We start from the raw sequence: 57,671 nt of genomic DNA on the forward strand, positions 1-57,671 counted from the left end.
ATTGCTGGGATTTAATCATTTAATTGCTGCAATGAATCAATTTAAACCCGGTTTGGCTTCTGGATAATTTAACTGATTTACTACTTGCTTCTCCGGAAAGTGACAGAAGAGGGATATCTTCAATTAAACACTATCCAACTTCCACTTTTTCAACGCTAAACCGTAATATTACTGAGATTTAATAAAAGATGGATTGGCGTACATACTGCTAAATCCCTTACCTGCCTGTAGCTTAGACAACACTTCACTAAGTCTTTGTTATTTGCTAGGAAAAGATGAATTTTCTGTAAAGACTCTCCGGAGAGTCAGTATTTCCCCTAGGGATTGCTTAGGATATAGCGGAAGCACTCCTAAGAAGCTGGGTATTTTTACTTAATTTTTGGCTTATATCTACAAAACGAGCAAGAAACTGATTTCCACAAGTTACGTGTTTTTACGAGAACCTTAAATTTTCATCTACAAAATTAGATGGCTTGTGATTCTGAAAAGCGTGCAGAGGCTAATCAAAAGAACATAGAGCCTTTTGAAACTGGGTTTAAGTACTTGATATTTGTGGATTGGAAGAGGATATAGGAAAATCTATATGCCAAAAACTGGGACTCAGGCTAAAACTAATACTAAACTAAATAGCCGAGGTTCCCACTCCTGGGAACTTCCTCCAACTTGGCTACAATTTTTAGTCATTAGCGTACTGGTTTTAGGCATATTTTTTCGATTTGCAAATTTGGATCGAAAAGTTTACCAACACGACGAAGCTTTTACCTCAATGCGGATTTCTGGCTATTCCAAACCAGAAGTGCAACAGCAACTTTTTGATGGTCGTGTCATCAGTGTTGAAGACTTACAAAGGTATCAGCGTCCCAATTCAGAAAAAGACTTAATCGATACCATGCAGGTGCTAGCGCAATACCCAGAACATCCGCCGCTATATTACGTGATGGCACGATTTTGGGTGCAGTGTTTTGGCAGCTCGGTGGCAGTGACAAGAAGTTTGGGTGCCCTAATTAGTTTACTAGCGTTTCCTGGCATTTATTGGCTGTGCAGAGAATTATTTGAGTCATCGTTGACGGGATGGATAGCGAGCGCTATCATCGCTATTTCACCTTTACACGTACTGTACGCGCAGGAAGCGCGGCAGTATAGCTTGTGGATGGCTATCGTCTTGCTATCGAGTGCAGCACTACTACGAGCTATCCAGGTTAAAACTAAGCTAAGTTGGGCGATCTATGCAGTTACTGCGGCATTGGGACTCTATTCAAACTTATTTTTTGGGCTGACTTTAATCGGTCATGGGATTTATGTCATCTTAACTAAAGCCCATCGAGAAAATAAAACAGTTATTGCTTATTTAGTGGCATCGATAGCAGCGTTTCTAACTTTCGTACCCTGGGTTTGGGTGGTTTTAAGTAGCGATCGCATCATTGACAGAGTGGCATCAGCTCCAAAACCACCCAATTTATTTACTTTAGTTAAATGGTGGACTCGGAATCTCAGCAACATTTTCTTAGATGTAGATCCTAGCGGTTACTGGTTCGATCCGATTGGTTATGACGATCCTTTTTCCATTCCGCTTGCTTTAATCTTGGTTGGTTATTCGATTTATTTTCTCTATCGCCATACCCCAGCGAAAGTTTGGCTATTTATTTTTACTTTTACTGGGATTGCGGTTATCCCCCTCATGCTACGAGACTTAATGACTGGGGGATTTTTATCTACAGCACCGCGATATTTGATCCCATCTTATTTAGGAATCCAGATAGCTGTTGCTTACCTCCTGGCTAGTAAAATTACTTGGAGTTTTAATTCCATCCGGCAACAAAAACTGTGGCAGTTTGTGATAGTTGTTCTACTTTCGTGCGGAGTTTTGTCCTGTGCAATCAGCTTTCCAGCAGACGTATGGTGGAACAAGTTTATGGACACTTATAATCCTCAAGTGGCTCGCATCGTTAACCAAGCTTCTCATCCACTTGTGATTAGCGATACTAAGATTCCGGGAAGTGTATTATCTCTCAGCCGCCTACTCAGTCCGAAAGTACAGCTACAGTTGGTGAGCCAACCAAAAACATTTCTAGCTGCTGATGGTTTCAGCGAGATATTTTTATTCGATTCCTCAGATACTTTACGAAACCAACTTGAGAAAACACAGGGTTACAACTTAAAAATAGCTTTCAAAGGCTACAAGTTTGAACTTTGGGAAGCAAAAAAATAGCGGAGGCAATCCTATTTTATGCCTAAACAAGAATTTGTGAATAATTGGTAATTGGGGATTAGGATAAAACTCAATAATCTATATCCTTATTCAGTAAACGGACGAACTAAATTATTTATAGCCTGAAGAAAGTGTTTGTCGTTCTACCTCAAACCCTTGTCAATGTTGCATTTTTTACCTCAAGAGCGCCGACAAGATAACTAGCGATCGCAATCTCCAACGCCGCTATCCTCATGCTCAAACTTTAAGCGATCGCTCTGATCCTAGATACTGTGAATCAGTCGCAAAATCAGTCGCATACCTGCTACCGGAATCTGGCAGCAACTGGGTTGGGCGTTCGCGCTTAAAGGCTGATACCTCTAAGGTTGTCCACCCATCTCCCATTTTTGCCGATTGCCGCTTCTTAACCTCTACTTAGTCCAAAAGGGAGATTAAGTCAAAAAGGAAGATTAGTAAATATTGAAGCAAAGGATTCAATACGCTAGTTTTTAGCGCGTCTTATGCAAACTATTTACGGAAATCTTCAAGGATTACAATCGAGCCATATCAAGCAACTACAGCGGCTTTACGAACAGCGCCAACCAAGCGATCGCCTGACGACTCCGGAATTCGCTCAAGCGCTAGCCGAAATTAGTACGTCCATTCATCACCCTGTATGCTGTTACATCAATCGACGTGGACACCCAATCCGAATCGCCGTCGGTACTCCCAGCCAAACGCAGATTCCGCCCCAAGAGTTGCCCCGGCATAAGGGCGAACACTTGAGTGGAATTCGCTGTCTTGCCACTCAACTCAAATCCGATCCACCGGATACAGCGGCACTCAGGGCAATGGCACAGCAGCGCCTAGACGCCTTAGCAGTGTTAGTTCCAAAGGGCGATGGAGCGCGACGAAATGGTGAAGCCGCAGGCGATGTCAAAGAAGCTTATCTTGCTCACCTGGTTCCCGAAGCAGAAAAGCCCTGGGTTATTTCTCGTCCCCTTAGCTTAGATGATCTGACAGAGCAAGGCTTTGACGACTTAGTAGATGAATGGGAGAGTGAGTTCTCCGAGTCAGGCTTTGAAACATCGCAATTCCACGAGAATAACTCAAAAGGCGATTGCGCTACCGCGCAGCCTTCGGATCGCGTTCTGCTGGTTGGGTTGATGACAGAAGACGTCTCTCCCCAGCGGTTTCAAGATGGTCTGGAGGAACTCGTTCGCTTGGTTGAAAGTGCCGGAGGACAGGTATTAGAGACAATGCAACAAAAGCGATCGCGTCCTCATCCTCAAACGGTCGTCGGTCATGGAAAAGTTGAAGAAATTGCCCAACGCGCTCATCAACTGGGAGCCAATATCATTGTCTTTGACCGAGATATCTCTCCCTCTCAAGCTCGTAACCTAGAAACCGAGATCGGTATCCCTGTCGTAGACCGGACTGAAGTAATTCTCGATATCTTCGCTCAACGCGCTCAATCCCAAGCGGGTAAATTGCAAGTGGAATTGGCACAACTGGAATATATGCTGCCTCGACTGAGGGGTCGGGGTCGGGAAATGTCCAGACTAGGAGCCGGGATTGGTACGAGAGGACCGGGTGAAACCAAGCTAGAAACAGAGCGGCGAACCATTCAGCGCCGAATTGCCCAACTCCAGCAGGAAGTCAACCAATTACAAGCGCATCGCTCCCGGATTAGACAACAACGGCAAGAGCAAGAAATTCCCTCGATTGCTGTGGTTGGTTATACCAACGCGGGGAAGTCCACCCTGCTGAACGTGTTAACCCACGCCGAAGTTTATACGGCAGATCAACTATTTGCCACCCTCGACCCCACAACTCGAAAGCTAGTCATTACAAATCCCGAAACCCAAGAGCGGCGGACGATTCTTCTGACAGACACGGTCGGGTTTATTCACGAACTCCCGCCACCGCTCATGGATGCCTTCCGAGCCACCCTGGAGGAAGTAACGGAGGCGAATGCCATGCTTCATGTCGTCGATCTATCCCATCCCGCTTGGGAAAGCCACATCCAGTCGGTCATGGAAGTGCTTGAAGAAATGCCTGCCCTTCCAGGTAAAGCTTTGATTGCCTTTAACAAGGTCGATCAAGTAGATAGCGAAACGCTAGCCTTCGCTCAACAACAGTATCCCGAAGCTGTGTTTATTTCAGCTACTCAACGCTTAGGTTTAGAGACCCTACGCCAGCGGATGGTGCAACTGGTTGATGAAGCAGTTTCACAACCGCACTAATAAAAATGTGACAAGAAGCCAGTAATTACGGTGTCTATTTTTGGCAATGTCCCCCGCTTAAAAAGGGGTTATAAGCATTTTCCCCCTTTTTAAGGGGGATTCGGGGTTCCCTCTGGGGAGAGGGGGGATCGAGTGTATAGGACACCCAGTTAAGTCAAGAACCAGCAAGCTAAGCAAACAAGAATTCACACACTATTTGCAATGATGAACAATCCAATAACGTGGAAGTACGTATTTCAAACCAAAGCTATCATTAACTGGGTCGAATCTGTAGCTTTGTTGTTATCTGACCAATGGATTCGCCAAATACTGGGTCAAGAACCGCTCACCAATCCTGAATATTTACATCTGTTTGGCGCATTGGTATTTACGATCGGGATTGGTTATTGGTGGGTTGGTAAGGATATCTCTCGAAATCACGATCTTATAAGATTTGGAATTTGCGCCCAAGTTTCTGTCTTTATCGTTTTGGCTTATCACACCTTAATCGGTGGTCTTCACCCATTTTATTTAGTTCCGGGTGTCATTGACCTTACCTTTGCGATTCTCTTTAGTTTATTTCTCTCCTCTTATGAGCGGATTAAACCAGCTTTAGAGTAATTAGAGTCGAGTATATGCAACTTAGAACCCCACCCCTACCCGTGAACGGGGAGGGAGAAATCTTACCTTCCTATGTCAACGGGAAATTATACCAGTCATAAATAATTCCTGAACGCAAGATACCCGACTTCTCCAAGAAGTCGGGTATCTGAATCTCGCATCTGACAACTCAAATAGGAGAGAACGCAACATGACACAAAAACATGGCCCTTGGACAATCCAAGAAACAAATCGAAAGTACCAAAATTCATTTATAAATGTTCGTGAAGACCAAGTTCTCCAACCTGATGGACAACCGGGTACGTATGCTACCGTCACGATGAAATCTGGCGTTGCTATTTTGCCAATCGATAGCGATCGCGTAGTCTATCTTACCCGGCAATTTCGTTATGCGCTTGGCAAAGAAAGCATTGAAGTTGTCGCTGGTGCTATTGAGGAGGATGAACCGCACCTGGAATCTGCACAACGAGAAATTGAAGAGGAACTGGGAATTAAAGCTTCAGAATGGCTCGATCTCGGAGTTTTTGACTTAGATACATCAATTGTCTGCTGTCCGGTGCGTCTATTTCTAGCAAAGCAATTAACATTCACCCAATCCCATCAAGAAGGAACGGAAACGATAGAAACAGTTCGGATTCCCTTAAGTGAAGCGGTGCAGATGGTCATGGATAGCGTAATCACACACGCGCCAAGCTGTGTGCTGATTCTGAAAGCGAATAAGGTACTTGGCGAATAATAGGCGATCGCGCTGACACTGGCTAAACATATCACCACAAACTTTGGAACTTATGAATAAGTCTCACGGTTGGGACGTACTCAAACTAAGCTAATGGCAAATGTGGCTGGCAAATGTGGCTGGCAAATGTGACTCGCAATAGTAGCTATGACTTTGGTTGCGGCTTCCTTTTCAAGCACTTTTAGTCACTTGGGCTTGGTGATTTGTAAGGGATAATGATTCAGTTCAAATGGAACAACTGAATGAGTGAAGAACAAGAGCAGGAATCTCAACCTTTTACGGCAGCTCCGCTGCTGCAAATCGGTACTAGCGGTTGGGTTTATAAGTACTGGATGGAAATCTTCTATCCAGCGCAGATGCCTGGAAACCAACAACTCCCATTTTATGCACAGCACTTTCCGACTGTAGAAGTTAACTTTTCTTTTTATCGTCTGCCAGAGCGGTCTGTATTTGAAACGTGGCGAGAGCAAACACCTGAAGGGTTTATTTTTGCTGTGAAAGGTAGCCGCTACCTTACCCACATGAAAAAGTTAAAAGCTCCGGCTGAGCCGCTATCTCGCTTGATGGAACGAGCGGGTGGGTTGCAAGAAAAATTAGGCCCAATTCTGTTCCAATTCCCTCACACATGGCCCTTAAATATCGAGCGCCTTCAGCCGTTCTTAGAATTACTTTCTTCTTATCCAGAAAAACGTTATACATTTGAATTTCGGCACCAAAGTTGGCTAATTCCACAGGTATACGAACAATTAGAACGTGCGGGTGCAGCCCTTTGTTTGCCCGTTAGTCCCACAGTTCCGCTAGATATTCGTTTGACTGCGCCCTGGACTTATATTCGCATGCACAGCGGACAATGGGGTGTTGGTTACAGCGAGGAAGAATTGTCTACTTGGGCTTCTCATATCCGCTCATTTCTTCAAAAAAAGATTGACGTGTACGTATATTTCAACAACGATCCAGATGGTCATGCTATCCGCGATGCTGAACGCCTGAAAGCATTACTGTCCATGAATTGTTCAACGTTTTAGTGATGAGGAAAAGCAAATAATACCTGGCGATTGGAAATCGCGGCTACACAAACAAAGTCCGCCTGCGCGGACTATTGAACTCTGCTTCTGTCAGGTTTAGCGTGTAAGGACGCGATCGCTCGTTTTCTGTGATGCAGGGAAATTGTTAGCGTTGGCTGTGTCGTGGGAATACTGAGAAAGAATGCGATCGCTCGTTTCCTCTGATGCAGCTAAATTGTTAGCGCTGGCTGTGTCGTGGGAATACTGAGAAAGAATGCGATCGCGCTGCTTAAGTTTTAGCAACCAGGAGACAATGATGAATTTAACGGTTACAGCAACGTTTATGCTGACTGATTGGATCGCCAAAAGCTTAGCAGATGGAAGCGCTGTGCGTATGGGGGGTGTAATTCGGGATGTAGCGACAGGACAAATACTTGCTTTCTTGAAGGAGTCTGGCTCAAATCCTTCCCAAGCGCTAACGCCAACAGGTTCTTCTCCCAATTTACTCAACCTTATTTTTTCAGGGGGAAATCTAGCTGGTTCAGTTGCTAATGCAGCAGTGACAGGGAAAGGATTAGGTGTTGTTAACCAGTGTCTGGGTGGACTTGTACAAGCCAGTTTCGGTAATCTCGCTGTTTCAGGGGCAACTTTGATTGCTTCAGTAGCTAACGCCGCTGTTACAGGGAAAGGATTAGCTGATGTGAACCAGCGGCTAGGTGGAATTGAGCAGCAAGTAGGAAATATTCAGCAGGGTTTACAACAAGCTCAAGGAATTTTGCAAGTGGCTTCTGCTGCTAGCGTACTGAATCTAGGTATTGCGGTGATGGGATTTGCTGTATTAAACCAGCGTCTCAACGAACTGGAACAACGCCTAAAACAGAGTGAGAAACTGTTAAACAAAATTAACCGCAAAATTGACATTGGATATTATGCTAACTTCAAAGCTGCTATTGGTCTGGCAATGAATGCCTTTACGATGACCAAAGCGGAAAATAGAGAACGGATGGCGATTGAAGCTATAAATCGCTTTCTAGAAGCTGAACATATTTACACTGACTACACAGACAAAGAACTGGAACTAGGTAGCCAAATCGCTGATGAATATCTTTTGACATTATCTCTAGCTTATATTGCTGAAGCGCGTTGCCATCTTGAGTTAGGAGAACCCGAAACAGCACTAAGTCGCTTCCAAGAAGGTGCGAAAGTTGTCCGTTCTCGTATTCATAAATATGTTGAACTTCTACTTACTTCTAACCCAGCCGCCTATTTACAGCCTCAGTTTAAAGGTCAGATAGATTTGCGGCGGCTAACCCGAATTTACCAGTGGATAGATCCCGCTTTGGATGAAAATGCTGTTTTTGAGCTTCAACGTGAGAATTTGCTCAAGATGGCGCAAGACCCTAATAAATGGGCTGAATCTTTACCAGCGGCAATTCTAAGTCGCGTTGAGGTTGCAGGAGGTTGGTTTGGGCCAAATGCAGGAGATTTAAAGCGGGAGGCTGATAAACGGCTCCTCGAAGTGCTGGAAGTCATGGAATCTATGGTGGAAACCAATCGCCGTTTTGAAGCGTATCAGACAGAAATACAAGCGATCGCACAATTGGGAATTACCTTCCATGACTGGCTGAAATTAACTCCCTCCATAGACTCTAAACCCGACGGTGCAGAATTAATGTACATCATTCCATCCCAGCCGTTAGAGTTGCAATTCTCTGTTTAAAGTGGTTTCTCTTCCAGAAAAGAATAGCCAGCAAATATCGCCTGACAATCTCTTCCCAAGCACAGGCGATATGCTGATCATTAAAATTTAAAAGTAAAAAAAGCTAATCCGTGATTATTGCGCGTAACCAATAAGAAGATAAATGTCAAGATAGCACCAGAAAAAATAGCCCATAAAACATATCGATTTTTTCGATTCAACCAACTAAAGAAGAATACTAAAAGGAGAAAAAGAATAGTAGTAGCAATTCTTTGTAAGTTTCTTAAATCCCAAGCTATCAAGGGGTCTTCCAAATCTCCAAGCATCATATAAAATAGCTCCTTGTAATTTAGGCTTATTCTAAGCAATATCAATAGACAGCTCAACAGCTAAACACATAGTTTTGTGTAGACGATACCAAGTGATCGCTACTGTTAGGAAAGCGAATATAGACAATGGTGTTGAAATACTACTAATGATAGTTGACAAATATCAAAAGATTGCCTTTTGAATATCACCACTGAAAGTTAGAAAGCAAGTCAGAAAGCCGCCTTAGCCGCCATCTCCAAAGCGATAGCCTTTGCCATAGACAGTGTGAATCAAAGTTGTCTCTCCAGATGCCTCAATTTTGCGCCGCAAAAGGCGAATCAAAGCGGCTAAAACGTTACTGCTGGGTTGTTCATCTGGGTTCCACAAATGTTGATGAATTTGGGCGTGAGTGAGCAACTGCCCCGCGTGACGCATAAAATATTCCAGCAGATGAGTTTCTTTCTCCGATAACTCAATGGTGCGTCCGTGACGATAGGCTAGCTGGTTTTCACAATCTAGTTCTAAATCCCCAACCTGAAGGAGGGGAGGACGGTTATGCGCCTCTAAACTTACGCTGGTAGGCGCATCAGTCGCGGAACGACGCAGCAAGGCGCGGACTCGTGCGAGTAACTCTCGCAATTCAAACGGCTTCACTAGGTAGTCATCCGCACCGGCGTCCAAACCCAGCACGCGGTCGTCTAGGGTATCTTTGGCAGTGAGAAAGAGGACGGGTGTAGCATCTTTGCGCGATCGCATCTGCTGACAAATTTCCAACCCGGTGATCTGCGGCAGCATCCAGTCCAGAATCAGCAAGTCATAGCCTCCTTGCAGCGCCATCTGGCTGCCAGACGCCCCATCGTAAGCCAAATCAACGCTGTAGCCTTCACGACTTAGCACGCGACTCAACGGTTCAGTCAGCTCAACTTCATCATCCACCAAGAGAATTCGCATCACAAAAGTTATGAATTATGAGGTATGAGTTATGAGTTACCTTGTGACATCCAGAACTCAATACTTAACACTCAGAACTCTATTCTATGCTTACCGTTGCATTGCCCAAAGGCGCACTCTTATCTGATAGCATTCGTCTACTGCAAAGTGTCGGACTCGACTTTAGCGCCTTCAAAGATTCTGGCAACCGCCAACTGCAAATACAAGACCCCACCGGCACCGCCCAAGCCCTACTGGTAAGGGCGCAAGATGTCCCAGTTTATGTGGAATATGGGCAAGCACATTTAGGGATAGTCGGTTACGATGTTCTGCGGGAGAAAAACCCCCAGGTTGCTCATCTAGCTGACCTCCGATTTGGTTCTTGTCGGCTGTCAGTGGCGGTAAAGTCTTCTAGCCTTTATCGGTCAGTCTTACAACTGCCGCCCCACGGTCGAGTCGCGTCTAAGTTTGTTCACTGTGCCTACGAATACTTTGAAAGCTTAGATTTACCCGTAGAAATTGTGCCTTTGTCTGGTTCCGTAGAACTAGGGCCGATTACCGGGATGTCCGAGGCGATTGTGGATTTAGTTTCCACAGGTCGCACCCTGAGCGAAAATGGCTTGATCGAGATTGATACACTATTTGAAAGTACAGCGCGGTTAATTGCCCACCCTCGGAGTTATCGCCTGAATATGGGCGATATCCATCAATGGGTCGAAGATATCAGAAGCGCTGTTCTAATTAATTGCTAGCGCAAGGCGATCAAATGGACGAAACAATTAGGATTTGCTCGGTTGATAAAAATGCTTGGAGTTCAGTTGTGCAAGGTTTTGACCCGAATATTCTCCAAGACGTGCTAGAAGTCTATGGCGCTGATGGCGAGAAAGTCGGAACTCTGTGCGAATCGGTAGATGGCAAATCCTACATCAACGGGCAACCTGAAACGGCTTACCTATCTCTACAGGCAGCTGCTACAGCACTGGTAAAAGGGGAACAATAAAAAAAGTAGAAAGAAGATAGTGGCAGCATGACTCAATCCCCGCCTCTGACGGAAACTAGAGAGCGATCGCGCGTTCGTGAAAGCGACTGGCGACTCTTCCTGCGCTTAGTCCCCTACGCGCGGAAAAGCAGTCGTCTGCTGATAATTTCCATCCTGTTGTTGGTGCCGCTGTCAGTCGCCGGGGCAATTCAACCGATCATCGTGGGGCAAGCAATTTCGCTGATTCGCGGGGAAGAAGTCTGGTCTTTTCTTCAAGGTAAAGGCTTGTTGGAAGGAATCAATCTTCTCGCCGTTTTACTGCTGCTAACGATGATCGTTCGCATGGTGTTCACCGCCGCCCAAGGTTACACCGTGCAGAAGGTGGGGCAGCAAATTACCGCCGAGATTCGCACTGACTTATTTCATCACGTCACGTCCTTAGCGGTGCGATTTTTTGACCGCACCCCTGTAGGACGATTGATTACCCGCCTCACCAGCGATGTCGAAGCACTAGGGGATGTCTTTTCCACAGGTGCCATTGGCATTGTCAGCGATCTGGTATCGATTTTAGCGATCGCTGTCACCATGTTTTTGCTGCAATGGCAGCTGGCATTGATGCTGACACTGATGTTGGTGCCAGTCACGGCTTTGATTATTTACTTCCAACAGCAGTATCGCAAAGCCAATTACAAAGCCAGAGAAGAACTGTCTGCACTCAACTCAACGCTGCAAGAAAACATCGTAGGGGTGAACGTCGTGCAGCTATTCCGGCGAGAGAAATTCAACTCAGAACTGTTTCGGGTGACGAATCAGCGGTACATCGAGGAAGTGGATAAAACCATTTTTCACGACTCAGCCGTATCAGCCACCTTGGAGTGGATTGCACTGGTAGCGATCGCGGGCGTACTCTGGTTAGGCGGACAAATGATTATGGGCAAAGCCCTCAGTTTTGGCACCCTCTCTGCCTTTATCCTGTATGCCCAGCGTCTCTTCGATCCCTTACGACAATTTGCTGAAAAATTCACCTCCCTGCAATCTGGTTTCACCGCCGTCGAACGCATCACCGATATTCTCAACGAACCAATTGAAATCCGCGATCCTGAAGGGACACAAAAACAGCTTATAGACAGGGGAATTATCCCGTCTGTAGCAGAGGAACCCAGGAGAATTTCCCATTCCCCATCCCCAACCGCCAAAGGTGAAATTCGCTTTGAAAATGTCTCCTTTGCCTACAAAAATGATGAATACGTCCTCAAAGACCTAAACTTCACCATCCATCCCGGCGAAAAAGTCGCTCTCGTTGGCCCCACAGGTGCCGGTAAAAGTTCGATTATTCGCCTGCTGTGTCGCCTTTACGAAACCACCGAAGGTCGCATTTTCCTCGATGGTGTCAATGTCCGGGACTTACCCCAAAGAGAACTGCGGGAACACCTAGGCGTCATCCTTCAAGATGGCTTTCTGTTTGCCGGTGACGTGAAGAGCAACATTACTCTAGGAGATACTTACTCCTTTGAAGAAATTCGACAAGCCGCCGAAAAAACCAATGTTGCCAGTTTTATCGAACAACTGCCTCAAGGCTACGATACCCAACTTAGAGAACGAGGCACTAATATCTCCAGCGGACAAAAGCAACTCTTAGCATTTGCCCGTGCCGCTATCCGCAATCCCCGTATTTTAGTGCTAGATGAAGCAACAGCCAGTCTAGACGTAGGTACAGAAGCCTTAATTCAAGATGCCCTCGACAAATTGCTGGAGGGACGCACCGCCATTATCATCGCGCACCGTCTCTCAACCATCCGCAATGTAGACCGGATTTTGGTGCTGAAGCGAGGGCAACTGGTAGAGTCGGGCAGCCACGATCAATTGTTGCGCCAAGGCGGATTGTACGCCAGTTTGTATCAGTTGCAAATGTTAGGCGCGTGAACTACCCACGCTGACTTGGAACTCCAAGTCAGCGTGGGCTTCTGTAATCACAGGGGAGTGCCGCAGCTTGGACTTTCGCCCTAACCTTGGTCTTATCTCCCCTCCTACAGCAGAAACGGCTGAACCTTCCGCCTTTAGCATTCTGATCCCCTCTGCTCTAATATTTATCGCTGCGTTTCCATCACGGTCATGATGAGTATTGCAGTGAGGACAAGTCCATTCCCTCACCTCCAACGACATCTCACCTATTTGATTGAAACAATTAGAACAAAGTTTGGAACTAGGGAACCATCTATCAATCTCAATCAACTTTCCGCCTTTGCGTTCTAGCTTGTAGGCTAAAAAGTTGGTGAATGTTCCCCACCCAACATCAGAGATTGCTTTCGCCAATTTATGATTGCGTACCATGCCTTTAACATGAAGATCCTCTACGATGACAGCTTGGCTATCGCTGACCAACTTATGGCTAAGTTTATGTAGGAAATCTTGCCGCGAATTAGTAATTCGCTCGTACACTTTGGCGACAACTTTTCTATACTTGTGTCTTGAATTACTCCCTTTTCGTTTACGGGCTAGTTTTCGTTGCTTGCATTTCAGGTTTTTCTCATGTTTGGCGAGGTGTTTAGGATTATCGTACTTAGAAACCTTCTCGCCGTCAGTAACAATAGCGAAATGTTTCAATCCTAAGTCAACTCCGTAAATTTTACCTTCCGCTGTAGGTGGTTTCTCGCCTGCAACTTCAGTCAGGATAGACGCGAAGTATTTCCCTGATGGTGTTTTGCTCACAGTAACCGTCTTGATTCTCCCCTCAATTTGTCTATGTATTTTGGCTTTAACTATCCCGATGTTGCCGGGGAGCTTGATATTGCTGTCTACAATTTTGACGTTTTGAGGATACTGAACTGACTGTTTGCCATGCTTGAATTTGAACTGAGGAAACCCCGCACGTTTCTCAAAAAAGTTTTTGTACGCTGTGGTTAGATTAAGCGTTGCCGCCTGTAAAACTTGGCTGTAACACTCAGCTAACCAAGCTGTATCTTCAGCCTTTTTGAGTGTTGGAAGAAATGCGTTGAGTGCTGCACGTCCAAGTCCTTTACCCGTCTCCTTGTAAGTCTCAATAGATTTATTCAGAGCATAGTTCCACCACCAACGCGAACATCCAAATGTTTGCGCTAATAGTATTTCTTGTTCTTTGGTTGGATATAAACGGACAAGGACCGCTTTGTGTAACACTCAGCATCACCTCCTTGGCAAAAATACTTTACCATCAATCAATATTGTGGCAAAGTAGTTCAATCAAATAAAATAATGGGTGATTCCTCGTGCATCTTTTTCCTCGCCTCACGGCATTGGCAAAAAATACAATCGTCACCACCCGCCTTATATCCCGCCATTGATTCGGAGTACCAAATGAGCGTGGGGGACTTACGCCGATCTAATTAAACTGATATCTTGCACCAAGCCCCCAGAATAGAATTCTGGGGCTACATAAACCAAGTCCGCCGGAGCGTACTAACCGAAAATCAAGAGTTTTGTAACCTGCGTAGGCAGGTTTCGTTTGTGTAGCGGCGGTTTCTACCGCCTGGTGGAAGATATAAGTTAAACAAACGTGCCATTTGACTGCTTGCGTTGAATGCCAATCACTGAAGGACGCGGTGGTCCTTGAGGATTTCCCTCAATATTGCTAGGCCAATTACTACCACGCGGAACCGTGCGTTGTTGGTTAAAGAGAGTGCCATTTAAGTCCAGCATCTCAATCGTTCGGCTTAGAGTTTGCTGAGGATTGAACGGGCAATCTTCACCAGGGTGCTGCACCGAAATAATCAGCGTATCCCCGATAAAAGTAGGCCCTGTCAACTCGCAACGTGGAGGACCGTAGGCAAAGGGGACGATTTCTCCAGCATCCGGGCCAGTGGTGGGAATGAAAAAGAGCCAGTTATTGCCAAAAACCCCAATCAGGTTAGAAGTTTGAACATTGAGATTAGAATCATCCACACTAGGAGAGTTAGAACCCACGACCCTGTGGTCTATCGCTAATGGCGTTGCGGCAGCACCAACATCAAAACCATTGTGAGCGCTAGTAGACATATCTGTAACACCCCAAATATTTCCTTGGGGGTCAAATGCCAAATTATCCACATTGGCAAAACCCGAACCCGGTTCTGCTGCCGCTTCCCCACCTTTAGCAAATCGCTGCCAGCGGAAAGTTGTACCCGTGCCATCCGAGCTGTTTTCCATAATTTTGAACAGTTCGCCCGAAGGTTGTCCGGCGTTGACGGCAGGGCTGTACTTAGAAACCACAAAGATTCGAGAATCGGGGTAGCCATCGCTTCCGGCTGCACCATCCGTGTAGGCAATAAATACATCCTTGGTGCGAGGATGAACTTCGATATCTTCGGGACGTGCGGTGGGAGTTCCGCCAAGGAGGTTGGCAGCTAAGAAGGCATCCACGAGGACAGCCCCTTGGCTGGTATAGAAGTTGGACAGCTTCTTACCTTGATAACCTGCCAGGGCTGTGGCTTCATTGGTGGTATCTAGGTTGAATGCACCGCCATCTGTAGTTTGACCTGCAATACCGTTCCGTCTGGGTAATTTAATCAAACCATTCCGGCTCGCTTTGCCCAAAGCGGCAATTTCTTTTGAGCCAAGAACGGAGGGCGGAATCGGATTGGTAGCAGCATTCAAATCCAGGGGAATCCACGTTCCTGTCCCGTCAGGATTGTAACGGGCGACGTACAGCGTCCCCTCCTCAAATAAAGCGCTGTTATTCTTGCTATTCGGGGCAGAAACAGTGCCTTTGCTAACAAATTTCCAGGTGTGTCCGCCGCGCCGGTCATCACCCATGTAGGCAACTAATTTTTTCCCAGCTTCCGCCCGCATGGCGATGTTTTCATGGCGATAACGACCTAATGCAGTGTGCTTGCGCGGGCGGAAATTCGGGTTACTGGGATCGATTTCCACCATCCAGCCGTATTTCTCGCCAACCAAGCCAAATTTTTCCCCACTGGTACCGGCGGTGTAGCTAGTCTGAGTACCATCAGATTTTACAGATTCTGTGACTCCTACAAAAAAGGCTGTGCTTGCCTGAAAGTTTTCTTCCGCTGAGAGGATGGTTCCCCAGGGAGTAGTGCCGCCAGAGCAGTTGTAGGCAGTGCCAATGATTTTGTTACCCAGCCCATCTACGCTGAGAGGAAATACTTGGGTGGCAGCGGGTCCCGTACTCAACAGGTAGTTTTGATCGCCTTTCTGGTAGCTCTTGGAACCCCAAGAAGTAATAGTTTTATACTGATCGGAACGCTGGCTGTTAATCCCTAAACCGGAAAGACCATGAAGGCGTCGATTGTTGGGATCTTTAACAATCGAATAGCGTCCGGCGCGATTTTGGCGTGCCATCCGCAGAACCGAACCGCCCATGTTGTACATGATTTCGCCCAACAGGAAAAGATCGGTTTTGTCACCCGGTAAACTCTGCCCAACGACTAAGGGATAAGACTCAGGTAATCCTGCTAAATCCTCTGGGACTTCAGGGAGTGTAAAAGTAAACGGGTAGGAGACATACTCGTGATTTACCCAAAGGTAGCCGTCGTTGGGATTTCTGCCATCCAGGGGAACAAAGCCGGTGTAGTCGTTGTTGTAGCCAAAGTATTCTTCTGGGTTGGGATAAACGCGATCGCCCCAACGTACAATCACATAACGTTCGTACTCTGGGGGCACCACTACATCATCAACGATGTTGTAGGTGCTTAACCGAGTATCGGTAGAAGCACTAATTACGCTTCCTTGATAATTAATGGCTGTGGCGTAAAAACTTTTTTGTTCTTGGTAAATCGGTAAAGGATGCGGCAATCGCACTGGGGTAAATTTCAGTGGTAGAACCGCTTGGGCAACGTTAGGATTGCTGCCAAAATGCTGTCTCCCCAAAGTAGGAGCTAGTACAGCAGTACCGGCACTCGCCCCAAAAAAAATTAGTAGCTGCCTCCGACTGAACTTAGACATTAAATTCCTCTCTTTTTGCGATCGCAATAATCAAAAACTTTGAGTCATTATTTGACAGGAATTTAGCCGAGCTAACCTCTATAAAGCTTAAACAGTCAACCAAAAATGCTGCGACAGCTAAGCCACAGCATTCATGTCAACGGCTAGTCAACGCAGCATTACCTCAAGCCATCGGCATAAGTATCTATACCTGTAGCATCCTGCCTGCTTTTTGTTCTCTTTAGTCGAATGGGCGGCTCCCTCATACTCGACTTCCACTGCCAAATCTGAGTGTTTCTACGCACCCTTTGGAATACTACTGACGTAGAATTAAGCTTCTTTAATCTCTGGGTTAATAAAAGATTAATAAAATATAAATTTATCAAGAAGTTGTCAATAAGATTGTTAAGCCAAATTTTAGCAGGTCTTATTCCTCTATTAATGTTCGCTTAACCAAAAATGCTTTTAATAGAGATATCAGTGAAAATACTTAAAAGCTAAACTAAGCCTGCTTTCAAAAATTAGCAGAACTTTAAAAATGACCTTTTTGGCAGAAAAAATTAGGAGTTAACTTAATGATAAAAACAATTAGTCTTGCAGCACTGGCTATCAGTGTAAGTGTAGTTTTTCCATCTACAGTAAAGGCTGCTGTTCTAAATAGAGGATTTGAACAAGGATTCCAGAGTTGGAAAGCCCTAGGCGATTATCGAATAGAAACTTCAGATTTTGGAATCAAGCCATTCCAAGGAAAAAACCAGGCTTTTGTCTCAACTGCATACCAAGAAACTCTTAGTCTCGACAATAATTCTAATCCGATTATTGGCGGTAATGCAGCCCCCGTCACATTCATTTCTGGCTTTGCTGAAGAAGAAACTTTAGAAGGATTCTTGGGTTTCTCAACTTTCTTGGGCGATCAATCTTTATACGCTCTAGCGACCGCAGAGCCGATTGAGGGATCTGCCATTAAGCAAACTTTTAAAGGCAGTGCTGGGCAAAAGTTATCTTTTTCTTGGAACTTCCTCACGAATGAGGCTGTTGAGCAACCTGGGGTTGATGACTTTACCTATCCTGATTTTAATGACTTTGCTTTTGTAAGTCTTCAGTCAGATTCTGGTACTCAATTTTTTAATTTAGCGGATACGATTTCAAAATTCAGTAACTCTTCAAGTGTCTTTAATAAAGAAACTGGATGGCAAGCTTTTTCTTATATTCTTCCAGCCTCAGGGGAATATACTTTAGGGATTGGGGTTGTGGATGTTGGGGATGGAACACGGATTTCTGCCTTAGTGGTTGATGAGGCAGAGGCAGCAGTTGTTCCTGAAAATACTCCTACATTGGGTATACTTCTTTTTGGAACTTTAGCAGCAGTAACCAGGTTAAAGGGTAGAAAGAAAAATTCAGGTTTGTTGTCTTAAAAAAATTATTTGAGCGTTTTTTATACTTAGAGACGCAATGAATAATTTTCGGTTACTGCTGTAATTCTTAGATTCCCTCCAATGCTCATTAAGTGGGAGCAAAAAAGCAGCTTAGAGGATGTCTGAAAAGTCATAATCGAGACGCTGAAACAGTAGAGATCCCCCTAAATCCCCCTTCAAAAGGGGGACTTTGAAAAAATTCTCCCGCTTAAAAAGGGAGGCTAAGGGGATCGAAGCAACTTCTTACGTTTTCTTGCACTTTGGGAAGAGCAAGATTGAGAGATGCTGAAGTTTTGTCTTTAAACTTTAACTGAAATGTACTAGATGCGCGAATAATTGCGCCGTGTATATTTACCTGTAGATTAATCATCCCGAAAACCCGGATCGTCTTCGCGGCTGAAGGTGGATGTCGGTGGAATCGGAGGTGACGAGGAATTAGATGAATTATTATAAAAGCCTAGTAGCAATCCAGAATTATCAAAATATCGAATCCAACGATCAATTTTAGGTTCTGTCTGCCAATCAGAACGATACACTTTTGAAAATAGAAGCGGGGCTACTTGTCCTTTGACATCACCGAAAATTCTGATATAAATTTGTGTAACCTCCGGATTTTGTGCGAATCCCTGCTCAACAGAATTGCTAGCAATCGATTCTGCTTGCTCAAGCACGTCTTCAAAACTTTGATTAGTGTTCGGGCTAAAAATTAGATCGATTTGTTGGCGTTCCGGTTGTTGAGTTGTAAACTCCTGAATTTGAGAGAAAACAGGGGGAGCGATCGCGCTCAATCCTGTAAAAATTAAAAATGTAGCTGAAACGATGCCGCGATGGATACCCATTGCTGTTACTCGTTAAAATTTTATCGCTTTATTCCTTCTACTGAAAGTCCTTTTTGACACAGCTTATCTTTGCGATCGCACTTCAGCACTAACAGACTAACACTCGTAGAATTAATCAGCCACTAAGCGAAGGTTAATTCTCAGTAAAGACGAAAAATAGAAGCGGGTAGTTAGGTATAGTGAATTTAAGTAAAAATCTTCTCCAATGGAGCCTAACTGTGCTGCTGAATGGGAATTGCGATCGCAAACTCTGTACCTTGCCCCGGTTCGGAAAGATAATGCAATTGACCTCCGTGTTTTTTTACCACAATTTGATAGCTGATCGATAAACCTAACCCCGTGCCTTTGCCTACGGGTTTGGTTGTAAAAAAGGGATTGAATAGCTGTTTTTTCATGGCTTCCGTCATCCCTAGACCGTTATCGGCAATGCTAATTAATACCCGATCGGAGTTGACAACAGAGGTGCGAATGCAAATTTTAGGGATGTAGGACTTAGTATTTTCTTCCCCACGTTCCATTCTCTCTTCTAAGGCATCGATTGCATTCGTCAGTAGATTCATAAAGACCTGATTCAATTGTCCGGCATAGCATTCTACTTGCGGCAAGTCGCCGTATTCCTTCATTAGTTGAATGCCAGGATGGTCAGGTTTTGTCTTCAGGCGATTTTGTAGAATCAGGAGGCTGCTTTCAATCCCTTCATGAATATCAACCGCCTTCATTTCTGCTTCATCCAGACGGGAGAAGTTCCGTAGCGATAAGACAATCTGACGAATCCGCTCAGCACCTACTTTCATGGAAGTTAGCATCTTAGGAAGGTCTCCGATCAGGAAATCTAGATCGATAGCCGCCATTTCGTCTTGAATCTCAGGGACTGGATGGGAATAGTGCTGTTGGTAGAGCTTTAGTAGATTCAGGAGGTCTTTGGTGTATTCGTCTGTGTGAGCTAAGTTGCCATAGATAAAGTTGACGGGATTATTAATTTCATGGGCAATACCGGCAACCAACTGCCCTAAACTCGACATTTTTTCTGTCTGTACCAATTGAGCTTGGGTTTGTTGGAGTTCGGAGAGGGTTTGTTCGAGTTTGGCGGCTTGTTCTTGGAATTGTTTGGCAGTGGTGCGGGTGGCGGCGTAGAGTTCGGCTTGGTTAATCGCGATCGCAAGTTGGTCGGTTACAGCGTGCAGCAGTTCGACTTCCCAATCTCTCCAAGGTCTGGGTGCAGAACTCTGGCAACAACTCAGGATACCAATGGTACCCGATCGAGTTTGAATGGGCAGCACCAAGATAGAGGCGAAGCCCATCGAACGAAGAAATTTACGCCACAGGCGATCGCTGGCGGATGCTGCGCTTCGCGGCTCCTGGCTTGGCTGAGCTGCGCTTCGCGGCTTCTGGCTCAGTTTCTCGATATCATCTATCCGCAGCATTTCCAGGTTCAAAAGTTTTTGCCCCATCGATCCGACAGCAGCAATCGGGTAATAACCTCTGAGATCGGAAAGCTCCGAATTGCGAGCTTCCTTGACAATTGCCCAACCGGGTTCCTCTCTGTCAGGGTAATACCAGGCAAAATGACACCGCTCAATCTGCAACAAATTGCGGATCTCTTGCACGGTTGTTTCCAAAACTTTGTCTAAGTTAAGACTGTTACGGATTTGGCTAGCGAGACGGTTGAGCAAGTTTTCCCGCCTTGCTTGTTCTCTTAGTCGCGCCTCACTTTCGCGCAGTGCTTCTTCCGCCTGTCGGCGATCGGTGATATCCCTAATCATCGCAAAGGCTCCAGCATAATTCCCTGCTGAGTCGAAGATGGGAGAGGTCGAAACAATTGCCCATCGAAACGAGCCATCTTTGCGACATAATTTAAAATCAATCTTGGCCTCGATACCTTGGCGGCGAAGCTCGACTTGGCGAACCGCGATCGCTTTCCCTTCATCATCCATGAAATCAAATAGCGACTTACCCTGCATCTCCTCAATGCTGTAGCCAAGCATTTCTGCCAGTGTGCGATTGACAAAAATCGTCTTGTTTTCAGCGTCGATCACCCAAATTCCTTCTAAGGCAGTCTCAATAAAGTGACGATAACGCTCTTCGGATTCTCGTAGCGCCTCCTCAGCAGCTTTACGCTCGGTGATATCCCGCGAGACGCCGACTAGACCTATGACATTTCCAGAAGGATCGCGCAAAACGCTTTTTGTAGAGAGATAAATCTTGGTGATTCCCATGATGGTGACAACTTCCTCAACCATTTCCGGTTCACCCGATGTCATAACGCGGCGGTCAGTTTCGTTTATCTGACGGGCAATCTCAGGCGGCAACAACTCGGTATTATCCTTGCCAATAATTTCCTCCACCTGCCGATTGAAAATCGTGCCAAAACCTGAATTCGCCATCACCACCCGGTATTGTAGATCCTTGACAAAGATGGCATCGGGTGTTCCTTCAATAACTGCCTGCAAGAGGCGATAGCTTTGTTCGAGCGCCAGCTCGGTACGCTGGCGCTCTAGCATTTCTTCCTGCAATTGCTCGTTGGCTTTCCTCAGTTCAGCCGTCCGCTCTTCGACCCTGATTTCTAGCTCAGCCTTTGCCTTTTTTAAGGCTTGCTCTGCCTGGTGACGCTCGGTAATGTCAATCCCCGTACCAATGATGTACTTGACCCCACCAGAGGAGTCAAGCAGCGCCGTATTCGACCAAGCAATCAAACGGCGATCGCGATCGCGCGTTAACCAATAATTGTCATATTGGTTTGGAAACTGACCCGCTTGAAGATTTTTGAAGACCGCTTTGACAGATTCCACTTCTTCTGGCAGCAGAAATAAATCCCAGAATGGTCTGCCTTTGACTTCCTCCGCCGAGTAAGCAGTGGTTTGCTGGCAAGCTTGATTAAAAACGACAATTCGCCCCTGGGTATCGAGAACCACTACCAAAGTTGCTGCTGTATCTAGAACAGCGGCGACGAAGTTGCGCTCGTCCGGCAACACTTCCTCGGCGTTGAAGGTTACACGACTTTCTGACATATTTTTTGAGATGCTTATTCAGAATTTTTTGATTCTACATGATGGTGCTATTGGTTCAGATTCTTCAGCTACAAAAATTTGGATTAAAACTGTTTAACCAAGACTTGTGTTTGTGGGAAGCAAATTACAGCAGGCGAATCTTAATTTGACTTGGCTAGAACCGATTTCGCAGACAAACCTGACTGCTTAATCGGAAGGTAAATTGCAAATTCTGTTCCTTCATCCATCTGGGAACTCACCATAATTTTTCCATGATGCTTTTCCATAATTTGATAGGAAATTGAAAGTCCTAAGCCAGTTCCCTTCCCGACATCTTTAGTTGTAAAAAACGGGTCAAATATTTTCTCTAGAATTGGTTGTGGGATTCCAGAACCATTATCCCGAATTCTCACGATTATCTGATTTTTTCCTAATACTTGGCTAGAAATAACAATTTGTTTATCTTCCCGCTCTTTCTGAGCCAGCAGTGCATCAATCGCATTACTCAGGATATTCATAAATACTTGATTGAGCTGTGCAGGATAACACTCAACAAGAGGTAACTTGCCATAGTGTTTAATAACATTAATCTCTTTTTTGAGACGGTTATTTAAAATTAACAGCGTATTGTCCATGCCTTCGTGCAGGTCAACGGCTTTCATGTCCGCTTCATCAAGACGCGAGAAGTTCCGTAAGGATAAGACTAACTCGCGAATTCGCTGCGTCCCTATTTTCATAGAAGACAGCATTTTGGGTAGGTCTTGAGCGATAAATTCTAGGTCAATTTTCTCTACAAAACTCTGAATTTTAGGCGCGGGATTAGAATATTGTTGCTGATAAAGTTTCACTAAGTTAAGTAAGTCTTGAACGTAGTCGTTCGTGTGTTGCAGATTGCCGTGGATAAAGTTAACCGGGTTATTAAATTCGTGGGCAATGCCAGCAACCATCTGACCGAGGCTGGACATTTTTTCGGCTTGAATCAGCTGAGTTTGAGTTTCTTTGAGTTCTTGCAATGTTTGTTCCAGTTGCAAGGCTTTATCTTGGGCAAGATGGGCGGAATTACTAGCGTCGGCGTAGAGTTCAGCTTGGTTAATTGCGATCGCCATCTGATTAGCGATCGCGCAAAGCAGTGCCACATCAGCATCCGTCCAAGGTTTTGCTTCTTGGATGCGATTACAAATTATCAAGCCAATCCTACCGAATTGTGTTTGAAGTGGTAGCCCTAACACAGAAGCCGCACCCGTTGTCAATAACAGCTGCTGTAACGGCAGATCGTTGTTTAGAGTCTTGACATCATCGACGCGAACAATTTCTTGGCGCAGGATTTTCTCAGTAAATGCACCAAAGACTTCATCCGGGAAAAAACCCACCCAACTACGAAGATCGGTCTTTTTGGCTTCCTTCACCGCTTCCCAACTAACAGGCTCCATGTCAGGACGGTACCAAGAAAAGATGCACGTATCTAGGTGCAACCGATGATAGATTTCATGAACAGCCGTCTCTAGAATGGTATCCAGTTGTAAAGAGTTACGGATCTGGCTAGCTAAATGATTGAAAAGTTCTTCTTGAGCCGCCAGTTCTCGGAACCGGGCTTCCGATAGCCGCAACGCTTCCTCAGCGGCTTTGCGATCGGTGATGTCGGAGCAGATTGCTAAATACTGGAAAGGATTTCCTCGCTCGTCCAGAACAGGAACGATGGCAGTATCAACCCAGTAATAAGTTCCATCTTTAGCTCTGTTCTTTATTTGACCTCTCCAAACCTTGCCGCTAGAAATTGTTGACCAAAGCTTCCTAAAAAATTCTTGTGAATGATAACCTGAATTAAGAATTCGATGGTCTTGTCCTATGAGTTCTTTTGGGGAATATTTGGATATTTCACAAAATTTATCGTTGACATAATTAATCATTCCTCTTCGATCGGTGATAGCAACAATCGCCGCCTGATCTAAGGCAAATTTGACGTCAGACAAATCTTTGAGCGATCTTTGGAGTGCTTCCTCTGCCTGCTTGCGTTTAATCCCTATGGCAATTTCATCTGCGGCAAATTCTAGCGCCTTGAAAATAGATTCGCTCAAGGTATGGCGGGTAAACATGGCAATCACCCCTACGAGCTGACCTTCGATTGTTAAGGGATAGCCAGCAAAAGCAACCATTCCCTCTCGCTTCGCCCAATCTTTATCGCTAACACGAGGATCGTCAAGGACAGAATTCGTTAAGTGTGGTTTTCGCTCTTGGGCAATCAGACCGATTTTGAATTGTCCGACTTTAACGCGGCGATGATTGCCGTTTAGGTGAGTGTATATCCCTGCACTAGCTTGCAGCTCTAGTACGTTTTCCTCAACATTGAGCATCCAAATGCGGGCGAATGCTGCATCTAGGTGTTTAACCACAGCCAAGACGCAGCGTTGCAGGATACCTTGTAAATCGCTTTGAGTGAGAGCAGATCCAATATCAGCACGAAATGCGGCTAGTCTAGCTCGCTCTGCTAGGGCTTTTTCAGCAGCTTTCCGCTCAGTGATGTCGTGGAAGTAGACAGAAAGCCCCTCTTCACTGGGGTAGGCACGGACTTCAACCCAGATATCGAGAGCTGGGTAAAATTCTTCAAACGTGATAGAGACTTGTTCAGCAGCACTCTGGTGATATTGATTGTAAAAATTTGACCCAATTGCAGCGGGAAACCGATCCCAAATATTCGTGCCCAGAAGTTCGGACCGGGTTCTCTGTAAAAGTAGCTCCGCTTGCTTGTTGATATAGGTGAACTGCCACTGATGGTTGAGGGCATAAAAAGCATCCGTGATGCTTTCAAGAACCTTGAAGACTCGCCGGTTTGATGAGTGTAATGCCTCTTCTGTTTGCTTGCGATCGCTAATATCAAAGATTGCCCCGTTTAGACACAGAAGCTCTCCGGTGGAATTGAATATGCCCTGACCTTTCTCGTAGACCCATCGGATACTTCCATCGGCTCGAATGATTCGGTACTCAATGATAAAAGGCTGTTTTTTCTGCACAGCCTCCTGGATAAGCCTGTCCACTATCGCGGTATCTTCAGGATAAATAATACTGGCAAAACTGCGAACTTGATTGTGAATAAAGTCTCCAGGCGGATAACCAGAAATTTCTGCGATCGCATCGCTGATAAACTCCATCTTCCAGTCGTCATCGCAGCTACACCGATAGATGGCACCTGGAATATTAGCAACCAAAGCTCTGAATTGCTGCTCGCTTTCCTGCCGTGCTGTTTCGGCGTGTATGCGATCGCTAATGTCACGGGCAACCGCATAGATTAAACCTTCTGGAGCAAAGGGGACGCACGTCCACTCCAGCCATTTATAGGAACCGTCTTTACAGCCGTAGCGGTTTATAAAGGAGCTAACCATGACTCCGCTAGCAAGCTTCCTCGCCTCAGCAATGCTGGTTGCTCGATCTTCAGAATGAATAAAATTCAACAATGGCTTTGCTAAAATTTCTTCGCCAGTGTAGCCAAGTGTTGTTTCAAAAGCTGGGTTTATCTGCTTAAAATAGCCGTCAAACCCGACGACACAAAGCATATCGAATGAAAGGTTGAAGAAGCGATGAAGCTGTGCTTGGGTTTGCTTCAGTTCCTGGGTGTAGGTGCCGACGCTGCGGATTAGCTGGTTGAGGGAGGTTGTCAGGCGTCCAACTTCATCCTCGGTGATTACGGGTGCCTGGAGAGTAAAATTTGCTTGTTCGGTAACTTGCTGAGCAATTTGAGTTGCAGTTTCCAGAGGATGCGCGATCGCTCGACTGGAATAGCGGGCGATTATCGCGGCGATCGCCATTGACAGCAACATACTGGTAACAATTATCTGGATTCGCAGTTTCTCTACGTGCTGTAAAGCGATCGCTGTTTCTTCCTCATCGTGATTAGCAACCTCAATCAATTTTGTTAAATCATCTGAGAGACTATCAAACTTAAGCGCCTCCTGAGTATTGGTAAAATTCAGCAAGGAATTTTGGATTATTAGAACTGTTTCAGGCTGCAACCCACCATCTTTATCAATTTTCTTTAAGATTACATTTAGGTTTTGGCTATAAACTTCTACAGTTTTGTCGTAAGTTTTCAACCAATTTTCGACTTCTGCAATCTCTTGAGCTGAATGCTTGAATAATTGAGATTCATTACCAAATAATTTTACTTGTGAATAAAGTTTTTCAACCTTTTCAATTTTCTCTACTAAGCGCAAAACTTCGCTGTGAAACTCTTTTGGTTTTCTTAACTGATAAATTAACTGTTGCTGCTGGTTTCTTGCTTCTAGTACAGCAATTTTCAAACTACTCAAAAGATAAGCTTCTTGCTGTGCATATTTGAGTTGCTGGGACATCTGTCGCTGGTAATATTCGCCAACGAGCAGCCCTGCACTCGCCCCCAAAGTTGCTATTCCAATGGCAACTGCATATCCATAACCAATCTTCTGCCGGATACTTAAGCGACGGATTAGCTGTTTTAGCCAATTATTCGGAGGTCTTTTAGAATGGTTTTCCGGAACAAATACAGGATCTAATTTTATTTCCTCTTCAGACACTTTTGGCTTGAAAGACTGCATCAACAGAAAACCTCCGTAACTACCATTAATTTAGGCAATTCGTAAAATACTCATTTTTGCCTGAGAAGCTTCGTTTATTTATAAAAAGTTAGTAATATAAAGTTTTGATGAAGCGAATTAACGATGTATACCTACGCACAAATAAAGTTAACAGATAGGGTGATACTGATAGTGACAAGTGTGAATATTTAAAATCATCAAACTAAAAGGGTCTAATTGGAATCAGCAAAATAGCTGAATCTTAATATTTATCAAAAACCTATTGTGCGATCTCAGGAAAATTACGACATAGAAGCGTGCAGGACGTTGCTAGAGAGCTTGGCGATCCGATAAGCTTTTGCAAAATGCCTCTGAACTGAGTGCGCTGCACCCAGACCTGTCAATGACTAATACTCCTTCACTGATAAGCCAAGATGCTGGGACGACAGGAGCGATCGCTTCTACCGACACATCCATTTGGCCTAACCTGCTACAACAGCTACTCGATCGGCAATCCCTGCCTCATGACCAAGCCGCCTCTCTCATGCAGGCATGGTTAAACGAGGAAATTCCACCAGTGCTATCGGGGGCGATTTTAGCCGCCCTGCAAGCAAAGGGGGTTTCGGCAGACGAACTCGCTGGGATGGCTCAGGTGTTGCAGTCTCAATCCTCCCCACTCAGCCCACTCGCCGAGAAGGCGAAGCGCCCACAGTCCCCCATCCTCACTCCAGTCATTGACACCTGTGGAACTGGTGGAGATGGGGCATCAACCTTTAATATCTCTACCGCCGTTGCCTTTGTAGCCGCTGCTGCTGGCGTCTCAGTTGCCAAACATGGCAATCGCTCGGCTTCGAGTAAAGTTGGATCGGCGGATGTCTTGGAAGCGCTGGGAGTTAACCTAAACGCCAGCAGTGAGAAAGCACAAGCCGCACTAGAGGAAGTCGGGATTACCTTTTTATTTGCACCCGGTTGGCACCCAGCGCTCAAAGCGGTGGCATCGCTGCGGCGAACCTTGAAAGTGCGGACGGTCTTTAATTTATTAGGCCCATTAGTAAATCCGTTACGCCCTACCGGGCAGATCATTGGGGTGTGCGATCCTAACCTGGTCGTGACGATTGCCCATGCTTTAGGACAGTTAGGAACTCAGCAGGCAATTGTCCTGCACGGACGAGAGAAACTGGATGAAGCTGGATTAGCAGACGCGACAGATTTAGCAGTGCTCTCTGGTGGTGAGGTACAACTGACAACGCTGCATCCCCACGAATTAGGCTTGACACCAGCACCCACCACGTCGATTCGGGGTGGAGATGTTGAGGAAAATGCCGAAATTTTGCGCGATGTCCTTCAAGGAAAAGGAACATCTGCACAGCAAGATGTAGTGGCTTTAAATGCGGCGTTGGCACTCCAAGTTGGGGGCGCGATCGCAATGGGTAGCCATGCGGAGGGCATTACAATGGCTAGAGAAATCTTGGGTGGCGGTACTGCCTGGTCGAAGTTGGAGCAGTTAGTTGAGTTTCTGAAAAATTAGCCATTCGCTCATGTTTTTTTGAATGGGCGATGTCTATACAGTAGGTCTCCCGATAGTAGGGGCATGACATTGCCATACCCCTACTATCCAATACACCCAACCTTGGAATTGCTATCGTCGCCCCTTCAATTAGGAGCTGCCAAATGCGATCGCATTCTCACACAGTACCCCCTACCTCTTATCCCAACGGCTGTGAGATGCTAACTTACCAACTAAGAAGTAATTTCTAAAAACTAACCACTCCCTTATGTCTATTTCTTCTCCTCAACCAGCTCTGCTTGTCCTTGCCGATGGCACGTCGTACAAAGGCTGGTCTTTTGGTGCCCCTGGAACAGCTATCGGTGAAGTGGTCTTTAACACAGGTATCACCGGCTACCAGGAAGTCTTGACAGATCCCAGCTACTGCGGTCAGATTGTCACCTTCACCTATCCAGAATTAGGCAACACTGGCGTCAATCTAGATGATGAAGAATCGAATGGTCCCCAAGTGCGGGGCGCGATCGCTCGTAACATTGCCTCCCGTCCCAGCAATTGGCGTTCCAGCCAGTCTTTGCCCGATTATCTCAAGCAACACAACATTCCAGGCATTTACGGTATCGATACCCGTGCCCTTACCCGAAAGATTCGCTCTGCTGGTGCCATGAATGGCGCGATTTCCACCGAAATTCTTGACCCCGTTGAATTGTTGGAGAAAGTGCAAGAAGCTCCCAGCATGGCAGGATTGAATCTAGTTCGGGAAGTGACCACTGCCAAAGTCTATGAGTGGTCTGACCCCACCGAGTCGAGTTGGGAATTTAGCCCTGGAATCCCCTCAGAAAGCGGGGAACCCCTCACGGTGGTTGCCATTGATTTTGGCATCAAACGGAACATCCTGCGGCGTCTGGCGAGTTACGGTTGCCGCGTGGTCGTGGTTCCCGCCAATACACCCCCCGAAGAAATTCTCAAGCACAACCCGGATGGAATTTTTCTTTCCAATGGTCCCGGCGATCCCGCTGCTGTCACCGAAGGCATCGAAACCACAAGGGCGCTGCTAGAAAGCCAGAAACCGATGTTTGGGATCTGCATGGGGCACCAAATTCTTGGTCTTTCGCTGGGGGCTGACACCTTCAAGCTCAAATTTGGTCATCGGGGCTTAAATCAACCCGCCGGTTTTGAGAAGCAGCGAGTGGAGATTACTAGCCAAAATCACGGGTTTGCCATTGACGCAGATTCTCTAAATCCAGAAGTAGAAATTACCCACCTAAACCTGAACGACCGCACCGTGGCTGGGTTGCGTCACAAATCTCTACCCTTCTTTTCCGTGCAGTATCACCCAGAAGCCAGCCCTGGCCCTCACGATGCCGACTATCTGTTTGAGCAATTTGTTGAGCAGATGAGATCGCATAAGCGTAGCGCCTAGATGCGATCTCATTGCCTCGATAAGACCCGTTAGCGAGTAGATTTCCCCCCTCTTGCGCGAGAGGGGGAAAGAGGGGTGAGGGGTGTCCCAGATGAAGTAGAAAGTCTTAATATCCTTGCTCGGTCGCGAATAACTAAGGACGAATTACAACAGATGCGTATATCCGCGCATTGTGTTTTATAATAAAGCCTCGACTAAGGACAATCCAGCTAGGAGGGTGTTATTCCTGAGCCACTAACCCTAACTGTCAGCTTAAGAGGCACTCGCGAAGTTAGGGACAATTATCAGCTATTCCGCCTCACAGGCTTATTGGATGCTTTTTCCGAACCCACATTTCGGAAAGTTATCAGCAAGTGTATTGAAGATGGACCCAGCAACGTTGTGCTGGATCTTTCCAAAATTGATTTTGTTGATAGCTCTGGATTGGGCGCTCTAGTGCAGCTGGTGAAAAAGGCTCAAAGTCTTGAGGGTAGTTTGCAAATTGTTACAAATGCCCGCGTGACTCAAACTGTCAAGCTGGTTCGCTTAGAACAGTTTCTGTCATTGCAGCCTTCAGTCGAAGCGGCATTGGAGAATGTCAAGCCTGCTTGACCTATACAGAGGCGCGATCGCGTAGCGGCGCGGATGCGCTTTTCGTATGCCGCGATGATTCGGCTACTCGCGCTTGAGGGGCGGGGGCTTTAGAACCCGCCCCAATCATTTTCAAAAGTCCTGAACCGGGAATGATGGGGAAACAAAGAGCAGCGGTGCAGAGGCGTAGGAGACAAGGGAACAGGTAATTACCGATTACCCCCTACCGACTCCCGACTCCCCATACCCCATCCCTGATTTTCAGGCAAAAGCATTAAGATCAACTAGAGGGCGAGGTAGGGCATAGATGTGAGTTCACAGGAGGAAGAGTGTTCAGATTGGCTGAATACTAACCCCGTACTGGGTGAAACCAAAATATCGTTGAACTCGATCTGGGCGATCGCAGATCGTCGCACGCAAATTCAGCGGATTTCCCCGGCGTCTTTAGCTTATCTAGGAGATGCCGTGTATGAGCTTTATATCCGTAGTTTTTATCTACTGCCACCCAAGCGATCCCACGCTTATCATGACATGGTAGTGGCGCAAGTGAGAGCTGAAAGTCAGGCAAAAGCATTGCGATCGCTCGAACCCCACCTTACCAACACAGAATTAGAAATCTTGCGGCGGGGACGTAACGCTGCGGCAGGTCGTCCCAAGCGCCTCGATCCCGAAATTTATCAACAAGCTAGCAGCTTAGAGACGTTGATGGGCTATCTTTACCTAACAGATCCCCAGCGCTTGAATCAGCTGTTGAGCTACTTAGAACTAAATCCACTTCCACAAGTTAAAGATTCTTAACAATATGGCCGATCAACATCGCCGCCCTCAGCCTCCAAGCAGATCCAGCGCCAGTCGAGGGAAGCCCATTCGAGCCAAGCGTGCCTTCCCAAAGCGTCTTGGGGACAATCGGATTGGGAAGCGAATTGTAGAGCAACAGACGCCCCAGGATCGTTCCTTCTCTGATAACGAGGATGTCAATCGGGATTCGCGCCCAGTTGGGAAGCACGAGCAAGTCAAGCCAATTCTCCAGCGCCGAGAGCGTCAGCAAATCCGTCCTCCTTCCCGTCACAAAGACACAGACTCAATTGACACGCGCCGGGAGCGTCAGCAAATCCGTCCTGCCTCCCGCCACAAAGACACAGACTCAACTGACACGCGCCGGGAGCGTCAACAAATCCGTCCGGCTTCCCGCCACAAAAACACAGACTCAATTGACACGCGCCCGACAGACAACTTCAAGCCAAAGAAGTCAATTCCCAACCGTCACGAACGGGAGATTCCCAGAGGTCGTTTTCAGGACGAGGATCGAGCAGCAGCAGCCGCACCCGAAGAAGAAAGCGATCTGATTTATGGACGGCATCCTGTCCTCACAGCGTTGGAAAAACATCGCCAGCTGAATCGGGTTTGGATACTGCCAAATTTGCGTTATGATTCCCGGTTTCACTCCCTCCTACTGAAAGCCAAGGAACGGGGAACGGTAATCGATGAAGTCAGTGCGCGCCGCTTAGAGCAAATTAGCCACGGGGTGAATCACCAAGGCGTGGTCGCTCAAGTCGCGCCCTACGCTTACACTGACCTGAGCGAGTTAATCGCTCAGGCAAAATCCGTCTCGGAGCAGCCAGTGCTGGTGGTAGCGGATGGCATTACCGATCCCCACAATCTAGGAGCGATTATTCGCACGGCAGAAGCTTTGGGTGCCCAGGGATTGGTGATCCCTCAACGACGAGCAGTGGGAATCACATCCGCCGTCATGAAAGTGGCAGTCGGAGCTTTAGAAACTTTTCCTGTTTCCAGAGTGGTTAACCTCAGCCGTGCCTTAGAAGAATTGAAAGCGGCTGGCTTTTGGATTTATGGCACCGCCGCAGGCGATGGTCAAATGTTACACACTACTCAATTTTCCGGGCCAGTAGTATTGGTGATTGGTTCTGAAGGTGAAGGATTGAATCTTCTGACACAAAAGTGTTGTGACTTCCTGATTTCGATTCCGCTACAGGGAAACACACCGAGCCTGAATGCGTCAGTCGCAGGGGGAATGGCTCTTTATGAAATCTATCGTCAGCGCTGGTCGAATCGGCTCTACTTGAATAATCTTTCAAAAGAGACTTTCAAAAAGAAAGATGACAGAATATAACAGAATGTAAAGAACAACCTTTTAGAAGACTGCTTTGTATCCCCTAAGATAGGCCAAAAATATGAAGGAATTCTTGATTAACATTCTCCACTTCTTTGGATGGGCTTCGTGGGTTGAGATTGTCACAGACAACCCCCGTTGTACTTACTACTTTGGCCCTTTCCTCAGCTCCCAGGAAGCTGATAGAACCAAAGCTGGTTATATCGAAGACCTGGAAGCAGAAGGAGCGAAAGGCATTAAGGCTACTGTGAAGCGCTGTAAGCCAGAGAAGCTGACGATTTACGATGAGTCGGGGGAGCGTTTTGACCGCCAAAGAACAGCCACGTTTTTTAGCGGTCAGCCTTCTTAGGTTTTGAGCTTTTTCACAGGTGATATCCACTTCCTTTGAATCCCCATCTTTGGCACCTTACCCCTAACCCCTCTGGGTTTACCAGAGGGGTGCGATCGCTAGGAATAGATGCTTCTGGGATGCTAAGAATTCACAAGATTGGAAGGATACCAGACTCGAACTTGCATCCCCTTTGGTGGGGGCTGCATCACTTCGGGACAGGGTGAGGCGACGATGGTATCTAAACTCTGGCTGGCGTCACGACTTGTGGATGGCTATCGAGCCAAGAGTCAATGTCCCGCAGTACCCGTTCGGGAATTTCCCAGGGAAATAAATGAGCGGTATTCGGGTAGCAGTGCCATTGGCAATCCTTGAGGTGATGAGCCGTTTCTAAACTGGACTCAGGGGTGATGTGGCGATCGCTTGCTCCTGCCAGCATCAAACTCGGACATTGGATTTGCTGGAGATCCGCCAATCGGTTGTAACCAGCTCTCAGAGCAGTATTGAGTGCCTGCGTTGCCGCCGCTGAGGTTTGCAAGTAAGCTGACATCGCTTCCAATGCGAGGTAGCGGTAAGCGCCAGGGGTATGTTGCCCGATCAGGTAGCGATAGAGCGATCGCTTCCCAAAGGTCTCAATATTCCATTCCCACCCAGGCTGTACCCGGTTCACGATCGAAGCCAGCCCCGTGTAGAAATTATCCTGCCAGCTGATTGGCGGATGATTCCCACGGGGGCGTGCTGCTGTGGCAATCAAAATTAAACCCGTGACTCGCTCTGGTAGCCTCAGCGCCAACTCCATCGCCAAAATCCCCCCTAACGACCAACCCAATACCAGGCAACGCTCAATCTGGAAGCGGTCTAGAAGCGCCTCCAAATCGGTTAAATGGTCTTCCATTCTAAAATTACCCTTGATGCGACTATTGCCGTATCCCCGGAGGTCAGGGGCAAAAGTTTGGAATTTTTGGGATAAGTGGTTAGTGAATACAGACATACTGCTGCCTAACCCCGGATGACCGTGTAGACAGAGAATTGGAAAGCCTTTTCCCTGGCGGAGAACGCTGAGCTGATGAGATGAAGAGGACGAGTGATGCATGAAGCCTATTTCTCTTTATATCCTCCAGCATAGGTAATCACGCACATCGATTTGTATTTTGCGTGAGACCCAAAAGCCACTCCTGCGACTCGGAAAGCCGGGTTGAAAATGTTTTTTCTGTGACCGCGATCCGGAACTCCATCATCAATGATTAACTGCATGACGATAGATTGAGGGGTGTCAGAGCCGTAACTAATATTTTCGGCTGCGGTGGTTTGCCAGGAACCGTAGCGGTTGATGCGAGAAAACGGATCGCTGCGATCGCTCCCATTGTGACCAACCTTACCTTTTGGTCCTTGGTCTTTCACATGATCCCTAGCCCCCAATGACATCCCTTTAGATGCACTTAGAGGTGGGAGAGGACGAGTGGATTTCAGGAAGCGAATCGCTTCATCGACGGCTTTCACACCTTCTTGGGTTTGTAAAAAGACGTTTCCAGACATTCTCACTTGCTTACCTTGGAAGCGTTTTTTCCAATTCTCCAGTACGGCGGCATAGGCGGCGGGATTTTTCCGCGCCTTATTCATTTCAGCAATCACTCCTTGTTCCAGCGGTGAGAGAGTAGTTGCCTGCGCCAATAAGGTAGATGCTTCTTGAGAAAGACTAACGGGGACAATATTACCGCTAACATTTTCCACAGACTGCCGCGCTTGAGCGACAAAAGGAAAGAAAGTAGCGACTAGGACGATGGGGGCAAATGCCCAAAATTGAATTCGACGCATAAGTTACCTTAAGACTCGCTGCCACGAGTTGATAAACTGTCCGTATTAGATAAATAGACAGCACCCCACGAGAAAGTTTCCCTGTTCCTGTTGTTGACTAACAGGGGATTGCCTAGAATGTCCAGGGTTGGTGCTAACTGAATTTCATTGTGAATCGCCCCATACCCGATGTCATCGGTGCGATCGCGTACTACTTAGCCTTGAAGTTAGCTTGGAAGCCGCGTTCAGTAAGTTTGTATAATTCGACACAATTAAATTCTTGTATTGAACCTGATTCAGAATTTAGCGCGCTGGTAAGGTGGAGTGGTAGCACGCCTCTCACTTGTGTTTGTCAGCGACAAAACTTATCTATATACGCAGAATTCTTCTGTTTTTTTTGCAATTCGTTATTTCAACAAATGTTACTAGCCTTTGTGTAGAGGGAACTCTAGATATTGAATCCTCTTCGTCATCATGCACTTTGGTATGCAGATGGGGAGGGGCAGAAGCCGCAGTATTGGATACTGTCCAGTGTAGGAACCAATCCCTAATTCATGAAACAGCACTTCCCGGCTCAGAGCCAGATGAAGCACGATTGCCTTTGTTTCCAATTCATTGAAAACCTACCCTTAGCGGCTGCCATTCTCGATTGCAACCTCAACTATCTGCTCTTCAGCCAGCGGTGGTTGAGCGAACTGGGACTGAAGCAACCAGAAATTATTGGGCGATCGCATCCTGAGGTTTGCCCCTCGGATTGGGAACCCTTACAGGCAGCATACCAACGTTGTTTGACCGAAGCAGTCGAGATGTTGGTTGAAGAACCGTTTCAGCGAACGGATGGCTCAACTGGCTGGCGCAAATGGGAGATTCGTCCTTGGCAAGATGAAACCGGAGTGATGGGCGGCATCATCCTGGCAACTGAAGATATCACGGAGCGCAAACAAGCTGAGGCAGCTTTAGCCGTTAAGGAGGCACGATTTAGAGATACCACCGCGAATCTACCTGGGGTGATTTTCCAGTTCACCAACCGGAAGGATGTCTGGAGAGTAGATTATATGAGCGAAGGAATCTGGAATCTCCTAGGCGTGACGGCTGAGGTGGTCATGGCAGATTTCGGCGCGTTCATTCGTCAGGTGCATCCTGACGACTTAGAAAGCTATTATGCATCGGTCACTGAAGTGATTGAGCAATCCATCCCTTGGCACTATGAAGGGCGATTAATCAAGCCAAATGGAGAGATACGCTGGTGGCAGGGTAGTTCTATCCCTACAAAAAACAATCAGGGTGAAATCATCTTCTGTGGGGTGCTGCTGGATATCACGGAGCGAAAGGAAGCGGAAGCAGCACTGAACCAAGGGAAGCTAGAGCTAGAACAACGAGTCGAGGAACGCACCCAGGAACTCCGAGCGGTGGTGGCACACCTGCAAGACGAAATTCGAGAGCGAGAGCAGGCAGAAGCCGCTTTGAAAGAGAGCGAGGCAGAACTACAAGCGATTATCGATAACTGTCCGGCAGTGATTTATTTAAAGGATATTCAAGGACGACACATTCGGGTTAATCGGGAATTTGAACGGTTATTTGGCATTACCAGAGAGGAGATTAAAGGAAAGACGAATTACGACTTGTTTCCCCAAGAAATGGCTCAGCAGTTTACACAGAACGACCGACGGATTCTGGCAGGGGGAAAAGCCATCGTCTCAGAAGAAGTTATCCTCCATGAAGATGGTTTGCATACCTACGTTTCGGTGCATTTCCCAATTCTGGATGAAGCTGGTGTGCCTTACGCGCTGGGTGGGATTTCGACGGATATCAGCGATCGCAAGCGCGTCGAAGACGAACGCAAACAAGCAGCAGCAGACCTGCGCGAACGCAATGCCCTCTTAAACTCTATTTTGGAAAGTACACCAGACTTCATCCTTGTCAAAGATCGGCAGGGGCGTCATATCGCGCTCAACTCTAATTTGGCAAACTTCTTTGGAAAGCCAATTGAGGAGATTCTTGGCAAAGACGATTCTGAACTGCTACCTCCTGACATTGCCCACCAAATCATGGCGAGAGACCGTCAGATTATGGAAGCAGGCGTTACTGAAGCTTATGAGGAAGTGGTTTCTAATGGTGACATCAACACCACCTTTTTAACCACAAAAGCTCCTTGGCGGGATGCTCACGGTAACATTCTGGGTATCGTTGTCATCACGAGGGATATTAGCGATCGCAAACGGGTAGAAGATGCCTTGCGATTGTCCGTTCAGCAGCTAAAAGAGCAAGCACAGCGCGAACAGTTAATTAATCGGCTCACCAACCAGATTCGCAATTCTCTTGACTTTGATGCCATCTTAGAGACAACATTGCACGAAATCCAGAAAGTCCTTCAGACCGATCGATGTCATCTTGGCTGGTATCACGGCAATGTAGAGGAGCCATACTGGGAAATTTCTCCGGAAGTTCGCCTTGCTCACCTACCCGATTTGACCGGACGCTATCCTGCATCGGCATTCGGTGTGTTAGCGACCAAACTTCTAAAGCTGGAAACCTTACGAATAGAAGATATCGAGACGGTAGAAGATCCCACTTGGCGAGACTTTGTACGCACGCTAGGAATGCGAACAGTACTGATTATCCCCGTTCAGTTACCTGGGGGTATGGTTGTCGCAATTTGCTGTAGCCACAGCACCGAACCGCGTTGCTGGAACGATAGCGAGGTCGAGTTGTTACAGGTCGTGATCGAGCAGTTTGCGATCGCGCTCAACCAGGCAGACCTGTACAATCAAACCCGTACTAAAGCACACGAGTTAGAGCAGACACTCAAGGAACTCCAGCAGACTCAGGCGCAATTGGTACAAACTGAAAAAATGTCCAGTCTGGGACAGTTAGTTGCTGGCGTTGCCCATGAAATTAACAACCCCGTCAACTTCATCTACGGCAATCTCACTTATGCCAACAACTATATGCAAGACTTGCTGAGGTTGCTGGAACTGTATCAAACGCACTATCCTCACCCACATTCAGAAATTCAGGAAGAAGCTGAAGCGATTGACCTAGAATTCCTGATGCAAGACTTGCCGAAGCTGCTATCGTCGATGAAAGTTGGAGCCGACCGAATTCAGGAGATCGTGCTGGCACTCCGCAACTTCTCACGCATGGATGAGGCAGAAGTGAAAGCTGTCAACATTCACGAAGGAATTGACAGCACGCTAACCATCTTGCACAACCGTCTGAAAGACAAATCTGACCGTCGCGGCATTGAAATCATCAAGGAATACGGAAATTTGCCCTTGGTGGAATGCTACGCCGGTCAGTTGAATCAGGTGTTTATGAATGTGCTTTCCAACGCGATGGATGCCCTAGACGAACGGGACGCTCAGCGATCGCCTCAGGACATCAAAGAAAATCCCAGCCGCATCACCATTTGTACTCAGTTACTCAACCCCCAGCAGGTGCAAATCCGCATCGCTGACAATGGACGGGGGATGACTGAAACGGTTAGACAGCGCCTGTTTGAACCTTTCTTTACCACCAAATCGATTGGTAAAGGCACCGGATTGGGTTTGTCTATCAGCTACCAAGTGGTCGTCGAAAAACATGGTGGTCAGCTGGAGTGCATTTCTTCTCCCGGTAAGGGAGCTGAGTTTCTGATTACACTGCCTTTAGTTACCAAAGTGACAGCCTCTCTGTAATCTGGCATTCTGTCAACTCAGGTACAGCTAAATGACTGAGGCTGTCAGAAGCGCTCAAAGGCAATGAACGCTTAAAGCGCTCCATCCAGATTCAATCTTGATGACACCGAAATTACTTGGCAGCAGTGAGTAGATTTTCCATATCTGACAGTTGGATAGGACCTGAGAAAGTCTCAGTATCGATCAAGAAAAAGGGAGTGCCTGCAAGCCCTAAACTCTCAGCAAGCTGAATATCCTGCCCAATTGCAGCACTGGCGGTATCGCTGGCGCGATCGCGGTTAAATTGCTCTAAATCCAAATCGAGTGTTTGGGCAATCTCCACATATAACTCCTCGCCCAATTTGTCTTGCTTGGCAAATAAAGCATCATGATATTCCCAGAATTTGCCTTGCCGATCTGCCGCCCAAGCCGCTTTAGCCGCTGGCATGGCTTCCGCATGGATCGGAGTCAGGGGAAAATGCTTGTAAGCTAAAGTCACTTCATCCGGATGCTTTGCGATCAGCTCCTTTAGCGTGTCATGCGCTTGGGCACAATAAGGACATTGGAAGTCTGAAAATTCGATTAGCACAACCTTTGACGACTCTGTTCCCGTCGTCGGAGATGCCCCAATGACTGCCTTGGGGTTGGTCTTGAATTCCTGCAAAAATGACTGCTGGGCTTGGCTTAGCCGCTGTTGTTGTTGTTGTTGATATGCCTGAACCGACTCCAGAACCACTTCTGGGTGCTGACGAATCACTTGTAAAATTTGCTCTTCCAAGCGCGGGCTAATTTGGGTCGCTGCTTGCACTGGGAGTGTCCAACCGAAAAATGTTAGAGACAATAGCAATAGGGTTGCGAGTCTCAATACTTTCTGAGCGAGAAAGCGCATGGGAGCGATCGCGCAAAACTGAAATCGACGCATAATTGACCTGGCGTGTGTTACGGACACGATCCAGTATGCTCGACTTGGAGGGTAACTGGACAGCGTCGGGAAAGGGATGTCTTGTGTAGAACAACCTTCGGTTCCGCATTTCAGGGTTTGCCAAACTTCCCGCTAAAATTTCACAATCCCAAAGGATTGCTGAATTAACCATCGCGTCTAAACCACGACCTATACTAAATATCTGGACTTTGAGTCACTAAAGGTAGAAGCAAAGCATGCCATCCATCCGCGAGTTGCACAAACAACTCATTAGTAAAGAACGCTCCGCTGTAGAACTCACTCAAGAAGCTTTAGACCGCATTCAGGCACTAGAGCCGAAATTGAATAGTTTTTTGAGCGTGACGGCAGAGAGAGCATTAGAACAGGCTCATGCTGTGGATGCCAAAATCGCTGCCGGTGAAGAAATTGGGCTGATGGCTGGCATTCCCATTGGCATCAAGGACAATCTCTGTACCCAGGGAATTCGCACCACTTGCGGTTCCAAGATTTTGGAAAATTTTGTCCCCTCCTACGAGTCAACCGTGACCCAAAAACTGGCAGATGCTGGTGCGGTGATGGTGGGCAAAACGAATATGGATGAGTTTGCGATGGGCAGTTCTACAGAAAGCTCTGCCTATCAAGTCACCGCCAACCCTTGGGATTTACAGCGGGTGCCGGGAGGATCGTCTGGCGGTTCGGCGGCGGCGGTGGCGGCAAGAGAGTGTGTGGTGTCTCTCGGTTCCGATACAGGGGGGTCTATCCGTCAGCCAGCATCTTTCTGCGGCGTTGTCGGGTTAAAACCGACTTATGGGCTGGTTTCCCGTTTTGGTCTGGTTGCTTATGGGTCTTCTTTGGACCAAATTGGGCCATTTGCGCGGACAGTCGAAGATGCGGCAATTTTACTGGGAGCGATCGCGGGTTACGATCCCAAAGACTCTACCAGTCTCGACGTGAAAATCCCAAACTATGCCAAATCCTTGAGACCTGACCTGAGACCTAGAGGTCAGTTGAGAGTAGGTTTTATTAAAGAAACTTTTGGTGAAGGTGTAGACTCCTGTGTGTGGCAAGCGGTCACAAAAGCGATTGAGCAGCTGCAAAACCTGGGAGCCGAAATTCAAGAAATTTCCTGTCCCCGCTTCCGCTACGGTTTGCCCACCTATTACATCATTGCTCCTTCTGAGGCATCCGCCAATCTCGCCCGTTACGACGGCGTGAAGTATGGCTTCCGGACGCCTGACGCGGATAATCTGTTGTCAATGTATACTCAGACCCGCTCCGGCGGTTTTGGCACCGAAGTTAAGCGGCGGATCATGTTAGGCACTTATGCTCTCTCCGCAGGATATTACGACGCCTATTATCTGAAAGCGCAAAAAGTCCGCACCCTGATTAAACAAGACTTCCAACGGGCTTTTGAAAGAGTGGATATCTTAGTGTCTCCCACTGCTCCCACCACTGCATTTAAAGCAGGGGAAAATAGCGAAGATCCCTTGAGTATGTATTTAAATGACCTGATGACGATTCCTTTAAATCTCGCAGGTTTGCCTGGATTGAGTTTACCTTGTGGATTCGATGACCAGGGATTACCGATTGGGATACAGATGATGAGTAACGTGTTGCGAGAAGATTTGCTACTGCAAGTTGCTTATGCATATGAGCAAGCAACTGATTGGCATCTACGCGCTCCAAAACTCTAGATTAGTAATCGGTAATTGGCATCACCGATTACCGATTACCGATTACCAATTACCGATTACCGAATATGTCTTTTGTTGGTTTGCACGTTCACAGTGATTATAGTTTGCTGGATGGTGCCAGTCAGTTACCGGAACTGGTGGATCAAGCATTGAAATTGGGGATGCCTGCGATCGCGCTCACAGATCACGGTGTTATGTATGGCGCGATTGAGCTAATTAAGGTTTGTCGTGGGAAAACGATTAAGCCGATTATTGGCAATGAAATGTATGTCGTTAATGGTGATATTGAAGAACAAAAGCGTGGTCGAAAAAAATATCACCAAGTTGTTTTAGCGAAAAATACGAAAGGCTATAAAAATCTAGTTAAATTAACAACAATTTCCCATCTCAAAGGTTATCAGGGAAAAGGAATTTTTGCCCGTCCCTGTATCAATAAAGAATTATTAGCTGAATACCACGAAGGTTTAATTGTTACCAGTGCTTGTTTGGGAGGTGAAATTCCTCAAGCAATTCTTCAGCGCCGACCAGATGTTGCTCGTCGAACTGCTCAGTGGTATAAAGATGTTTTCGGTGAAGATTTTTATTTAGAAATTCAAGATCACGGTTCTCAAGAAGACCGAACAGTTAACGTTGAGATTGTAAAAATTGCGCGGGAACTAGACATAAAAATTGTCGCTACTAATGATTCCCATTTTATTTCTTGCAACGATGTCGAAGCTCACGACGCATTGTTATGTATTCAGACCGGAAAACTGATTTCTGAAGATAATCGGATGCGCTACAGCGGCACTGAATATCTGAAATCCGCTGATGAGATGAAATATCTGTTTCGAGATCATCTACCGGACGACGTAATTGAGGAAGCGATCGCAAATACCCTAGAAGTCGCAGATAAAGTTCAACCTTACAACATCCTCGGCGAACCTCGCCTTCCCGACTATCCTATCCCAGCCGACTACACCGCCGATACCTATCTCGAAGATGTTACTTGGAAAGGTCTCTTAGAACGCTTTGGTTATCGTTCTCGTGCTGAAGTCGATCCCATCTATAAAGAACGGCTGGAATATGAGTTGAAAATGATGCAGCAGATGGGATTTTCAACATACTTTCTAGTTGTTTGGGACTATATCAAATATGCCAGAGATAATAACATTCCAGTAGGGCCTGGTCGCGGTTCTGCGGCGGGTTCTCTAGTTGCTTATGCCTTAAAAATTACTAACATCGATCCCGTCCATCATGGGTTACTATTCGAGCGATTTTTGAACCCAGAACGGAAATCTATGCCGGATATTGATACAGATTTCTGCATTGAACAACGGGACAAAGTGATTGAATATGTCACCCAAAAGTATGGCACGGATAGGGTGGCGCAGATTATTACCTTTAACCGCCTCACGTCTAAAGCAGTGTTAAAAGATGTTGCCAGAGTGTTGAATATTCCCTATGGGGATGCAGACAAAATGGCGAAACTGATCCCAGTGGTGCGTGGTAAGCCCACAAAACTCAAGGTGATGATTTCGGATGATACCCCGGCACCAGAGTTTAAAGAAAAATACAATAATGACCCCATCGTTCGCCATTGGATTGATATGGCAATGCGAATTGAAGGAACGAACAAAACTTTTGGGGTACACGCCGCCGGTGTCGTGATTTCAGCAGAACCTTTAGATCAAATTGTGCCGCTACAACGAAATAATGACGGCTCAGTCATTACCCAGTATTTCATGGAAGACTTGGAATCGCTGGGGTTATTAAAGATGGACTTTCTGGGGTTAAGAAACCTAACCATGATCCAGAAAAGCATCGATCTAATTAAGCAAAATAAAAATATTACCCTCGATCCCGATCAACTCCCACTTGACGAAAGAAAAGCTCAGAAAATCTTAGCCAAAAGTGAAGTTAAAAAAATACCCCCGGATATTCAAAAGACCTACGAAGTATTAGAAAAAGGTGAATTAGAAGGCATCTTTCAATTAGAGTCTTCTGGGATGCGTCAGATTGTGCGCGACCTGAAGCCTTCCAGCATCGAAGATATTTCCTCAATTCTTGCTCTCTATCGACCGGGACCATTAGATGCGGGTCTGATTCCTCTGTTTATTAACCGCAAGCATGGTCGAGAAGAAATCAAGTATGTCGATCCTTTACTAGAGCCAATTCTGCAAGAAACCTATGCGGTTCTTGTTTATCAAGAACAAATCATGAAAATGGCTCAGGATTTAGCAGGATATTCTCTAGGACAAGCAGATTTATTGAGAAGATCGATGGGTAAAAAAAAGGTTTCGGAAATGCAAAAGCATCGAGAAGCCTTTATTGATGGAGCTGCTAAAAATGGAGTAAAGGAAAAGATTGCTGAAGATTTATTCGAGCAGATGGTTAAATTTGCCGAATATTGCTTCAATAAATCCCATTCAACGGCTTATGCTTATGTAACTTATCAAACGGCATATTTAAAGGCAAATTATCCCGTTGAATACATGGCAGCGCTGCTGACCTCTAACAGTGGCGACCAGGATAAGGTGCAAAAATATATCACCACTTGTTTGAGTATGAATATTCAAGTGGAGCCGCCAGATATTAATCGATCGGGAGTTGATTTTACACCGCTGCAAAATAGTATTTTATTTGGATTGTCGGCAGTCCGAAATGTGGGAGAGGGGGCGATTCGGTGTCTTTTGGCAGCACGGGAAAGTGGGGGCAATTTTAAGTCTTTGGCTGATTTGTGCGATCGCGTGGATCTTCGCACAGTTAACAGCCGCGCCTTAGAAGCTTTGATCAAATGCGGTGCGTTTGATACCCTCGAACCCAACCGACAGCAATTAAGCAAAGACCTTGAGCTAGTTCTCCCTTGGGGGCAAAATCGCGCTAAAGACCGAGCCAGTGGGCAGGGAAATCTCTTTGACTTTGGAAATACGACAACAGAAAGTAGCTTTGAATCTGCTCCCAAGGCTCCAGCCATCCCTGATTTTTCTCAACACGAAAAGTTACATTTTGAGAAAGAACTGCTAGGCTTTTACGTCTCTGACCATCCCCTTAAATCTGTGCGGAAATCCGCTCAAATTCTCGCTCCGATTAATCTTAGCGAACTCGGCGACCAGCGGGAGGATACGACTCTTAGCGCCATTGTGATAGTCAGCGGGATCAAACCCGTAGTCACCAAAAAGGGCGATCGCATGGCAATCTTGCAAATCGAAGACTTAACAGGTCAATCTGAAGCCGTCGTCTTCCCGAAAACTTACGAACGCATTCACTTACATTTGGTCGTGGATAATCGCCTGATTATTTGGGGAAAAGTAGACAGGCGAGACGATAAAACTCAGCTGATCGTTGAGGATACAGAACCCATTGAACAAGTGCGGATGGTGATGGTGGAACTGACACCTCATCAAGCGGGTGACATTGCGGAACAGCATCGCTTGATGACGAATCTCCAAGAACACTCAGGCGATAAAGACAAAGCAAATGTCCCGGTGATTGCAACGGTGAAAGGAGGACAGCGGCACTTAACCGTTCGCCTTGGTCGTCAATTCTGGGTGCAAGACCACAACACAGCGGTTGAGGCGCTCAATTCGGCGGGTTTTCCGGCTCGCGTTCAGCCTCTGATCGCTGTTTGAGATTGTTTAATTGATGGCGGTGCCTTCCAAACAGCCATCCCCAAGGCGCTAGCTCTGAGGGGGCTTTTTGGGCGTCGGAGATCCCAGAAACTGACTTTTTAGCTCCTCCAATTCCAAATCGACTTGCAGATCGGCATGACTTTTAGATTTAGTAGGATTTGGGGATGGAGGTTGTGGGGAAGCCGATTTTTGATTTTCGTTTTTGGCGGTGCCACCACCCATTATTTCGGCTCTTAAAGCCTCTAATTCAATATCAATTTGGCTTTTGGATGGGTTAGCTTTTAAAGCCTCTAATTCAATATCAGCTTGGCTTTTGGATGGGTTAGCTTTTAAAGCCTCTAATTCAATATCAATTTGGCTTTTAGATGGGTTAGCAGGTTTGTTGCCAATGGGTGGCGTCACTGGCGATGATTTCAGAGGCTTGGCAGGTGTCGCCGGTGTGTGAGAAATTACCGTGACTGGAGCTGACGGAGAATTCAGGTCTTTAAGGACTGCTTCTGCGGATTGATAGCGCCGACTGGGAGCTGTTTCTAGCATTTTGTCCAGAATTTTGCCCAACGAATCGCTAACTTTAGAGCTTAAATATTGCCGCCAAATCCAAGCGTCTTCGTTAATATCGTACAAGTCAAACGGAGAGCGCTGAGTTAATAGATGAATACAGGTGACGCCTAAACTATAAATATCGCTAGCGAAAGAAGCTTTGCCTCTGGCTTGCTCTGGTGCTACATATTCAGGGCTGCCAATGCTGGTTCCCGTTTGGTTGGGGGTGTTAGTGGTGGCAACTTTAGACGCGCCGAAATCAACCAGAACCAGCTTGCGATCGCGACTTCTGCGAATAATATTTTCTGGCTTAATATCTCGGTGAATCACTTGTTGGCTGTGGACAAATTGCAGCACTGACAATAAATCATTCAGCAACTGACGAATTTGAGATTCGCTAAAAGCACCTACTTGTGCCAATTCTTGGGCTAAGTTTTGCCCGTCGATAAACTCTTGCACCAAATACTGGCGATCGTCTTGAGTAAAATATGCCAGTAATTCGGGAATCTGGGAATGTTTACCCAGTTCATCCAGCCGCATCGCTTCTTGGTTAAATAACTCAATTGCCTTTTTAACCGTGCTGGTGCCTTGGGCTTGCGGGTAAAACTGCTTGATTACACAACGCGGTTTAGAAGGTTTGTCTTCATCCACTGCCAAAAAAGTTCTACCAAAACCGCCTTGCCCAATCGGTTTGATGGCACGGTAGCGGTCTTTGAGCAGCAACTTAGTGCCGCAAGTCAGGCAAAACTTTGTATCAGAGGGATTTTGAGAGTTTGGGCAAGCTGGATTGAGGCAATAGCTCATAGTGGGAAGCGCTGCAACTGACTAAATCTATGTTGACACTCCTAGAGCTAAAGCCTTGTTTTTTTACGGGCTTTTTCCAGAATTAATGTTTTTCTGGCTGGAATTTTTCTTCCCAATCTAAGAACTCAAAGCCCAAACCCGATCTTTACGGTGTCTCTTCTAAATCTTCTGGCACATCGGTATCGGGCCACAACAAGCGGACGGCAATTAAGGCAAACCCAATCGCTGCGATCGCTTTGAGTAACCGCGCAGGTAACAGCACCGCCACGCCTTCCCCAGCAATGACTCCCAGGAAGCTAGCCAGCAGCAGTGCAGCGATCGTTCCGAGAAACACGGCGCGGGGAGATTTAGAACTGCCACTGAGCGCGATCGCTGCCAATTGGCTCTTATCTCCAATCTCCGCTAAAAATACCGTAATGAAACTAATTCCGAGAAGATGCCAATCCATAGTTGAAGGTTGGAAGGGTTAAAGGTTGAAGCTTTTGAATCACTGACAGGTTGAACTTCACAACGTGCCAACCTTGCAACTTAAAAATGCACGACATCCCACAGCAGCATCACAGAAACAAAGAGCAAACACGCTCCTGCTGCCATGTCCAAGGTTTTAGGAGACAGCCTGGTTGCCAGCCAGCGTCCCAACAATACACCCACTAAGCTTGTGGCAATGAGTGCCATCGCCGCACCTGCAAACACCAACCACGGCGACTGAGATTCTGCACTCATCAGCAGCGTTGCCACCTGAGTTTTATCTCCCATTTCTGCCAGAAAGATCGTCAAGAACGTTGAGCTGAAGACTGTCCAAGGCACCCGCTGGAAAAGCTTCACTTTTGGCTTTTGAGATTTAGAATGGCTAATCTTTGAAGAGGGTGAAGGCGCTGGTTCAACGGCAGGTACCTGGGCGCTAGGACGCTCTAAGGCAGGCAGGCTAGGAGGCAGTGCAGAAAGTTTCACTATTGAGTTAGGCTCAACGCTAGCTAATTTTCATATTCTTTTCATTTTCTCAGAAGATGGTGCAAATATCAACCTTTAGTTGCTTGCAGAAGATTTAAGTTCCTAATCTGTCTCAAAAGCCAACTTCCTGGTTAAATCGGATCATTTCTAAAGAGCGATCGCCATAAACGCCTTCAATCTGTTCGCGGCAACACTCAACCGCAAAGTCATTGAGTTCCTCTGGCTCAATACCGTACAATTCCTCAAAAACATCTGCCTGCACCCGACAAAAGCGAGGACGATCTAGATAAATCTGACATTCTCGCGTCTCCCGATCGAAATTCACACACCATCCCCCTTCGCCGACCATGCTCAGATATAGCTGTAACTCCTCTGGCATGAGATATTGATCTAAGTCAGGGCGATCTGCTGGATCGAGATGACAGCAGGCTCCACATTGCTTAACACATCGCCAAGTCGGCATTGTTCCAAACCATCTTTCAAAAAGTTCTCGTCTCTTCAGTTTAGACGCGATAAATCGCGCCTTGGAGAGAGGTTTTTCCTTACCAGCGGCAAGAAACGACTTTCTGAGGGTTTTTTGTCATTGTTTATACTTTTGTAAAGTTCTTTAAATAAAAGACGCGATCGCTGGGTAAGATTAGATGGCAAAATTTGCCAATTAGCTATTCAAATCAACACATTGTAAATACCCGTAGAAAGGCAGGACAAATGGAGATTTTCAGCGACTTGTTCAGCGGTTTGAGCAGCATCAACTGGGAAGTCATTGCTCAGCTAGGCTTTGTGGCGGTAATTATGCTTGCTGGCCCAGCAGTTATCTTCGTGCTGGCATTTCGAGGCGGCGACCTCTAAAATACTGGCATTTTGACACAAAATCGTATTTTCAACGCAAAGTACCGCAAAGGATAGCGCAGAGTCTACGCGAAGGATGAGCAGATAGCTTTGCGTAACTTGGCAAATCCCTTTGCGTTACTTTGCCTTAAAAAATCTTATCTCGCTTTCTCAGAAAACTTAGGTATTTTTCCCCGGTAGATCCAGCGCTTGCATTGCCGCTTTAATCAATGGATAAAACGGAGGTTTCGTCACATCAACCTCTTTGGCATTTTCCCGCGTGATTCCGAGTAAACCCATTCGGTGTCCTTGCTGAATCGCCAGAACCTTGCCTTCGGGATTTCTAATTTTTAACTCTTTTAAAGACTCAGAAAGGCTACAGGTATAGCGACGCTGGTTGTAGTGAAACTCAGCTTTCAATCCTGGGGAGAAGGACAATTGATGAGGTTCCCCCGTGGAACGTCGCAGACCTACTAACTCCAGTTGTATTGTGGTGTTGCCATTCCAGGTATTTTGTCGCAGTTTGTAGGCGATATCAACCCGCGACGGTAAAGGGTAATAATTGCCCCATCGCCAAGCGATCGCATCGATTTTCCGAACCTGATGCCCGTTATCCCCCGCTTCTTGCAATTTCAATTTGACGTGACCTTTCCCAACAATTTTTTGCTCAACCACGCGGACATTCGGCGTCCAGAAAACGGGATCGGCGTTTTCAATCCCGCACGGGTGGAGGGCATCAATCTGTTGGTACAGATCAAGATTAATATCGTCGAGGTTAGCCTGAACGTCAATCTTGAGCAGCGGCTTTAGGTGCTGGGGTTCCAGACACTGATGAGCAAAAAGGCTAAGACGCGATCGCAATGCGGGGAGATTTTCGGCTGGCATCGAAAAACCCCCCGCCGCCTTGTGTCCGCCAAATTTCCCCAGCAAATCCTCGCAAAACTGCAAAGCTTCAAATACGTGAAATTCAGGAATTCCCCGCGCCGAACCCCGGACGTGATGGTCATCCTCATAAGTTCCGATAAACACCGGCACGCCGTAGCGTTCCACCAAGCGCGAGGCAACAATTCCAATCACGCCATGATGCCATCCCGGTTGAACCAGAACTAACACCCGTTCTTGCTGGAAGTCAATCGACTTATCTGGAATTTGAGGTAAAACCTCACTGGCAGAATCTAAATTTTTCTTCGGGATTCCAATAATCTGGGTTTCTTCACACCAAGTAACGGCATCCCGTTCAATCTCTTCACAGAGTTGCTGTCGGTGTTTGTTAATTTGTTCGCACTGCATCGCCCGTTCCAGTGCGATTCCCATATCATCAGTTATCAGCAATTCAATCACAGTCTGCGGGTCGGCAATCCGTCCCACGGCGTTAATTCTTGGCCCCAGGCGAAACCCAATATCCTCTGGCTTTAAAGATTGCGGATTTGGGATTTTAGATTTTGGAATTTCCGCTTCGCTGTTCTCTGTGCCTTGAGGTACTCCCGCTATCTGAATCAGCGCCTGAACTCCCGCTAGTTGAGAATTCGGTAATTGTTGCAAACCCCGCTTCACCCAGCGGCGGTTTACCCCGGTTAACGGTGCTAAATCGGCAATGGTTCCGAGGGTAAAGAGTTCTAATAGCGGCTTCACCAATCCCTTCGTTTGCCCCAGCTGTTGGGCGAGGGTGACAGCCAAGATATAAGCGACGCCGACGCCCGCCACCCCGCGATAAGGGGAAGATTCTCGAATCAGCTTGGGATTGAGAATGGCATCCGCTGGAGGCAAGTTTTCGGGAATATCGTGATGATCGGTGACAATAACTTTGACACCCAGCTGCCGTGCCCGATCGATTGGCTCAAACGCAGAAATGCCGTTATCTACCGTTAAAATCAGCCAAACGCCTTCCCGGTGAAATTCTTCGACAATGCGGCGATTAATCCCGTAGCCTTCACTCATGCGGCTGGGAATCGCATAATCCACCTGTGCCCCTAACCACCGCAGTGCCCGGAGTAAAAGCGCAGTGCTAGTCATCCCATCCGCATCATAGTCTCCGCAGATCGCAATTTTGTGCTGGGATGCGATCGCTTCTTTCAACAACTCCACACTAATTGCCAAGTCGGGAAATTCTTCCAACGGTGAGGGCAAAACCTGAGATTCTGGATCTAGGAATGCTTGTGCCTCTTCTGGCGTCTCAATGCCTCGGTTAATCAGTACCTGACTCAACAGTGGTGAAAGACCCGTCGTTTTAGCTAACTGTTGGGCTAGTTCGTCTCGTACTGGAAATATTTGCCATCGATGATTGGGCAATCGGGCAGGACGAGGGGATGATTCTGAATGAGGACGATCTTGCACAGGCGTCGTATTTCCAGCAGTCTGGCTCAGCCCATCCTATCAGTTTTAATTCGTTAAATGACTGGGTCTATAGGGATATGCGATCGCTTTTAATAAACAGCAACCCGACCGTCATCTCTTAAATAAATTGTGCGATCGCCTGGAGGACGCCCACCAGGACGGACTTCGATTCGTAAAGTTCTAGGATTTGGTTTAGCAAGTCTCACTCCCAGGGGCAAACCCGTCGCATCCCACAGCAAAAGTGATAGATTCGGGTCTGTACCCCCTCCCCTCGTGAAAGACACGACTTGTCCGGGATTGAGGGGAATCGGATCGGTACCCACCACCTTTTGCATCTGAACCAAACTCGATGTCAGGTTTACCACCTCATAGGTGATGCGTTGTCCCGGTACGAACTGAATCGGGGCTGGGGGGCACTTTGCCGCACAAGTTCCCGCCAAAGCTGGTTGGATGTGTGCCGCTGCACCAACGCTAAAAGCAGCTGCGACTAAAACTGCTGGTAAAAATTTAGACATTAAAGGCTGCGTTGTGACTTGCTGAGAAGTCTGTTCCCGAAAGCTCATTTACTCAAATTCTGTAATCTATTTATCTAAATTTTAAACTTTTTCAGAGTTTTTTGCTTTTTGCTGATACGCTCAAACCTGCTTTTTAGTTTATGTAATTATACGTATACTGAACAATACTTAGTATGAAAAATACGCGCATACTAAGTAATACTGAATCCTTGCAGATTTAGCACAAATTCAAGCAAGACTTTTACAGTAAACGCAGCTGGGAATCTGTCGTTGCCACAGATTGCTGACTCGGTTGATTCGTTCCTATCGCTGATGCTTCCTCAATGTCAGAAGCGTTGAACCACGCCTCTTCCTCATGTGCCAGTAACTTCTGGGCTTCTTCCAGCATCAAGGCGGCAATATCCTTAAGGTCTTCCCGATTGGCTAAGTAAGTTTTCAGCGCTTCCACAGGATCGGTGCTGGCACTAGAACCGAGTTCGGGCAAGCGAGGACGCGCTAGCTGACTGACTAATTCCGCCTGAATTGTGTAGGTGTGGGCGTCACTTAAGCTAGCGTGCAGGGCATTATTATCAATCAAATCTATCTGCTCGGAACGCAGTTTGTAGATTAGCCGCACGACAGCATCTTTGATATCTTTTTTGCCTATCGCTTTGATTAAAGCGGCTTGCGGCTCAGATGCATCAGAGACATCCACTTCGATAGTTCGGAAGGGGCGCACGGGAAGAGGACAAAATTCCCATTGGGCGTTGCCTCGTTCCAGTTGAATCATCACATAGCCTTTGTCTTCTTTTTCTTCGCTGAAATCGACTCGCTCAATACTGCCTGGGTAGATAACTGGAGGCTGGTTCGACTTGTTGAGATTCTGATGTCGGTGGACGTGCCCCAACGCGACGTAGTCAAAGCAAGGTCGCGTCAGCATCGAGATGGGGATGGTAAACCCTTTGCCGACTGCTAGGAAGCGCTCTGCACCTAAGTTAGCTCGGTCTGCCATCAGGTGAGCTAAAAGAACGGTTGGCACTTCTGGATCTAGACGCCGGATTTCTCCTTCCAGGCAAGGCTCAAGACGCTTAATTAATAACTCGTTGACTTCGGCTAGAGACAAATCTTCGGTTTCTGGGCGCGTCAGCAGGGCGGAACGGGTGAGCCAAGGGAGGGTAATGATTTGGACGGGACCGCTGCGGGTTTCGATGCGGTGGGTGACGATGCGATCGCCGACAATAAACCCCGGCACTCCTAATGTCCGATAAATACATAAACTTGCGCCTCCCTGCCCCTGAGAATGCTGGTCGTGATTCCCCACGAGCAACACCGTTGGGATCTGGGCATCGACTAAGCGCCGAAACTGACTAGCAAACGCTTCCTGTACATATGGCGGCGGCGTTGCATCGGGAAAAGCATCTCCACCGAACAAGACTAAATCGACGGGTTCGGCATTCTCTCCATCTGAGCTTTGCCCGATCGCTCGGTCAATACACTTCGATAAAGTATTGACAAAATCCTCAAGGCGTGTGTTTACTCCGGTTTCCGGATTGACCCGTCCGTGGGAGAAGCCACTCCCCATGTGAATATCGGATAGGTGGAGGATTTTAATCATTTTGCTAATTGGTAATTGGTGATTGGTCATGGGTAATGGGTAATCTTCTTGCCATTACCCATTACCCATTACCTATTACCCATTAGACATTCTAAATGTGAATTCCACATTCGGTTTTACCCATGCCGCGCCAGCGACCTGCGCGTTCGTCTTCACCCTCAGCAACGGGTGTCGTGATGGGTTCGTCGCCGATGCTGGCATATCCCTGATCGTGCAGAGGATTGTAAATCATGCCATGCTCAGCCACATAAGCCCAGCTGTCCTTGCGTGTCCAGTTGGCCAGAGGATTCACTTTTAGCCGTTGCTGTGAATCTAGTTCCAAGACTGGCATATCCGCACGAGTCACGGCTTGGTCGCGGCGGCGTCCGGTAATCCAGGCAACGGTGCTGAGTTCTGCTAGACCCCGTTGCAATGGTTCAATTTTGGTCAGGTGGTGGAATTGGGTGATGTCCTTATCCCACAGCGCTTCGCCGTATTTAGCTGCAAAGGCTTCGCGAGAGTCAAGATCGGGAATTTTGTAAGTTTGGAGGTTTAAATTGTAAAGTGCCTGCGCTTTAGCAACTAACTCCAGGGTTTGAGGAAAGTGATACAGCGTGTCCAGAAACAAGACTGGCACTGGCGTTGCTGGTTTGAGATCGCGGTATAAAAGATCCGTAATTACCAAATCATCCACATTAAAGGCGCTGGTTTGCACCAGTCCCGTGGGGATATTTGTAACACACCAAGCCAGGATCTCTCTGGGATGAGCTTTGTCAAATTTTTGGTTAAGCTCATCCAGATTAAACGAGGAGATGCTAACGGGAGCTGTGGTGCTATCGCTCATGGTACGTTTCTAGTGAATTTCTGAATTCTTTATTACAAATTATTTTACCTCTTATAAGCACCTAACCCGATCGGAGAACAGGGCTATAAATGAACATCGTGTAAAGAATTGCATGGCATTCTACTGGCGCAGACATGGGCGCGGACAAGAATCACCCCGCCTACATTCCCTCGCCAACATCCTGCTATCGAGAGGAAGGATTGTAGAGGCAAAGCGTAGCCAGTCACAGAATGATTCTGCTGCTTTTTTTTGGGATGGGTGTCCGCTTTGAAGAAAAGATGAGATAACTTCTAATTGTTGAACCGGCAATTGATTTCTGCCAAACTGCACTAGGAGCTATCATCGCCCTATAAAAGTTTTTTGGAGAGATTGAGTGCGGTTAATTCTGTACAGCAAGCCGGGTTGTCACTTGTGCGAGGGGTTACAAGAAAAACTCGAACAAGTTTCAAACCCCCCCATTGAACTGGAAATCCGGGATATCACTACCCGCGAAGATTGGTTTCAAGCCTATCAATATGAAATTCCTGTCCTGTTTAGGGTTCGATCGCAGCGTACAGATCGAGTAGAAGAACCGTTGCCCCGTCCTTCACCCCGCGCTACGGTGCAGCAGTTGGAGCAAATGTTACAGAAATATTTGCTTGTAAAAGATAAAGAATAAGCGCGAATAGTCCTGAGTCGAGCGTCCGCCTGCTAACGATTCGATGACTCATGACTAACGATTAATGACTCGTGACGATTGTGAGGAGTTACTAAAGATGAAATTGCGAGAGTTATTAGCAACCATTCCCCATATTGAGCAACCCTCTAGTCAGACTGCTCTGGACTTGGAAGTTAAAGGATTAACGACAAATTCTCATGCTTGTCAACCGGGAGATTTGTTTATCGGGATGCCCGGAACGCGAGTGGATGGAGGGGAGTTCTGGGAAGGCGCGATCGCATCCGGTGCAGTCGCCGCCCTGGTTTCTTCTCAAGCTGCCCAAAAACATCCTCCCAAAGGGGAAGATGCCTGCGTGATTCCAGTTGCAGACATGACTCAAGCTTGCGCCCAAGTTGCTGCTGCCTTTTATGGCTACCCAGCGCAACAGCTAAAACTGATTGGCGTCACTGGCACGAATGGCAAAACGACAACGACTCATTTAATCGAATTTTTCCTGACTCGGAGCCAGTTACCGGCGGCTTTATTTGGGACGCTGTATGCCCGTTGGGCTGGCTTTACACAAACCGCTGCCCACACGACGCCTTTTGCGGTCGAACTGCAAAAACAACTGGCAGAAGCGATCGCAGCCGGATCTCAGATGGGTGTGATGGAAGTAAGTTCCCATGCTTTGGCGCAAGGTCGGATTTTAGGTTGTCCGTTTTCAGTTGCGGTGTTTACCAATCTCACCCAGGATCATCTAGACTTCCACCACGACATGGAAGATTACTTCAATGCAAAAGCGTTGCTGTTTAGCCCTGAATATCTCAAAGGGCGGGCGGTAATTAATTCAGATGATTCTTATGGACAGCGATTGATCGAACGGTTAAATCCAGACCAAGTATGGCGCTACAGCGTCAACGATACAACCGCCGATTTGTGGATGAGCGACCTGAGTTATGAGCCAACGGGAGTCAGCGGGGTCATGCATACCCCCAAAGGGGACGTGGCTTTCCGTTCGCCCCTGGTCGGGCAGTACAATCTGGAAAATTTACTTGCCGCTGTGGGAGCAGTGTTGCATCTGGGAGTAGATTTGGAGTTAATTGCGGGGGCGCTACCCCAATTTTCGGGAGTGCCGGGACGGATGGAACGAGTGCAAATCGGTTCCCAGCAAGAGATTAGCGTTATTGTCGATTATGCTCACACGCCGGACAGTTTGGAGAATTTGCTAAAAGCGGCGCGTCCGTTTATTCCCGGTAAGATGATCTGCGTCTTCGGTTGTGGAGGCGATCGCGATCGCACTAAACGCCCGAAAATGGGTCAAATTGCCGCGCAGTTGGCAGACAAAGCCGTTGTTACCTCCGACAACCCGCGGACGGAAGATCCAGAACGGATTTTGCAAGATATTGTCGCCGGGATACCAACCTCGGCTCAACCAGTGGTGGTGATTAGCGATCGCGCGACTGCCATTCATACCGCCATTTTAGAAGCCCAACCGGGTGATGGCGTCCTCATCGCGGGTAAAGGTCATGAAGACTACCAAATCTTAGGAACGGAAAAAATCCACTTTGACGATCGAGAACAAGCACGCGATGCCCTATTAAAGCGGATGCCTGGTTAAAGCAATTATGGATTTTAGATTTTAGAGTGGAGCGGTTAACTTGTAACTAGGCGCAATTCAATCTAACTTGTTGTCTCTTGAAATGGAGATTGATGGCTGGGAAAGGATTAAAGAGACACTCGCTAGATGGGTAGAAATCAAGATGAAACTATCTCTGGTTTCTCCCAATCTGCGATCCGCACCGCTGCGCTAAAAGTAGCTACAAAGAAGTTTCCAGTCAAAAGTCTTCAAAATCATCCAAGTTGATTTTCACCCATTTGTTGAGACATCAGTGCATTTAACAAGTCACCTTTTCATCCAAAAGCAACCTCTAAAATCTTAAAATCTTATGGATGCATCCCTTTACCAATTGGCTCTGCGTGTAGAGTCAGCGCCTCAGCCGCTTGCCGTGAGTGCAACTACGCTCAAGTCCTTGCTGTGGGCGCTGATGGACGTACTGATTGACCAACAACTGCCAGCCAAACTCTGGGTAAAGCTACCGCCTGGAGAAGGCTGGCAGGCGCAGATAGAACAATATCAGGAGCGGGGGCAGGTTGGGCATACCATTTATGTCTGTAACGGCAAAGAGGGACGAGAGCAGGAGAGAGTAGAAGCAGGAGAGAGCCAAAGCCAGGAAGAATTTGAAAATTCCCCTTATGCACTCACCGGATCGCCAAAGCTCTCCCCTACCGCTTCGCAGATTATTCCAGTTCAACTGAAGCCGGAAAACGCAATTTCCAGAGAATATTTTTTGTTAGTGCTATCCGAACGCTTTTGCGGCTTAATTTTGGCTCATCGACCCCGCAGCGCTAAGCCATCTGCCCAGACAACTTCAAAGGATTTGGATCAAATCAAAAATATAGACTCAAAAGAGTTTCTCGCTTCTCAGTACCGGAATAAGAGCGCCCTAGGCAATCCTTACGGGGCACAGTCAGGCGTTAGCGAAAGCGTTTTGGCTTTGCAAAAGCAAATGGCTACAGCAGGCACGGAGGACAAGCGAGGACGACCGCTGCTGACAATTTGCGCTTTTGACAAGCCAGTGATTCAGGAGGTTTTGCAGGGAATCCGACCCGCGATCGCGCCCACTGAAGAGACTCTCCTCAGCAACTGGGACAAGCTATTTACCTTACCGCAATCACCCGATTTAGTACAGAATCGAGCGATCGCATCCATCCTGACTCAGTTACTGGTAAAACAAGTCCAGCAGCAAGAGGAAATCGGGCGGGGTGCTGCCGCCAATCATGCATCAACAACGGAAATCGCCGAACTCCAGCGGCAAAATCAAGCTTTGCTGGATGAAGTGCGCTTTAAAGATGAACTACTAAGCAATGCGCTGTTGGAACTGCGGACGCCGCTAACCAACATGAAAACCGCACTGACGCTGCTAGAGTCCCCACAACTCAAACCCTCGCAGCGCCAGCGCTACCTGCATTTGCTGCATACACAGTGCGATCGCCAGGTTTCTTTGATTAGCGGTTTAATGGAGCTAGTACAGCTAGATCGGGCAACTACCCCAACAACTTTGCTTCCGGTGCAGTTGGCAGATATCGTGCCTGGAGTTGTCAGCACCTATCAAGCGATCGCGCAAGAAAAAGGCATCCAGCTAGGCTACACGGTCAGTCCTAACCTTCCGGCTGTCTCCTGCTTAGAGGCATGGCTGCGACAAATTATTATCAATCTGCTACACAACAGCATTAAATTCACTCCCACTGGCGGTCAGGTGGTGGTACGCACCAAGCAACAAGGCGAATACGTACAGTTGGAATTTCGCGATACCGGCATCGGCATTGCCCCGAACGAATTGCCCAAGATTTTTGACCGCTTTTATCGCGGACGCCTAGCACCGGGCGAAGAAGTTTTCGGTGCTGGATTAGGTTTAACCATTGTGCAGCAACTTCTCCTACGTTGCGCTGGCTCTATTTCTGTCACCAGTAAACTTGGTCAGGGTTCTACTTTCAAAGTGTTGTTACCCGTTCACCATTCGACATCTGTTCAGCCGTAAGTTGGGTATCTGAATACCATTGCACGGGATATCTACCATAGATTCATCTATACCATTTCTCAGTTGGCTGGAATATATTGCGCTTCTAACGGTAGGGGCTTTTTGATTGCCGTGCCCCTACAGATGTATCGCACCCCATCCTGGAATGGCGATAATTGCTTATGTTTCTACCGACTCAAAGGTAATTGACATCGCCGCCAACTCTTGAGTATCGACACGATTAATTAGCCCCAGCCCCCGAACCTCTGCCTTCTCACCACCACGACTATTTCCTGCGCCTCGGTTAAAGTCTTCTAGCAAACCGTCGATTAACTTGGTTGGTTCCTCACCCAGCCTCATTGGCAACCCTGGTGCCTGTCCTCGCACCCTCGCCACTTCCTGTAATGTCTTGAGCGCTTGCTTAAGAGGAGTGGCACTGGCGATTATCAGAACCTCTACCATGCCGACGGGTTTTGCGACTTTAAATCTGAACTTATCTTTTCCCGGTTGCGGGATTTGTCGCGTTTCTCCGGCTTTTACCAGAGTCGCACTCTCTTCTACCGTCCAGGTATTCGGAAAAACGATCGTCATTTCTCCTTCAGGATCGATTACTAAAACGGATACGTGAAGATCCCGATTTTCTTGGTTCGTCACCACAAACTGAAGCGGCGTTCCCAAGGGGAGTTTTAAGTTGTCGGGACCCGATCGCTCGCGGTTGAGGTTTGAGTTTTGAGTTGAAGAATTGCTGCTGTTTTGTGCGCCGCGAACCGGGAAAGTAGTTGCAAATGTCTCGCCCTCTGCTCTTTTCATAGAAGCCACCACATTCAGCCGAGAGGAATCGGGATTGAGTATCATCTTGGCAATGTGAGCTGCTAGCAGTGACTTAAATTTCGGGGTGAGACGGGCGATAGCCGCTTCTATCGATTCACCAGATGCACCAAAAGAGCCAGGAATTTGTTCTAGTGCTGGAGTGAATAAGCCGACACTGGCCATATCGGGCACAGAGGTTAAATTAGGAGTCTCTCCATTTTGCTGAAATTGACGATTCTCCTGGGTAATT

The 57,671-nt window shown here is 47.0% G+C and carries 42 protein-coding genes (1 of these 42 running past the window's edge); 23 read left to right on the forward strand and 19 right to left on the reverse strand.

The genetic code is table 11. From position 1 onward, the window contains the following. Positions 1-724: 724 nt before the first annotated feature. The 5 genes from NDA03_RS22670 (at position 725) to NDA03_RS22690 (ending at position 6,795) form a co-directional block, all read left to right on the forward strand. On the forward strand, positions 725-2,209 hold the full coding sequence (locus tag NDA03_RS22670) for a glycosyltransferase family 39 protein (protein WP_348239222.1): 1,485 nt from the start codon (positions 725-727) through the stop codon (positions 2,207-2,209). A gap of 500 nt (positions 2,210-2,709) precedes the next feature. Further along, entirely contained in the window at positions 2,710-4,434 is a 1,725-nt protein-coding gene (gene hflX, locus NDA03_RS22675; protein WP_348239223.1) for a GTPase HflX, read from the forward strand. A gap of 201 nt (positions 4,435-4,635) precedes the next feature. Then, positions 4,636-5,034, forward strand: coding sequence for a hypothetical protein (locus NDA03_RS22680; protein ID WP_242029033.1), 399 nt, complete (start codon positions 4,636-4,638; stop codon positions 5,032-5,034). A 190-nt stretch (positions 5,035-5,224) separates the two neighbouring features. Next, positions 5,225-5,770, forward strand: coding sequence for an NUDIX hydrolase (locus NDA03_RS22685; protein WP_348239224.1), 546 nt, complete (start codon positions 5,225-5,227; stop codon positions 5,768-5,770). A 242-nt stretch (positions 5,771-6,012) separates the two neighbouring features. Then, a complete protein-coding gene (locus tag NDA03_RS22690) occupies positions 6,013-6,795 on the forward strand; it encodes a DUF72 domain-containing protein (RefSeq protein WP_348239225.1) in 783 nt (260 codons plus the stop codon). Positions 6,796-6,891: 96 nt separating this feature from the next. Here the strand turns inward: NDA03_RS22690 and NDA03_RS22695 are convergent, their stop codons facing one another. Then, entirely contained in the window at positions 6,892-7,077 is a 186-nt protein-coding gene (locus tag NDA03_RS22695) for a hypothetical protein (RefSeq protein ID WP_348239226.1), read from the reverse strand. A gap of 10 nt (positions 7,078-7,087) precedes the next feature. Between NDA03_RS22695 and NDA03_RS22700 the strand changes: the two genes are divergently transcribed. After that, positions 7,088-8,494: an NC domain-containing protein gene (locus tag NDA03_RS22700; RefSeq protein ID WP_199299513.1), complete on the forward strand. Its 1,407-nt coding sequence runs from the start codon at positions 7,088-7,090 to the stop codon at positions 8,492-8,494. 531 nt (positions 8,495-9,025) lie between these two features. Here the strand turns inward: NDA03_RS22700 and rppA are convergent. Further along, positions 9,026-9,733, reverse strand: a complete 708-nt coding sequence (gene rppA, locus NDA03_RS22705; RefSeq protein ID WP_348239248.1) for a two-component system response regulator RppA — start codon at positions 9,731-9,733, stop codon at positions 9,026-9,028. Positions 9,734-9,819: 86 nt separating this feature from the next. Here rppA and hisG point away from each other — a divergent pair, with 86 nt between their 5' ends. From hisG to NDA03_RS22720, 3 genes are read left to right on the forward strand one after another with little or no spacing between them, the layout of a single operon-like run. Further along, positions 9,820-10,464, forward strand: coding sequence for an ATP phosphoribosyltransferase (gene hisG / locus NDA03_RS22710; RefSeq protein ID WP_190679215.1), 645 nt, complete (start codon positions 9,820-9,822; stop codon positions 10,462-10,464). Between the two features lie 14 nt (positions 10,465-10,478). After that, positions 10,479-10,712, forward strand: a complete 234-nt coding sequence (locus tag NDA03_RS22715; RefSeq protein ID WP_190414807.1) for a hypothetical protein — start codon at positions 10,479-10,481, stop codon at positions 10,710-10,712. A gap of 27 nt (positions 10,713-10,739) precedes the next feature. Next, positions 10,740-12,614, forward strand: a complete 1,875-nt coding sequence (locus tag NDA03_RS22720) for an ABC transporter ATP-binding protein (protein WP_190425955.1) — start codon at positions 10,740-10,742, stop codon at positions 12,612-12,614. Here NDA03_RS22720 and NDA03_RS22725 read toward each other — a convergent pair. Beyond that, entirely contained in the window at positions 12,603-13,847 is a 1,245-nt protein-coding gene (locus NDA03_RS22725) for an RNA-guided endonuclease TnpB family protein (RefSeq protein WP_348239227.1), read from the reverse strand. The two genes, NDA03_RS22720 and NDA03_RS22725, sit on opposite strands and share 12 nt — an antisense overlap. A 366-nt stretch (positions 13,848-14,213) precedes the next feature. Beyond that, entirely contained in the window at positions 14,214-16,610 is a 2,397-nt protein-coding gene (locus NDA03_RS22730) for a PhoX family phosphatase (protein ID WP_348239228.1), read from the reverse strand. A gap of 554 nt (positions 16,611-17,164) precedes the next feature. Here NDA03_RS22730 and NDA03_RS22735 point away from each other — a divergent pair. After that, on the forward strand, positions 17,165-18,004 hold the full coding sequence (locus NDA03_RS22735) for a hypothetical protein (protein WP_348239229.1): 840 nt from the start codon (positions 17,165-17,167) through the stop codon (positions 18,002-18,004). Positions 18,005-18,366: 362 nt separating this feature from the next. Here the strand turns inward: NDA03_RS22735 and NDA03_RS22740 are convergent, their stop codons facing one another. The 3 genes from NDA03_RS22740 to NDA03_RS22750 all read right to left on the reverse strand — a co-directional run bounded on the left by NDA03_RS22740 (position 18,367) and on the right by NDA03_RS22750 (position 26,395). Then, the gene (locus NDA03_RS22740) at positions 18,367-18,843 is read right to left on the reverse strand and encodes a hypothetical protein (protein WP_190433538.1); all 477 of its coding nucleotides are present in this window, start codon (positions 18,841-18,843) and stop codon (positions 18,367-18,369) included. A 212-nt stretch (positions 18,844-19,055) separates the two neighbouring features. Further along, positions 19,056-21,851, reverse strand: a complete 2,796-nt coding sequence (locus NDA03_RS22745; protein ID WP_348239230.1) for a PAS domain S-box protein — start codon at positions 21,849-21,851, stop codon at positions 19,056-19,058. 140 nt (positions 21,852-21,991) lie between these two features. After that, complete coding sequence (locus NDA03_RS22750; protein WP_348239231.1) at positions 21,992-26,395, reverse strand: PAS domain S-box protein; 4,404 nt, start codon at positions 26,393-26,395, stop codon at positions 21,992-21,994. Between the two features lie 382 nt (positions 26,396-26,777). Here NDA03_RS22750 and trpD point away from each other — a divergent pair, with 382 nt between their 5' ends. The 6 genes from trpD (at position 26,778) to NDA03_RS22780 (ending at position 32,351) form a co-directional block, all read left to right on the forward strand. After that, positions 26,778-27,902, forward strand: coding sequence for an anthranilate phosphoribosyltransferase (gene trpD / locus NDA03_RS22755; protein ID WP_348239232.1), 1,125 nt, complete (start codon positions 26,778-26,780; stop codon positions 27,900-27,902). A gap of 247 nt (positions 27,903-28,149) precedes the next feature. Next, positions 28,150-29,301, forward strand: a complete 1,152-nt coding sequence (gene carA / locus NDA03_RS22760) for a glutamine-hydrolyzing carbamoyl-phosphate synthase small subunit (protein WP_190414798.1) — start codon at positions 28,150-28,152, stop codon at positions 29,299-29,301. A gap of 222 nt (positions 29,302-29,523) precedes the next feature. Further along, a complete protein-coding gene (locus NDA03_RS22765) occupies positions 29,524-29,892 on the forward strand; it encodes an anti-sigma factor antagonist (protein ID WP_190414821.1) in 369 nt (122 codons plus the stop codon). Positions 29,893-30,231: 339 nt separating this feature from the next. Beyond that, positions 30,232-30,669, forward strand: coding sequence for a ribonuclease III domain-containing protein (locus NDA03_RS22770; RefSeq protein ID WP_242028867.1), 438 nt, complete (start codon positions 30,232-30,234; stop codon positions 30,667-30,669). A 412-nt stretch (positions 30,670-31,081) separates the two neighbouring features. After that, positions 31,082-32,002: a 23S rRNA (guanosine(2251)-2'-O)-methyltransferase RlmB gene (rlmB, locus tag NDA03_RS22775; protein WP_348239249.1), complete on the forward strand. Its 921-nt coding sequence runs from the start codon at positions 31,082-31,084 to the stop codon at positions 32,000-32,002. Positions 32,003-32,063: 61 nt separating this feature from the next. Further along, entirely contained in the window at positions 32,064-32,351 is a 288-nt protein-coding gene (locus NDA03_RS22780; protein ID WP_190414796.1) for a DUF1816 domain-containing protein, read from the forward strand. 220 nt (positions 32,352-32,571) lie between these two features. On the opposite strand, the gene NDA03_RS22785 is transcribed toward NDA03_RS22780, so the two are convergent. Together NDA03_RS22785 and NDA03_RS22790 are read right to left on the reverse strand one after the other, a co-directional pair. Then, positions 32,572-33,423 (reverse strand): alpha/beta hydrolase, encoded by an 852-nt coding sequence (locus NDA03_RS22785; protein ID WP_348239233.1) that lies wholly within the window; start codon positions 33,421-33,423, stop codon positions 32,572-32,574. A 5-nt stretch (positions 33,424-33,428) separates the two neighbouring features. After that, the gene (locus tag NDA03_RS22790) at positions 33,429-34,145 is read right to left on the reverse strand and encodes a CAP domain-containing protein (RefSeq protein ID WP_348239234.1); all 717 of its coding nucleotides are present in this window, start codon (positions 34,143-34,145) and stop codon (positions 33,429-33,431) included. A gap of 533 nt (positions 34,146-34,678) precedes the next feature. Between NDA03_RS22790 and NDA03_RS22795 the strand changes: the two genes are divergently transcribed. Next, positions 34,679-37,801 (forward strand): PAS domain S-box protein, encoded by a 3,123-nt coding sequence (locus NDA03_RS22795; RefSeq protein WP_348239235.1) that lies wholly within the window; start codon positions 34,679-34,681, stop codon positions 37,799-37,801. 112 nt (positions 37,802-37,913) lie between these two features. Here the strand turns inward: NDA03_RS22795 and NDA03_RS22800 are convergent, their stop codons facing one another. Continuing rightward, positions 37,914-38,702, reverse strand: a complete 789-nt coding sequence (locus NDA03_RS22800) for a thioredoxin domain-containing protein (protein WP_348233736.1) — start codon at positions 38,700-38,702, stop codon at positions 37,914-37,916. Positions 38,703-38,938: 236 nt separating this feature from the next. Between NDA03_RS22800 and gatA the strand changes: the two genes are divergently transcribed. Together gatA and NDA03_RS22810 are read left to right on the forward strand one after the other, a co-directional pair. Continuing rightward, positions 38,939-40,396, forward strand: coding sequence for an Asp-tRNA(Asn)/Glu-tRNA(Gln) amidotransferase subunit GatA (gene gatA / locus NDA03_RS22805; RefSeq protein ID WP_348233737.1), 1,458 nt, complete (start codon positions 38,939-38,941; stop codon positions 40,394-40,396). A 65-nt stretch (positions 40,397-40,461) separates the two neighbouring features. Continuing rightward, complete coding sequence (locus tag NDA03_RS22810; RefSeq protein WP_348239236.1) at positions 40,462-44,007, forward strand: DNA polymerase III subunit alpha; 3,546 nt, start codon at positions 40,462-40,464, stop codon at positions 44,005-44,007. 48 nt (positions 44,008-44,055) lie between these two features. On the opposite strand, the gene NDA03_RS22815 is transcribed toward NDA03_RS22810, so the two are convergent. From NDA03_RS22815 to NDA03_RS22830, 4 genes are all read right to left on the reverse strand, one after another. Then, positions 44,056-45,351, reverse strand: a complete 1,296-nt coding sequence (locus NDA03_RS22815; protein ID WP_348239237.1) for a serine/threonine-protein kinase — start codon at positions 45,349-45,351, stop codon at positions 44,056-44,058. Between the two features lie 145 nt (positions 45,352-45,496). Beyond that, positions 45,497-45,799 (reverse strand): TMEM165/GDT1 family protein, encoded by a 303-nt coding sequence (locus tag NDA03_RS22820; protein ID WP_190414788.1) that lies wholly within the window; start codon positions 45,797-45,799, stop codon positions 45,497-45,499. Positions 45,800-45,879: 80 nt separating this feature from the next. Then, positions 45,880-46,206 (reverse strand): TMEM165/GDT1 family protein, encoded by a 327-nt coding sequence (locus tag NDA03_RS22825; protein ID WP_347342591.1) that lies wholly within the window; start codon positions 46,204-46,206, stop codon positions 45,880-45,882. A gap of 208 nt (positions 46,207-46,414) precedes the next feature. Beyond that, complete coding sequence (locus NDA03_RS22830) at positions 46,415-46,765, reverse strand: YkgJ family cysteine cluster protein (RefSeq protein WP_190429480.1); 351 nt, start codon at positions 46,763-46,765, stop codon at positions 46,415-46,417. 263 nt (positions 46,766-47,028) lie between these two features. Between NDA03_RS22830 and NDA03_RS22835 the strand changes: the two genes are divergently transcribed. Then, a complete protein-coding gene (locus tag NDA03_RS22835; RefSeq protein ID WP_190414819.1) occupies positions 47,029-47,151 on the forward strand; it encodes a photosystem II reaction center protein Ycf12 in 123 nt (40 codons plus the stop codon). A gap of 159 nt (positions 47,152-47,310) precedes the next feature. Here the strand turns inward: NDA03_RS22835 and recJ are convergent, their stop codons facing one another. The 4 genes from recJ to cysH form a co-directional block, all read right to left on the reverse strand. Then, positions 47,311-49,464 (reverse strand): single-stranded-DNA-specific exonuclease RecJ, encoded by a 2,154-nt coding sequence (recJ, locus tag NDA03_RS22840; protein WP_348239238.1) that lies wholly within the window; start codon positions 49,462-49,464, stop codon positions 47,311-47,313. Positions 49,465-49,553: 89 nt separating this feature from the next. Continuing rightward, positions 49,554-50,027, reverse strand: coding sequence for a hypothetical protein (locus tag NDA03_RS22845; protein WP_242031510.1), 474 nt, complete (start codon positions 50,025-50,027; stop codon positions 49,554-49,556). A 193-nt stretch (positions 50,028-50,220) separates the two neighbouring features. Next, positions 50,221-51,573 carry an exonuclease subunit SbcD gene (gene sbcD / locus NDA03_RS22850; RefSeq protein WP_190530125.1) on the reverse strand — a complete coding sequence of 451 codons (1,353 nt, stop codon included), beginning with the start codon at positions 51,571-51,573 and terminating at the stop codon, positions 50,221-50,223. A 91-nt stretch (positions 51,574-51,664) separates the two neighbouring features. Beyond that, a complete protein-coding gene (cysH, locus tag NDA03_RS22855; RefSeq protein ID WP_190414784.1) occupies positions 51,665-52,396 on the reverse strand; it encodes a phosphoadenosine phosphosulfate reductase in 732 nt (243 codons plus the stop codon). A 373-nt stretch (positions 52,397-52,769) separates the two neighbouring features. Between cysH and NDA03_RS22860 the strand changes: the two genes are divergently transcribed. The 3 genes from NDA03_RS22860 to NDA03_RS22870 all read left to right on the forward strand — a co-directional run bounded on the left by NDA03_RS22860 (position 52,770) and on the right by NDA03_RS22870 (position 56,632). Continuing rightward, complete coding sequence (locus tag NDA03_RS22860) at positions 52,770-53,054, forward strand: glutaredoxin family protein (RefSeq protein WP_190675178.1); 285 nt, start codon at positions 52,770-52,772, stop codon at positions 53,052-53,054. A gap of 97 nt (positions 53,055-53,151) precedes the next feature. Continuing rightward, positions 53,152-54,651: a UDP-N-acetylmuramoyl-L-alanyl-D-glutamate--2,6-diaminopimelate ligase gene (locus NDA03_RS22865; protein ID WP_348239250.1), complete on the forward strand. Its 1,500-nt coding sequence runs from the start codon at positions 53,152-53,154 to the stop codon at positions 54,649-54,651. Positions 54,652-54,979: 328 nt separating this feature from the next. Next, complete coding sequence (locus NDA03_RS22870) at positions 54,980-56,632, forward strand: DICT sensory domain-containing protein (protein WP_348239239.1); 1,653 nt, start codon at positions 54,980-54,982, stop codon at positions 56,630-56,632. 159 nt (positions 56,633-56,791) lie between these two features. Here NDA03_RS22870 and NDA03_RS22875 read toward each other — a convergent pair whose 3' ends face one another. After that, positions 56,792-57,671, reverse strand: partial view of a caspase family protein gene (locus NDA03_RS22875; protein ID WP_348239240.1) — the end only. 1,424 nt of this gene lie beyond the right edge of the window; only the last 880 of its 2,304 coding nucleotides appear in the window; its start codon lies off the right edge, out of view — the gene reads right to left on this strand; the stop codon is at positions 56,792-56,794.

Source organism: Trichocoleus sp. Lan (genome assembly GCF_039961855.1).
Classification (GTDB): Bacteria; Cyanobacteriota; Cyanobacteriia; order Cyanobacteriales; family FACHB-T130; genus FACHB-T130.

Coding starts and splice junctions, on each gene's coding strand:
- hisG (WP_190679215.1), top strand. CDS start 9,820: ATGCTTACCGTTGCATTGCCCAAAGGCGCACTCTTATCTGATAGCATT.
- hflX (WP_348239223.1), top strand. CDS start 2,710: ATGCAAACTATTTACGGAAATCTTCAAGGATTACAATCGAGCCATATC.
- NDA03_RS22865 (WP_348239250.1), top strand. CDS start 53,152: ATGAAATTGCGAGAGTTATTAGCAACCATTCCCCATATTGAGCAACCC.
- rppA (WP_348239248.1), bottom strand. CDS start 9,733: ATGCGAATTCTCTTGGTGGATGATGAAGTTGAGCTGACTGAACCGTTG.
- NDA03_RS22820 (WP_190414788.1), bottom strand. CDS start 45,799: ATGGATTGGCATCTTCTCGGAATTAGTTTCATTACGGTATTTTTAGCG.
- NDA03_RS22740 (WP_190433538.1), bottom strand. CDS start 18,843: ATGGGTATCCATCGCGGCATCGTTTCAGCTACATTTTTAATTTTTACA.
- NDA03_RS22690 (WP_348239225.1), top strand. CDS start 6,013: ATGAGTGAAGAACAAGAGCAGGAATCTCAACCTTTTACGGCAGCTCCG.
- NDA03_RS22745 (WP_348239230.1), bottom strand. CDS start 21,851: ATGTCAGAAAGTCGTGTAACCTTCAACGCCGAGGAAGTGTTGCCGGAC.
- NDA03_RS22735 (WP_348239229.1), top strand. CDS start 17,165: ATGATAAAAACAATTAGTCTTGCAGCACTGGCTATCAGTGTAAGTGTA.
- NDA03_RS22845 (WP_242031510.1), bottom strand. CDS start 50,027: ATGAGCTTTCGGGAACAGACTTCTCAGCAAGTCACAACGCAGCCTTTA.
- NDA03_RS22810 (WP_348239236.1), top strand. CDS start 40,462: ATGTCTTTTGTTGGTTTGCACGTTCACAGTGATTATAGTTTGCTGGAT.
- NDA03_RS22795 (WP_348239235.1), top strand. CDS start 34,679: ATGAAACAGCACTTCCCGGCTCAGAGCCAGATGAAGCACGATTGCCTT.
- NDA03_RS22815 (WP_348239237.1), bottom strand. CDS start 45,351: ATGAGCTATTGCCTCAATCCAGCTTGCCCAAACTCTCAAAATCCCTCT.
- NDA03_RS22790 (WP_348239234.1), bottom strand. CDS start 34,145: ATGCGTCGAATTCAATTTTGGGCATTTGCCCCCATCGTCCTAGTCGCT.
- NDA03_RS22750 (WP_348239231.1), bottom strand. CDS start 26,395: ATGCAGTCTTTCAAGCCAAAAGTGTCTGAAGAGGAAATAAAATTAGAT.
- NDA03_RS22800 (WP_348233736.1), bottom strand. CDS start 38,702: ATGCGTCGATTTCAGTTTTGCGCGATCGCTCCCATGCGCTTTCTCGCT.
- NDA03_RS22680 (WP_242029033.1), top strand. CDS start 4,636: ATGATGAACAATCCAATAACGTGGAAGTACGTATTTCAAACCAAAGCT.
- NDA03_RS22730 (WP_348239228.1), bottom strand. CDS start 16,610: ATGTCTAAGTTCAGTCGGAGGCAGCTACTAATTTTTTTTGGGGCGAGT.
- trpD (WP_348239232.1), top strand. CDS start 26,778: ATGACTAATACTCCTTCACTGATAAGCCAAGATGCTGGGACGACAGGA.
- NDA03_RS22870 (WP_348239239.1), top strand. CDS start 54,980: ATGGATGCATCCCTTTACCAATTGGCTCTGCGTGTAGAGTCAGCGCCT.
- carA (WP_190414798.1), top strand. CDS start 28,150: ATGTCTATTTCTTCTCCTCAACCAGCTCTGCTTGTCCTTGCCGATGGC.
- NDA03_RS22785 (WP_348239233.1), bottom strand. CDS start 33,423: ATGCATCACTCGTCCTCTTCATCTCATCAGCTCAGCGTTCTCCGCCAG.
- cysH (WP_190414784.1), bottom strand. CDS start 52,396: ATGAGCGATAGCACCACAGCTCCCGTTAGCATCTCCTCGTTTAATCTG.
- sbcD (WP_190530125.1), bottom strand. CDS start 51,573: ATGATTAAAATCCTCCACCTATCCGATATTCACATGGGGAGTGGCTTC.
- NDA03_RS22700 (WP_199299513.1), top strand. CDS start 7,088: ATGATGAATTTAACGGTTACAGCAACGTTTATGCTGACTGATTGGATC.
- gatA (WP_348233737.1), top strand. CDS start 38,939: ATGCCATCCATCCGCGAGTTGCACAAACAACTCATTAGTAAAGAACGC.
- NDA03_RS22715 (WP_190414807.1), top strand. CDS start 10,479: ATGGACGAAACAATTAGGATTTGCTCGGTTGATAAAAATGCTTGGAGT.
- NDA03_RS22780 (WP_190414796.1), top strand. CDS start 32,064: ATGAAGGAATTCTTGATTAACATTCTCCACTTCTTTGGATGGGCTTCG.
- NDA03_RS22685 (WP_348239224.1), top strand. CDS start 5,225: ATGACACAAAAACATGGCCCTTGGACAATCCAAGAAACAAATCGAAAG.
- NDA03_RS22830 (WP_190429480.1), bottom strand. CDS start 46,765: ATGCCGACTTGGCGATGTGTTAAGCAATGTGGAGCCTGCTGTCATCTC.
- NDA03_RS22720 (WP_190425955.1), top strand. CDS start 10,740: ATGACTCAATCCCCGCCTCTGACGGAAACTAGAGAGCGATCGCGCGTT.